The sequence below is a fragment of the Bradyrhizobium sp. 45 genome (assembly GCF_023073155.1).
GTDB classification, from domain to species: Bacteria; Pseudomonadota; Alphaproteobacteria; order Rhizobiales; family Xanthobacteraceae; genus Bradyrhizobium; species Bradyrhizobium canariense_D.
The window spans coordinates 1-55,743 of record NZ_JADPIX010000154.1; the positions used below are offsets into that span (position 1 = coordinate 1).

A 55,743-nucleotide genomic window follows, 5' to 3' on the forward strand; every position below is an offset into this window, starting at 1 on the left:
GCTATCAGCCCCTGACAACGACAACCAAGTCAATCGGACTTTGCTGGAGCCATTCCCCGACGGATGGTGGGCTTCCTCCTAAAACCTCTCCAAGCGCTGGCTTACCGCGCCTTGGACGAGAGCCAGGGAACCGCCAGCAATGTGAGGGGCGGCTCCGCACGTTGATACGCATCGCCGGCCGAGGGTCTAACCGTAGGCGCCGGTGGCTGAGAGACAATTCCGCGCTCCCGCCTGCATGTTAGGAGCGCAAAATGGCCGAAGAATTCAGCGCCGAGACACGCCGCCGGCTCGAGCGAGCCAACGAAACCATCGCTCAAAGTCGTCAGTTAGCCACGGAACGTCGCGCACTCGTCCCTGAGTGCGAACTAAATCTCCGACACAGGCTGCTCAACATTGCCACCCTGCCTACTGATGACCTGGAGCGCCGGGTCCGCGCACCTGAGGGGAGTGGACTGCACCCCCTTGTGGCCCATCAAGTTGCGCCTCGTTCGGAGGAGGTCCGCTCATCGCGCCACAGCAGACCAGGTTGTTCAACTTGAGTTCTTCGCATTTTGACCCATTGCAAAAGCTTCGAGCGTTCGTCTTTACGAACACGTGCTGGGGACCCACTCCATGCCACAGCACGGGATAAACGTTGTGCTCGACATCGCCGGGAATGTCCTCCTTTTAGCCATGAGTTGCTTCGGGGTGATTGCGGTGACCCACAGCAGTCGTCAAGCTAATGGCTAGTTTTCTTGATGCAAACTGGCTCACTGTTGGGGACGCTCTTGCAATCCCAATCTGGGCCGAAGCCAGATGCCTGATGAACGGACGGATATCGAACAAGAACGACAGCACAGACACATATCAGAACAACGGCAAAGAGGACGACGAAGACGTCACTGCGTGCGAGCTGCCACCTGAGCCATCTCATCGTTCGTTCCCGGGTTAACTACCATTCTCGCAATTAGCCTCGCCTCGCTAGAGATTCATTCGACCAATTCGGAGAAATTGAGCAATTGGCGCGAGGCCAGCTTTTGGCCCATCGCTTCCTTACGCGGTGTCGCTGCATGTCGGCTCACAAGGGCAGACCGGAAGTTTGCAGCCAGGGGCCAGGTCGGCGGCTTGTGACCCGTTGCTAACGTGAGCTAGTGAGCCTTCATTGCGCGCAATAGAAAACGAAGGCCCGGGCGTTCGTCATGCTTAAGACAGCGGATCCGTTTGGGGGTCGGTTATTTCGGACTACGCAGCGTGGAGCGCTGCTCATTCCACGCCGCCAGCAGAGGTTTCAGCAGCTCGTCAAGCTGAAGCGTGCTGGGTTGGCGGCCGGACGGGACGGCATTGAAGGATCCATCGGGATTGGACTGCCGTGACGATGAAGATGCCCTGGCCAAAGCCAGGACCACCGCCAGCGAGATTGCGTCTGCCCCCCGCGTGCACGACCCGCGCCGCATCGCAATTGAGGACGAGGCCAGCCGGCAAGTTACCATCATTCCAGTGATCAATCACCACACCAACATAGGAGGATGACTCCGTGGCTGCCGACAAACCGGTCGGCGACAACGCGCAAAGGCGCGGTGAAGAAGCGGTCGCAGACCAAGACCAGGATGGGCGGCGCGACGACCTGGACCAAGCGTGACAGGTCGAGCAGCGAGTTCATGGCCTTGAAGTAGACCAGCAAGAAAACTAGCGCCAGAAAAAGTGATCTCGTTCAGGCTTACCGGAAAACGAGTCCGGCTGCGAGAAAAGCCTTCGGCGACATAGAATGGGCCCCTCCGCCCGACATGGACCCATTCCACAGGAAAAACACGGGGCGATCTTAGCGGCCAGGACATGCCCCGCGTAGTTTCCGGATTACGAACGCGCGTTGTAGTCAGTGGATGCCACGAAAGTTCGGTAATCGCTGTCGAGCTGCTGGGCGCGTTTCGAGATATGCGCATAACCAAACGCGATCCCAAGCTTGTCATCGGGACGTTTTGTCGCTGATGAACTCCAGGCCGGCGTCGGCATAAAGGTCGATCAGGTTGCGGTCGGCAGGGGCGCCGGAAACTCTGCCGAATATGTCGATGCGCAGTCGTCGCTGCCTCATATTTCTTGAGGACGGTGGAGTCGTGCGACTACAGTTCTCGCGAAAGCTGCTCAAAGCTGCTAACGTTTCTTCAAACGTAGACGCTGGTTTATGATTTACGGTAACCTCTTTCGCTCATCGCCATTGCTCTCTCCGGAGATCCAGGTGGCCTGCTGTGCTTTGAGTCCAAAGCCCGTTGCTCTTGCTTGCGTGTAGAATCGGTGGTGGGCGGCCTCACTCTTCCGCCACTCTCAGCTTGAAAGCACCCTAGCCAACGTCCGTTGACACCTTTGCGACTGTTGCAACATTCGCGTGGGCCGGTGCTGACCGAACTCGGTGGCAGCTGTCCGTGAAATCCACCATCAATGTGCTGTCCGTTTCGAGTTCAGTAAGGCGCGCGGAACATCGCCGACATCGTCAAGGTCAGGCGCCTGGCCGTATCCCATGCGTTTCATCTGCTCATGTACCTGCGCCATTTCAGCGTCGCTGAGGCGCGGCGGCTCGCCGATAGCCAACGCATGGACATACATCTTCGCCAGCGTCTCCACCTCCAAGGCGAGCCAAAGCGCCTTTTCAAAGGTCTGGGCCGTCACGATCAAGCCATGATGGCCAAGGAGGCAAGCGTCGCGATCTTCGAGGGCCTTGAGGGCGTAGTCCGATAGTGCCTGCGTGCCGAAACAAGCATATGGCGTACACCGGACATCGTTGCCACCCGCAACTGCGACCATATAGTGGAAGCAGGGAATATCACGTTCGTGAACGGCGAGAATCGTGCTGAAGGTGGAATGCGTATGCAGCACGACGTTGACGTCTTCGCGTGCTCGCAGAATATCGCGATGAAAGCGCCATTCGGATGAAGGCCGATGGTTGCCCTGGTAGTTCGCGGCAAAATCCATCGCGACAATGTCCTCTGGCTGCATCCGATCATAGGGCAGACTGGTAGGCGTGATTAGCATGCCGTTTGGAATCCGGTGCGAAAGATTGCCGGATGTGCCCTGATTGAGACCGTTTCGATTCATCTCCCTGCAGGTATCGACAATGCCTTGGCGGAGATCGGCATGATTACGGTCTGTCATGAAGCGGGCTCCGAGAAAGCGATCCAGGACTGGTAAGCGGTGGAAAGGTCGCGCGGTTCGAACCTATCGTTGCTGAGTGATGTGACGGCTTCAAGGATCACGCTTGAAACCGGCAGCGTACGCGAGAATCGCCGCCACAGCAGCGCAGCGCCAAGCGCCGTTCCGTCGGGAGATCGACTCACCCAGACACTCTGCGAGGATCGCAAAGTCGCAAGACAACGGGCGAAGGGCAGGTTTGCGGCAAAGCCACCATCGATGACTATGCGTTTTGAGCTCTCGAGCGCATCAAGGCAGCGGTTTGCGCTGAACGCTGCGTAGAGCACCGCCAATGCCTGCCATTCGGCAGGCGTTTCGGGGGGCGGCCCGATGACCCGTCCGCGGCGAGCAGCGCCCGGAAACAATCCATCATCGCCGACGAATGAGGGGAGCGCCAGGGTTCCTCTCGACAGCAGGGTGGGCAATGCGGCAAGGACGGCTGCATCAGAAGTAAAATGTTCCCCGCGGATGAGGTCGTATTCGCGGCCGGCCGCGATCAACGTCGAAGGTGCATTCTCCCCATCGACATCGATATTGAGAACCATCGCGCGCGCGCAATCGAGTTTGTCCAGGGGGAGGCCGCGCTGAAAGCCGATCATCCAAGTACCGGTCGATAGGATCGAGGCATCGGCCATGCCGGCGGCCTTGTAGCGAAACAGGTTGGCGTTGGAATCATGCACGCCGCAGAGGATCTCGGTCGATTGCGCCAGGCCAGTGCGCCTGGTTACAGATTCCGAAACCGTCCCTAGCACCTCACCGGCGGGTACGCATTCGGGCAACAGATGGCTCCAACCGCGCTTACGCATAAGAGAAGAAGGCTGACGGTGGATGAGGTCCCAGATATGGCTCTGAGCCGCGAGCTGCGAGATTTCGCTGGCCGCACGTCCACCAAGCCGCAGGGCGAAAAACTGCGCGGTGGTCAGATAGGCTTTTGCGCGAGCGAATTCGACGGGATACGCGCTTTCCTGCCAAAGCAGCTGTTTTCCGAGCCGCATCGCCCCTCCGATTCCGCAAAACACCTCATCGTAACCAGGCGCGATCCGGGCATATGCTTCATCGATTGCGGGCGGAGAGACGGCATCATAGTCCATCATCGGCAGCACTGGCGTATCACCGTCGACGAGAACCGCGCCGCATCCATGCGCAGCCACGATCACGGCGCCAATGGCATGGCGTTGAGACACGTCGGCAAGGGTATCGAGAAACCACTCTTCTAACCCGGCAAGGTCATAGGCGAGGTACGACCCCTGAGCCATAGGCACATTTGGAAGCCCATGTGTTTCGAGCGGCCAGCCGTCGTCGCTCGCCACGACCAGTTTGAGATTGGTCTTGCCGATGTCGAGAACTGCAATAGGGTTCGAGACGATCGAGCGCATCATCGCCGGCTACCGCGGCGCTTTGCCGGCGACATGAGGAACCGCCGCGACGGCAATCAAGATTCCACCCCAGATCGCTAGCGTGAGGAATTGGCTGAGGTTCAGAAGGTTGAATGCCGAGGAGATCACCTGAAGGATGATCAACGCAAGCAATAGCCCGCCGACTTTGCCGAAGCCGCCAAACGGATCGATGCCGCCGAGCACGGCCGCGAGAATGGTGACCAGCAGATAGCTCTCGCCGTATGCCGCGTTGGCCGAATTGAAACGTGCCAACATGACGACAGCCGCCACGCCCGCGAGCAAGCTGGAAAATACATAGAGTTTGAGGAGGACGGCGCGGGTATTGACGCCGGAGTAACGGGTCGCCTTCTCGTTCGAGCCGATCATGTAAACCTTTGCACCGAACGGCGTCGCGTTCAGCATGAGCGCGACGGGCAAGGCGCAGAACGCAAGTACGATCAGAGCAAAGGGTACCCCGAAAACCGTTCCGTTGCCGATAAACACAATCGGCTCCGGGAATCCGGAGATGACGTTACCGCGCGACAGGCCGATCGCGAGACCCTTGCAGAGCGTCATCGTGCCGAGCGTGGCCAGGATCGGCGAAACGCCGAGATAGGCGATGACAAAACCATTGAGGAGGCCGACCAATGCAGCCACTGCAAATCCTGCAGCGATCGCAAAGACCTGAATGCCGACCCAGGCAAGGCCCTGGCTCCCCGGGATGTAGCGCGTCAGCAGGAAGGCGATGGTCAGTCCGGACAGATTGGCGGTTGCGATGATGGAAAGGTTGAGTCCACCAGATAGCAGGGCCAGCATCATCGCCAGTGAGAGGATGCCAAGTTCGGGCATCTGGAAAGCCATGGATTGCAGCGTGTTGACCGAGAAGAACCGATCGCCGATCGTGATCGCGAACACGACCCAGAGTGCGAACAACAGCAGGATGAGGGTGGCGACTGTGCCGCTGCTGGCGAGACCGACCATGCGCCGGCGAAGCGAGAGGGCAGGGGCGTTGCTCATCGCGGCGCGCTCCGGGTTCGCCGCTCGCGCTGCGACCAGGCGGTCGCAGAGACCGAAATGAGAATAACCAAGCCGACGAAGAACGGCGACCAGTAGGACGAAACGCCCAGCAAAATGATTCCATTTTGGAGTACCGCGAGCAGTGTCAGGCCCAAAAACGTGCCGAAGACCGTGCCGACGCCGCCCATCAGGCTGGCGCCGCCGAGCACGACGGCAGCGACCACATCGAGTTCCTTGCCCACCAGCACCGTCGGGGCAACGGACTGCGCGAGTTGTGCCTGAATCAGAGAGGCGATTCCGGCCATGACACCCATGTAGCAATAGACCAGTATATTGAGGCCGAAAATGTGGAAGCCGAGCCGCTGTGCGGCGTCGGTATTGCCTCCCATGGCATAGATTTGCCGGCCGATATTGGTTCGGTTAAGCAGGAGCCAGGTGACGAGAAATGCCAGCACGAGCGCGAGGATCTGCAGATTGACACCGTACGAGCTATCCTTGCCCCATTCGAACTCGAACCAGAATATTCCGGTCGCAAACCAGTCGGGCAACGAATAGATGTATTTGCCGCCGGTGAAGAAGATCAGAAGCCCATAGAAGATGTTCAGCGTCGCGACCGAAACGATGATCGATGGTATTCGAAGTTTCTGGATGAAAATCGCGTTGAGGGCACCGAGCGCACCGCCAATTCCAATCGCGATGGCGAAGACGCCGATCCAGTTCGCCCCGTAAGCATTGGCAAGCGAAAGTGTGACATATTGCGCCACCGACGCGGTCGCGGTGAATGAGATGTCGATTCCGCCGGCGATCAGGACGACCAGCAGCCCGAGCGCTAGGATGCCGACAAATGCATAGGAGGTCAGCAGATCAAACAGATTCTGCATGGTCAGGAATTGGGCGTTCGCGAAGCCCAAGCTGGCGCAGAGCCCAAGGATCACTATCAGCAGCCAGAACTCATGGCTGCGACGAAACCTGCCGAATGATGCCATGTGCGATTCAGGCATTGACGGCCTGCCGAAGCGCATCTTCGGAAGTGGCTGCGGCAGGCACGTCGGTTGTCAAACGACCTTCCCGCATCACCAAGACGCGATGACTATGATAAAGGACCTCGGGGATTTCGTCCGATATCATCAAGACCGCGACGCCGTCGCGGGCCAACCGCCGGATGATTTCGTAAATGCCGTCCTTGGCGCTGATGTCGACGCCCACCGTGGGGCTATCGAGGATAAGCACCCGCGGATTGGTCGCCATCCATTTGGCGAGCACGACCCGCTGCTGGTTGCCCCCGGAGAGCGTCTTCACCGGGTTGGCGGGATTGGAGACCTTGATCCCGAGTTCAGCAACCCACCGAGCGACATGGGTCTGTCGCGCGCGTGCGGCAATCAGGCCGAACGCGCCAGCCAGACGATCCAGCACCGTAAGCGTGACGTTCGCCGTGACGGACTGATTCAGGATGAGACCAAGCGTAAGCCTATCTTCGGATACGTAGGCGATCCCTCGATCGATCGCCTCTGCATTTGTACGGAGGGCGATGGGCCGCCCGTCAAGTGCGATAGTGCCGCGATCGGGCGGCTTCATGCCGAACAGGGATAGCGCCAATTCGGTTCGCCCTGAGCCGAGCAGACCGGTGAGACCCACTACTTCGCCCGCGCGCAACTGCAAGCTTACATCCTCATACTCGCCCTCGCGGCCCAGGCCCTTAACTTCCAGCACAACCGGGCCAGCGGCAAGCTCAGGCGCCTGTATCTGATACTCGAAGGACTTGCCAGTCATCAGCTGGCTGAGTTTCCGCCCATCGATTGTGTCTGCGGCAAAAGTACCGACTTTGGCGCCATCCCGCAGCACCGTTACGCGCTGGGCGATTTCAAGCACCTCATCGAGACGGTGGCTGACGAAAACGACGCAGATGCCGGCACGCTTCAGCTCGCTTACGAGCGCGATCAGGGCGTTCACCTCGTGGCGGGTCAACGATGCCGTCGGCTCATCCATAATCAGGAGTTTGGCATCCGCAGCCAAGGCGCGGCAGATCGCGACCAGCTGGCGTCCGGCAATGCTGAGCTCTGACACTTTCGCGTCCGGGTCGAACGCAACGCCGATCTTTGCCATTGTGGCCTTCGCGGTGGCGCGCATTGAGGCCCAGTTCACCGAATGGAGGCCGCCAAGATGGTGCGCCATCGCGATATTCTCGGCGACGGTGAGGTTGGGGAATAGCGAAAGATCCTGGTAGATAACCTGAATGCCGCAATGCGTGGAGTAGACCGGGTTCAGTTTAGGATATTCCTTGCCGGAAATTGCGATACGGCCGCCAGGCTCCGCTGCCTCGACGCCCGAAATGATCTTGATCAGGGTGGACTTGCCGGAGCCGTTTTCACCGACCAGGCAATGCACCTCGCCGACTTCCAGAGTGAGATCGACGTCGCGGAGCGCGTGCACGCCGCCGAAGCGCTTCGATATGCCGGACATTTCCAGGAAAGTCACCAAAGGTTCGCCTGCAATGGAGTCGTGCGATCACTCGAGTGGTCCCGCATTCCCGACCGGAAGGGCCGGGAATGCAGCGCGACGAGGCGACTAAACCGGTCCGGCCTAGAGCCCTCCGGCGATCAGACCGTCGATGGTTTCCTTGTTGATGCGCATGATCTTGTCCACCTTGATCTGCTTTCCTGCAACGTCGACGGCTGCCTTGCCAAGGCCGGGTACATCGACGCCATCCGTGATCGGCTTGCCATCGAGCACGAGTTTGGCCACCGCGACCATCGCGTAACCCGCATCGGTGGGATTCCACAGAAAACCCTCGCGGATCGTATCATCCGCGATAAGCGACTTCGCCTGGCTTGGCAGCACGGTGCCGACAACGGCGATCTTCTTGCCAAGACGTTGCTGACGCACAGCATTTCCGGCCCCGATTGGTCCGTTCGAACCGAAGCCGAGAATACCACGCAGGTTGGGATAGGCCTTGATCACGTCAAGCGTCGTGCGCTGGCTGGTGTCGATCTCGTCGGCGCCAGGGAAGCGGTCGGCGACGAGCTTCATTTTTGGAAAATTTTTCTGCTGGTAGGCAATCGCGGCATCGGCCCATTTGTTGTGAAGTGGCGTCGTAAGAGTCCCGACATAAACCACATAATCACCTTCGCCGCCCATGTCCTTGGCGAGACGTTCCATCTGCACCTCGCCGAACCGAACGGAGTCGATCAATTCCACATTCCAGTCACGGCCTTCCTGTTCCGGACCCTCATGCGTGATGACCTTGATTCCGGCGGCCTGGGCGCGCTTCAGTACGGGCTCGCAGACTTTTACATCAAGCGGCACCAAGCCGATCACGTTGACCTTCTTGGCAATCAGATCCTCAAGCAGCTTTACTTGCTGTGCCGGATCGACGTTCGCCGGGCCAACCATAGTGGCATTAATGCTGAAATCCTTCGCACCCTTCTGGATTCCCTTTTCAAGTGCGTTGAACCACGGAATTCCCGCGATCTTCACGACCGTGACCATTTCCTTTTGGGCTTGCGCAAAGGCAAAGCCCGGAAAACCGGCACCGGCCAACGCGGCCGTACCACCGATCAGCTTGAGCGTCTGGCGTCTGTCCATTGTTCCCTCCCAGGAAACGATCTTGGATTCCGCACCCTTGACCTGACAGTCGCTGGGTGGGGCAGTCGAGCCTGTTCTTGCTTGGGGGCAGAAAGTGTTGCCTGTCCAACCGCAGGACCTTGAAGGACATTAGAGACCGGCGCTTCAGAACGTGTCAAGCAAGTGACATGTTCGCCAGCCACCGTCGCGGTGCGATACCTGATCTCGCCGTCGAGCTGCTGAGTGAGGAGCTGCGAGCGATCGGCGTTGCTACAGCCATTATCTTAGCGGAGGAGCGCCAGGCCGCCGGACGAAAGCAAGTAGTCCCAGCCTCTGGTTTTCAAAACCCGGCTTCCGCAAGCGGGCTTCGTTCGGCTTCGCGTAGCGATTCACACTTTTCCCTGAGTGTCATTTTTTTCGTCACGCGCGTGGATGCCACCATGAAAGCCCGGCCATCGCCAGCTTCGCCGTTGCACAATCCCTTGCCGCCCACGAACACCCGACTGTCATTGTTACGTTTTCTGCTTCCACAATTGCCGTCGGTTTGGCCGTGCGTTCAGATCGTGTCTCGCGCCGGAGCGTCCGCCCTCGGCTTGTCAGCATCGCAAGCTGCGTGCCATCCTAGCCCGACACGCGCATGGGAAAGTCAATTCCCGGCATGGCTACGCGCCGCGTTAGGGTGGAACACAAACGCTCAGGGAGACACGACATGGTGTGGACGCTTCGTCTGGCGGGGCTGGCTTGCGCCGGCTTGCTGTTGTCATCGGTGAGTGCTCTGGCAGGTCCAAAGGTCGTCTCCGGTCCCGGCGCCGACCCCGCCTGCTTCAAGCCGTGGTCGTCCGAGACCAAATTCTTTCAGTGGCCCAAGAAGGCGGGCCCCTACAGAATCGCGCTGGTCAACGGTTTTGTCGGCAACACCTGGCGCATCCAGATGGTGAAGACTGCCAAGGCTTTCGCCGATCAGCCGGGTATCAAGGAGAACATCAAGGAGTTCAAGGTTGTTTCCACCGGGACCGATGTCGCGGCGCAACTTGGCGCGATGGAGGATTTCATCAACCAAGGCTTCGACGCAATCGTTACCATTGCGGTAGCTCCCGACGGTTTTGATCGCATCATCCGTCTTGCCGACAAGAACAACGTCGTGGTGGTGCCGTTCGACAACGTCCTCGACACCGACAAGGTGATGATGGTCAACGAGGACCAGAAGGAAATGGGCCGCATGTCGGCCAAATGGCTGATCGACGAGAGCGGCAAGAAATCCGGCGACATCCTCGAAGTCCGTGGCCTCCCGGGAAACTCCGTTGACCGCGACCGTCATCTCGGTTTCCGCGAGGTAATAGAATCGCCCGGCAACAGCTTCAAAATCACCGAGGTGGTTGGTAACTGGGACACCGGCACCTCGCAGAAGGTGACTGCAGATGCGTTAGCTGTGCATGGTCATTTCGACGGAGTATTCACCCAAGGCGGATCCGACGGCACCGTGCAGGCACTGATGGCTGCCAAGCATCCCTTTGTGCCGATGTCGGGCGAGGGCGAAAACGAGTACCGCAAACAGATTGCCGATCACGCCAAGGACGGACTAAAGGGAATGTCCTACGGCCAGTCGCCGGCGCTGGTGGCGATCGCGACCAAGGCGGCGATCTCGGCGCTGCAGGGCAACATTATGCCGCAGCTGATCTCGATCCCGATTCCAGTGGCGACCTACAAGGATCTCAAGCCGGGCACGAATTACTGGCCCGAGCTCAATGCCAACTTCTTTGCGCCGAACCAGTTCACACCGTGCGGCGTGAACTTCACTGCACCGGAGATCATGTCGCAGAGCGAGAAGAACACCCAGTGACGGCTCCAGCGATGTCTCTGTCACGGCCCGGCATTCGCCGGGCCGTCGTTGCGTGAAGGCCCGGCCATGCCGGCTGCCGATCCGACGCAATCCGCCTTCCTGGAGCTTGCCGGCATCTCCAAGCGCTATGCCGGCGTTCGCGCGCTTGAAGGCGTCGACTTCGCCTGCGAACGCGGCAAGATTCATGCCGTGCTGGGCGAGAACGGCGCCGGCAAGTCGACCCTGATCAAGATCATTGCCGGTGTGGTGCAGCCCGACAGCGGTCGCATGCGCCTCGCGGGGAGCGAGGTCAGCTTCGCCACGCCGTCGGCGGCGAATGCGGCCGGTGTCGTCTGCATCTTTCAGGAACTATCGCTGATGCCCGACCTCTCGGTCGCGGACAACATCTCCATTGCATCCCCGCCGCGGCGGTTCGGCCTGATCGATGCGAAGGCGCAGCGCCGCCGCGCCGAAGAGCTTTTGTCCGAGATCGGCTGTGAGGACGTCAACCCCCTGAGGCGCGTGCGCGATCTGCCCCTATCGAGGCGCCAGGTGGTCGAGATCGCGAAGGCGCTCGGCAAGCGGCCGCAGTTGCTGATCCTCGACGAGGCGACATCGGCACTGACGAGCGCCGATGTGGAGAAGGTTTATGCGATGCTGGCGCGGCTCAAGGCCGAGGGCGTCGCAATCCTGTACATCTCGCACCGCATGCACGAGGTCGAGGCGCTCGCCGACCGGGCCTCGGTGTTTCGCAACGGCCGCCATATCGAGACCTTCGACAAGGGGAGGCGTTCGACCGCCGATATCATCCAGCTCATGATTGGGCGTGACATCGCGGCCCAGTATCCGCCCAAGCCGGCGCGAAATGCCGCGAAGCCGGTGCTGGCGCTCGAGAACCTGTGCTGGGAGAGGCAGCTCGATCGCATTTCACTGAGCATCGGCGCCGGCGAGATCGTCGGGCTCGGCGGTCTCGACGGGCAGGGCCAGAAATCCCTGTTGCTTGCGCTGTTCGGTGTTTTGCGCGGTGTCACTGGTCGCCTCACGGTGGCAGATCGCGAGGTACGTCCCGGCTCCCCGGCGGCGGCAAAATCGGTCGGCATCGCACTCGTGCCTGAGGACCGCAAGACCGAAGGACTGATGCTGCCGATGTCGATCGCAGACAATCTTGCGATCGCATCGCTCGACGCGCTTTCGACTGGCCCATTCATCGATACCGGGAAGGAACGCACCGCGATCCAGCGAGCCATCGCGAGGCTGCAGATCAAGTTGGACGCCGCGAGTGATGCGGTCTCGACGCTGTCGGGCGGAAACCAGCAGAAGGTCGTGCTCGCCAAATGGCTGATGACCGATCCGCGCATCATCCTGCTCAACGATCCCACGCGCGGAATCGACGTAGGCACCAAGCAGGAGCTCTACCGGCTGATGCGCGAACTCGCCGACCAGGGCGCCGCAATCCTGTTCTACTCAACCGACTATGACGAGCTGATCGGCTGCTGCGACCGCGTCGTCATCATGTATGACGGCCGCATCGTGCGCGAGCTCGAGGGCGACGACCTCACCGAGACCAACATTGTCGCAAGCTCCCTGAATGTCGACACCGATACCGCAGCGAGGGCGGCGCATGCTTGACGATCTCGCGATCAGGATCCGCCAGAACATTGGTCTGGTCACCGCCATCCTGTTGTTCTGTGCTCTCTACATTTTCTACAACGCCGCGCATCCCCGCGGCTTCTCCTCCGCCGTGCTGGTGCAGAATGGCGACGAAATCTTTGCGCTCGCCATGCTGGCGATGGCGCAGACAGTGCCGGTCTTAATGTCGGGCCTTGATCTCTCCGTCGGAGCGGTCATGACCATGGTCGGCTGCTTTGCAAGCTACCTCCTGACCGGCGCGGCAGGTGGTGCGCCGCTGCATCTCGACCTGTTCGGCGTGCATCTCGGCCTCGGCACCTTTCCGGGCGGCGTGAGCGGCATTCTGCTCGGGATCGCCGTGTGCCTTGTGATCGGCGCGGCTGCCGGCTTTATCAATGGTTGCGTCGTCGTCTATGGGCGCATCCAGCCGATCATCGCGACGCTTGCGACCGGCGCGGTCTACATCGGCATCGCGCTTTTCCTGCGTCCGACCCCGGGCGGCAAGATCGATGTTGATCTGAACTGGGCGCTGACTAACTCGCTCGGCGATTTCGCCTCGACCGTGCACATCTTCGACGATGGCGCGGCTGCCTGGTTTGCGCCGTTCGCCTGGATCCCGGTCCCCTTCGTGCTTCTCGTTCTCATTCCGCTGCTGGTATGGGTGCCGTTCCGCCGCTCCGTTCTCGGCCGCGCCGTCTATGCGATCGGCTCGGCCGAGGGCGCAGCTTATATGTCCGGCCTTCCGATCGAGCGCGCCAAGATCGCCCCCTTCACGCTCGCGGGCTTCTTCGCCGGCTGCGGCGGTCTCTTCCTTGCTATCCAGACTTCGTCTGGGAATGCGGACATTCCGCAGGCCGGCGCCTATACGCTCAACTCGATCGCCTCCGTGGTGATCGGCGGCACTTCGCTGCTTGGCGGAACCGGCAGTGCGATCGGGTCGATCTTCGGCGCTATGGTCTTGCGCGTGATTTCCTTCTTCTTCCGCATCTTCGACATTGCCCCTCTTCTGCAGCCGCTGTTCGAGGGCGTGATCCTGCTCGCTGCCGTCAGCATCGGCGCGTTGGGTATGCTGCGCGTCAAGAACACGTTGGAGCTGTTTCGATGACGGCGGCCTCATTCAGCCTCTCGCGCGACGATCGCCCGATCCTGATTGCGGCGGTGTTCATCGTCGTCATTCTCGTCGCGGGTACGGTTTACACATTCGCCCGTTTCGGCAGCGCTCCCCTGTTGTCTCCGGCCTATCTTCTGCAGCAATTGCAGATCGGTGCGTTCCTCGGGATCGTCTCGGCCGGCATGATGATCGTGATCCTGATAGCGCAGATTGATCTGTCGGTGCCCTGGACGCTCGCGGCCGCGGCCATGATGGCGACCTCGGTCGGCGGTCCTCTCGCAATTCCGGTCGGGCTCGGGGTCGGCGTTCTGGTCGGGCTCGTCAACGGCGTCGGGGTCGCGTATCTGCGGGTCCCCTCGATGATCTTTACGCTGGGCGTGAATGCCGTGATGCGCGGCCTGATGGTCGCGCATACTGGCGGCTACGCACCTCAGACCGGGGCGACCGACCTGATGCGGATGCTGGCGGGCGATCGTACGCTCGGCATTCCCAACGCGCTGTTCGTCTGGGCCGGGGTGTCCGTGCTGGTGGTCGTGATCCTGCAGCGCATGTCGCTCGGCCGCTACATCTACGCCATCGGCAACAAGGAGGCGGCGGCCTATCTCGCCGGCGTCAACACGCGCCGCGTCACGGTGGTCTGCTTCGTCCTCTGCGGCCTTGCTGCCGCGCTCGCGGGCGTGCTGCTCGCCGGCTATTCCACCAAGGCCTACCAAGGCATGGGAGACGCCTATCTGCTGCCCTCGATCGCCGCCGTCGTGATTGGAGGCACCAACATCCTCGGCGGCCGCGGCCGCTATCTCGGCACGCTGATCGGCGTCGTCCTGATCGTGCTCCTGAACAGTGTATTGTCGATCATGGAGATGCCGGAGGCGGGCCGCCAAGTGATCTATGGTCTCGTTATCATCTTCATGCTGCTCGTCTACGGGCGGGGCGAACGCGTCACGAGCTAGATGGCCAGCCTAAGGTGGCCCGCCTTCTTTACAAATTGGAAATCATCGTAAATCAAAATTTTAGCGAAACGAACTGCCTTGCTCGACACAGTATCCGCGAGCTCAGAGACCGGCAAGTTCGGATCGCGCGCTATCGAGGAACTTGAATCCGATCTGCAGGGCGACGAGGGCACCGACGGCCGGCGAAAGCGCGGTCAGAACGGCTGAGGATGGCGCCGCACGCCGCCCCGCGCCGCCTTTTCCCTTACACGGCCGCGCGCGTATTGAGGAAGATCGAATACAGCGATGTCTGTCCGCAAATGTAGAGACGGTTGCGCTGCGGACCGCCGAAACAGACATTCGCCACGATCTCGCCGATGGGAATGGTGCCGATATGTGTCCCGTCGGCTGCGTAGCAGAACACGCTCCGTCCCGCCGACGTCCAAACGTTGCCATGGATGTCGCAGCGAAATCCGTCGTAGAGGCCGTCGGGGCAGGTGGAAAACAGCGAGGGCTCAGCGACCTTGTTTCCCTGGACCTTGTAGGACCAGATCGTCGCGGGCAGCCCGTCGACGTGGGTCGCGCCGGTATCGGCGACATAAAGCAGCTTCTCGTCTGGCGAGAACGCCAGCCCGTTCGGCTGCACGCGGTCAGAGACGACGAGGCTGATCTCGCCGCCCGCTGGATCGATCCGATACACGTGGGAGGCGCCAATCTCGGATTTGGTCTGCTGGCCCTCGTAATCGCTGTCGATGCCGTATGTCGGATCCGAAAACCAGATCGAGCCGTCCGATTTCACCACGACATCGTTGGGCGAGTTCAGCCGACGCCCTTCGAACTGCTCGGCAAGCACCGTGATGGAGCCGTCATGCTCGGTCCGGGTGACGCGGCGCATGAAGTGCTCGCAAGTGACGAGCCGCCCCTCGTGATCGGTCGTGTTGCCGTTCGAGTTGAAGCTCGGCGAGCGGAACACCGACACCGATGAATCCGTCTCGTCGAAGCGCATCATCCGGTTGTTCGGAATGTCGGACCAGATCAAATAGCGGGCGGCCGGAAAGTAAGCGGGTCCTTCGGCCCAGCGGCAGCCGCTGGTGAGTTTTTCGAGATTGGCGTGACCAAAGACCAGGCGAGCAAAGCGTGCGTCGTGCGTAACATAGGGGAGCATCGTTCCTCCTCGTTGCCGCAGGCCGTGAAGTGCCCGCGTGCCGGTTCCGCTTTTCTTAGCAACCCGAATGTATGAGCGGAATAGTCTTGTACGAGACCCGTAATCCTCGCGTTGACACCTGACGGCAAATACATACGCTGCGCGTCGCTGCAATGAGACTAGCGCGGATCGAGGCGCGGAGAACGAAGAGCAATCCACCATGGTTTCGCAATCGGCTTTGCCGCGCCGCACACTTGGCCGGACCGGTCTCGAAGTTTCCATCCTCGGGTTCGGAACCGCACCGCTCGGCGATCTCTTTCTCGAGCTCGACGACCACACTGCAATTGCCGCAGCGAGCCGTGCCTTCGAGCTCGGCATCAATCTGCTCGATACATCGCCGCACTATGGCAACGGCCTGTCGGAGCATCGCTGCGGAACGGCGCTCCGGCGCGTGCCGCGCAAGGATGTGGTGCTTTGCACAAAAACTGGTCGCTGGATGGATCCGTTTCACCAGCCGGAGACTCGGTCCGGATTTATTGGTGGACAGCCGCACCGAGCCGTCGTCGACTATTCCTATGATGGCACCATGCGCTCGGTCGAGCAGTCGCTGTTGCGGCTTGGCACCGACCGGATCGACCTGTTGCTGATCCATGATGTCGATGTGTGGACCCACGGTAAGGACGCGATCGAGGATCGGTTTCGCGAAGCGATGTCCGGGGCCTATGTAGCGCTGGACAAACTTCGTTCCGAAGGTGTGGTCGCGGGCATCGGGATCGGCGTCAACGAGGCGGAGATGTGCGTGCGCTTTGCGCAGGCCGGGTCCTTCGAGGTGATGCTGCTCGCCGGGCGTTATTCGCTGCTGGAGCAGCCAGCACTCGAGGAGTTCATGCCGCTGGCGCTGAAGCAGGGCATCGCGGTGCTGCTTGGCGGCGTGTTCAATTCGGGGATTCTGGCGACGGGCGCCATCAAGGGCGCCAAGTACAATTATCAAGACGCACCGCCGCAGATCCTTTCGAAGGTTGCTGAGATCCAGCGTATCTGCGCAGCTCATGACGTAGCGCTGCCGACGGCCGCTCTACATTTTGCGCTGGGTCATCCCGCGGTCGCGAGCGTGGTTCTCGGGGCGCATAATGCGCAGGAGGTCGAGCGCAATGTGGCAGCGCTGACCACCACAGTGCCGGGCGCGCTCTGGAGCGATCTCAAGGCCGCGTCCCTGCTGGAATCGGAAGCGCCTGTTCCGAGGTAGACCGGATGAACACGCTTGAATTGGTTCAAGCCGAGGGCTCGGATCACCGGGAAAACAGCTCCCCACCGCTCGAGCTCGCCCCCGTAGGTGCGCGGCACGTGGGACTGGCTCAGTGCCGATTGCGGCGCGGATTGTCGGCCGTGCGTTGAAGTCCGCGATCGATCTGAGCAAGGGAGTCTATGTTGTCCGCTAGGTATGGCCAAGGCGTTCGAAATCTGCGCGGGCGTCGCGGGCCGTGTGGATCAGACCGCCATACCTGTCCGCGATTGGCTTAAACGATCCAGGCAATCGATCATCGATGACGAGATGGTGGCAGTCGTCGAGATGGCCGCCCCGGACCGTCGCATTGCGACCGAACTTGGTGATGTCGGCCACTAGCACGGACGTTCGCGAATTGGCCACAATGGATTGACGCGCCTTGACTTCATCGGCATGGAAATCGAGCAGCGTGCCGTCCTCATCAATCCCCCCGACACCGAATATACCAAAGTCGGCGCGGAAACCCGCGAAGAAGCGCGCAGCCGACTCGCCAATGATATCGCGATCGAGTTGCCGCAGCGTGCCGCCCGCGATGCTGATCTCCACGTCCGGATTGTGCGCGAATGCTGCGGCCACGTTCAGGCTGTTGGTGATCACCCGCAGATCCCGACGGCGGGAGAGCGCCTGCGCGACGTATTCGGGCGTCGTGCCAAGTCCGATCATCAGTGACGTCCCGTCAGGGATGAGGTTGGCGGTTGCGTGCGCGATCCGCCGTTTCGCGCTGGCGTTCAACCTGTGCCTGCTGCCATAGGCGAGGTTCTGGTTCTGGACCGGGAGGCCGACCCCGCCATGCACCCGCCGGAGCAGGCCCTGGTCGCAGAGTGCATTCACGAGGCGGCGAATGGTCTGCTGAGTGACGTCGAAACGCACCGCGAGCTGCTCGATGGAGGCGAAGCCTTGTTCGCGCACGATCTCTAGTATGTAGGTCTGACGGGTCGTGGCGGTCCTGAGCATAGGCCCTCCGTTCTCAACGAAAGTATCATTTGAACTCCAAGGACGCAATTTTCTGTTTCATATGGTGCTACGCTATGTTCAAATGAACATCGTAGTGGCTACGCCGACGAATGCGCGTGGCACGAGGGAGGGCGCATGGACCGGTCTGTCTGCGGTGAGCGGCGTTGCATTGGTCCGTTGCAGCGAGCCGTCGCCAGCGGCGTAGCTGCATCACGGTGAGAGCGAACAGGCCATGTCAGCGATCACGCTGAGTCATGTCTCCAAGTTCTGGGGCGCGATGCGCGCCGTCGATGACGTCAGTCTGACGGCGAACGAGGGCTCGCTGCTTGTGCTGCTGGGACCGTCCGGCTGCGGTAAGTCGACCACGCTGCGGCTGATCGCCGGCCTTGAGGATGCTGATGCCGGTACGATCGCCATCGGCGGCGTCGACGTGACCCATCTGACCCCGGCGCAGCGGAATATCTCCATGGTCTTCCAGTCCTATGCGCTGTTTCCGCATTTGAGCGTAGCCGAGAACATCGTCTTCGGACTGCGTGTGCGTCGCGTGTCGCGCGCGGAACGAGACGAGCGGCTCCGGCGTGTGGCCGAGATTGTTGGCCTTGCGCATCTGCTTGAACGCAAGCCGTCGCAGCTATCTGGCGGCCAGCGCCAGCGGGTTGCACTGGGACGAGCCATCATTGCGGAAGCGCGGGTCTGCCTCATGGACGAGCCGCTTTCAAATCTGGACGCCAAGCTGCGGCATGAGATGCGGACGGAGATCCGCGCCCTGCAACAGCGGCTCGGAATGACGATGGTCTACGTGACCCACGATCAGACCGAAGCCATGACGATGGCGGATCGCGTCGTGCTGATGCGCGATGGTCGTATCGAGCAGAATGGCACACCAGAGGAGCTATATAACCGGCCGGCGACGGCATTCACGGCGCGGTTCATCGGCACGCCGCCGATGAACCTGTTGCGCCAGGGTGATCATCTCATCGGCATCCGGCCGGAGCATATCCGCATCGTGTCGGGCGGGGACCGTTTTGCGCGCGTCAGGGCGATCGAGCATCTTGGGGCCGACAGCATCGTTCTGTGCGAGGTCGATGGTCAGCCCATCTCGGTGCGGCTCGAAGGTTTCAGCAAGGTTCGGCCAGGCGAGGATGTCCGGATCGCGTGGGAACCCGGGCTCGAGCATCGGTTCGATTCAAGTTTGGAAACTCGCTTGGAGACCATCGTCACAGAGGGCCAGCGGGCGATATCCGGTCGATAGCAGCGGCTGTTTCAAACGCAGTAACGAAGGAGATTGTCCCATGTTTGCGCGACGAACGATGTTGATGGCAGCGGCGTTTGCCGTACTCTCGATGGCTGCACGCCCGGCTGCCGCGGTGGATCTGACCATGTACTATCCGGTCGCGGTCGGCGGTCCCGTCACCAAGATCATCGACGACATGGTCTCGCGCTTCGAGAAGGACAATCCTGACATCAAGATGACGGCGGTCTATGCCGGCAACTACACGGATACGATGACCAAGGCGATGACCGCCATGAAGGGCGGGCAGCCGCCGCAACTGTCGGTGTTGCTGTCGACCGACGTGTTCACGCTGATGGACGAGAACGCGATCGTGCCGTTTGACGATCTCGTCGGCGACAAGGCCTGGTTCAAGGAGTTCTATCCGGCGTTCATGGCGAACGGGCAGATCGACGGCAAGACCTGGAGCGTGCCGTTCCAGCGTTCGACCATCGTGCTGTACTGGAACAAGGACGCCTTCAAGGAGGCGGGCCTTGATCCCGAGAAGGCGCCGGCGTCCTGGGACGAAATGGTCGAGATGTCGAAGAAGCTGGTCAAGAAGGATGGCGGCAACACGACGCGCTGGGGCATCGAAATTCCCTCGACCGGATATGCCTACTGGATGCTGCAGGCGCTGGCGATCGAGAACGGGCAGAAGATGATGAACGAGCCCGGCAACGAGGTCTATCTGACCGCTCCGAAGACGGTCGCTGCCCTCGAGTACTGGGTCGACCTGTCGCGCAAGCACAACGTCGCCCCGGCCGGCAGCATCGATTGGGCGACGCTGCGCAACGATTTCCTCGAAGGCAAGACGGCGATGATGTGGCACACCACTGGCAATCTGACGGCGGTCAAGGACGCCGCGAAATTCCAGTTCGGTGTGGCCATGCTGCCGGCCAGGGAGCGGCGCGGATCACCGACCGGCGGCGGCAATTTCTACATCTTCAAGAGTGCGTCTCCCGAACAGCAGAAGGCGGCCGTCAAGTTCATTCAATGGATCACGGCTCCGGATCGCGCGGCCGAATGGAGCATGAAGACCGGCTACGTGGCAGTGTCGCCGGCCGCCTACAAGACGCCGACGATGGAGGCCTACGCAAAGGCCTTCCCGCAGGCCACAGTTGCGCGCGATCAGCTGGAGCATGCGGTGCCGGAGCTCTCCGTTCATGAGAACGGCCGCATCTACAAGTTCGTCGGAGATGCCGTGCAGGCCGCGATCACGGGCGCGCAGAAGCCGCAGGAGGCGCTGGCCGCCGCGCAACAGCAGTCCGACCGCGTCTTGCGCGCCTACAAATAGGGACGTGGCGGGATGGCGCGCCACCGCCATCCCGCCGGCTCACAGATGTCCGACTCCATGGTCTCATCGCCAATAGCCCCGCGCCGTGCCCGATCGCAAGCGTGGTGGAACACCGTGAATGCCTGGCTGCTGCTGCTGCCGGCGGCCGTCCTGCTACTCGCATTCACGCACTTTCCGATTCTGGCGACGATCCGGCATTCGCTGTTCGTCACGCGCCGCAATGGCACGGAGGCCTTCGTCGGGCTTGACAGCTATCGGTCCATGGCGGCCGATCCGATCTTCTGGAAGGCGCTGGTCAATAATTTCTGGTTCGCGCTCGGCACGATCCCGACCTCGATTGCCCTGGCCCTGGTGATGGCGATCTGGGTCAATCGCAACATACGCGGCCGCGGCTTTCTGCGACTGGCCTATTTCACGCCGACCGTGCTGCCGATGATCGCCGTCGCCAATATCTGGCTGTTCTTCTACACGCCGGATTACGGGTTGCTGGATCAGTTGCGCGGCCTTTTCGGTCTCGGTGGCTGGAACTGGCTGGGCGATCCCTCGACGGTGATGAGCTGTCTGATCGTGATGGTGATCTGGAAGGAGGCCGGCTTCTTCATGATCTTCTACCTGGCGGCGCTGCAGCAGCTCTCGCCGGACCTCGAAGAGGCCGCGTCCATCGAAGGCGCGAGCCGGTGGTACACGTTCCGCCGGATCACGTTCCCATTGCTGATGCCGACCACGTTGTTCGTGGCGATCAACGCAGTCATCAACTCCTTCAAGTTGGTGGACCATCTGGTCATCATGACCAAGGGCGGTCCGAACAACGCCAGCACGCTGCTGCTCTACTACATTTATGAGGTTGCCTTCACCTTCCAAGATTCCTCTTACGCGGCAACGCTGACGGTTGTGCTTCTGATGCTGCTGAGCTCGGTTGCGCTGATCAAGTTCGGTTATCTCGATCGCAGGATCCACTATCAATGAGAGGCCGGACACGCCCCATTGAGGCCGTCGCAGCATGGCTCCTGGCTTTGATCTGGCTTGCCCCATTGGCCTATGCCTTTTGGAGCGCGCTGCATCCGGCCGCTTACGCCACGTCGTTCAGCCTGTCCGCGCCCTGGACGCTGGAGAATTTTGCCCGGGCCTGGAACCAGGCGCCGTTCGCTCGGTACTATCTCAACACGGTGGTGCTGGTGACGCTGATCCTGGTTGGTCAGCTCATCCTGTCGACGCTGGCCGCCTATGCCTTTGCGCGCTTCAGGTTCAGGGGCAGCGGCATCGCTTTCGCCCTCGTTCTGCTCCAGCTGATGATCATGCCCGACGTCCTGATCGTCGAGAACTACCGCGCGATCGCCAAGCTGGGATTGCTCGATACGATCCCTGCGATCGCGCTGCCCTATCTCGCGAGCGCCTTCGGCATCTTCCTGCTGCGGCAGACCTTCAAGGGGGTGCCCCAGGAGTTGGTCGAAGCCGCGCGGGTCGAGGGAGCGGGTCCGCTCGGAATCCTGTGGCGGGTCTATGTCCCGCTGGCTCGCCCGACCTATGTCGCCTTTGGCCTCGTCTCCGTCAGCTATCACTGGAACAATTTCCTGTGGCCGTTGATCGTCACGAATTCGGTGGAAGCGCGGCCGCTCACCGTGGGGCTTGCCGTGTTCGGCGCGCCTGAGACCGGCGTGGATTGGTCAGTGATCACGGCGGCAACCGTGATGACGATGGCGCCGCTGCTGATCGCGTTTCTGCTGTTCCAGCGTCAGTTCGTCCAGTCATTCATGCGTGCAGGCATCCGTTAATGAGACTTCTCACCTGGAACATACAGTGCGGAAAGGGCTGCGACGGCGTGACCGATCTGGCAAGGATCGTTGCCGTCGCTCGACAGACGCTCGATGCGGACGTGTTCTGCTTCCAGGAGGTGAGCGCGAACTTCTCGAGATTTGGTGATGGAGCGGATCAGAGCGAACAGCTGGCAGCCCTTTTGCCCGGCTACTCCGCAATATTCCGGCCCGCGATCGAAACTGTCGATCCTGATGGCAACCTCCATCGCTTCGGTAACATGACGCTGTCGAGGTTGCCGGTGCTGCAGATTGCAAACCATCTGCTGCCATGGCCCGCCGCAGCCGCGGTGCGGAGCATGCGCCGTCACGCCCTGGAGGTGACGGTTCAGGCCTCGTTTGGCGTGGTCCGCGTCGTCAACACGCATCTCGAGTTCCATTCGGCCGGCCAGCGCGAGGCACAGATCGCTCGCCTGCTGGATTTGCAGGAGGACGCGTCAATGAGTCCGAAGCAGGCCGGCTCCCGGCACGATGAGCCGTATGAAAGTCAGACCGTCGCGGCGTCGAGCCTGCTGTGTGGTGATTTCAATTTTGATGTTGCCGACCCTCAGCACGCATTGATTGCCCGATCTGGCCGGCCTCGTCTGGCGTATCGGGATGCATGGACCGCCGATCGTCCCGGCCGCGCGCGTGCGCCGACTTGCGGAATCTACGACCGCGCGCAGTGGGCCGAGGGGCCCGACTGCCGCGACTTCATTTTCGTGACGGAAGATTTGACCGGCTACGTTCGCAGCATCGAGGTCAACGAAGCGACGGATGCATCCGATCACCAACCCATTGCAATCGAAGTTTCGGAATAGAGGAATAGAGGAATAGAGGAGCTACTAAAAAGTTGTCGTTGCAAGGGGGGCTTCCTCGGTCTACATCGCGATACGTCTGAACTCGGTCAAACACGCCACGATGAACGCGACGGCGGCTGACCCCAAAGCCGCGCCTGAATTTATGCACTCTGGCAGGTGGGCCAACACGTGATTGATTCAGAAGGCGTCCAATGCCCTTTTACGTTTGGCCGAAAGCGCGAAGGCGGCAAGCAAGCCGACAATAACAAGCACGCCGGCCAGCTTCTGTTCGCCTTCGACAGCTTCCGGCACCTGCCGAGGCGTGCGCGCAAGCATCGAGGAGGACGCGGGCGTCCGGAGACTGGTACGCGAGGCTAGGCGGGCGCCTTCAGAGAATTGAGACGCTTGCGGAGAAATGCCAGCACCACGATCTCGTCGGGAGTGAGCTTGGCGTACTGGCGCTTGAACTTCTGCGCGATCTTGGCATCAATCATCTTCACGAGGTCACCAGACATGTAGGCGTTCAGGACTTCCGGGTGCACGTAGCACTTGCGGCAGATCGCCGGTGTGTTGCCGAGCTGCTTCGAGACGCTTTCGATCGCGGCGACGACGTTGCGCTTGGCCTCGGCCTGGCTGTCGTACTTCTTGAATTCGGCAAGCGCCAACGCCGCCAGAACCGTCCCCGCCCAAGTTCGAAAATCCTTGGCGCTGAAGTCCTCGCCCGTGATGTCCTTGATGTAGGCGTTGACGTCGCCGGAATCGACGGTGCGGGGCTGTCCGTCCTCGTCCAGGTACTTGAAGAGCTCATGTCCCGGGATCTCCGCGCAGCGCTTCACGATCGCGACTATCCGCTTGTCCTCGACGCGAAGCTTCCACTGTTTGCCCGACTTGCCCGTGAAGTCGAACCGAAGGACGCCGCGCCCGACCGCGACGTGCTTGCGGCGCATGGTGGTGAGCCCGTAGGACTTGTTTTGCTCGGCATACTCGGCATTGCCCACCCGGATCAACGTCTTCTCCAGAAGACTGACGATCGTGGCCAGCACCTTCTCGCGGGGCAGTCCGTCCCGCTTCATGTCGGCGGCGACCCGCTCCCGCAGCGCTGGCAGCGCGGTCGCGAACTGGATGATGTGCTCGTACTTGTTCTGGTCGCGCAACTCGCGCCATTTTGCGTGGTAGCGGTACTGCTTGCGGCCCCGCGCATCGAGCCCGGTTGCCTGGATGTGGCCGTTCGAAGACGGGCAGATCCACACGGATTCGTAGGCCGGCGGGATGCCGATTGCTTTGATGCGTCGGATGACGGCGGCATCGGTGATTCGCTTGCCGTCCTTGTCGTAGTAGCTGAAAGTGGTTCCAGTCCGCTTGCGCGTGTACCCCGGCGCGGAGTCGCTGACATACCGGAGGCCTTCTTCCGCGATGGTGGCCGCGACCTCGGCGGTGCGGTCCAGAACCTCTTCTTCGTTGCTGGTTTGTCGGAGCATGGGCCGGTCCCTCGGAAGCACCCTGGGATCGAGGCTCCACTCTTTCTAAAGGGATGAAGACACCGGTTGGTTCCGCTCGGAGGTCGGTGGACGCGAGGTGTGGATCAGTGGCCCTCCAGAATAGCGGGACCTCAGATGGAGAGCCGGTCCGGTTCTTTCGACAAGGCGCTGCGCAGTCGATGACGGCATGGTCTAGCTTCAGACAATCGCCACAAATTTCACCGACACGCTTCCCACAGTCAATCTTCAGGAAGGCCGCCATGTCCCAGTATTCACTCGATGTATTGCGTCGGCGCTATGTCGTCGAGAAAAGACCGCTCGAAGCCAGCATCGAGCAGATCTTGCGGGCCGACGCCCGCGCGGGAGCCCGTGCCATCCTGGCCTCAATCGATAAACGGCGCTCCGAAAATAGGTCCGAGGGGCAGCGCCTGCGAAAGATGCTCCGCTTCGAGACCTCTCTCTGGGAAAGCGGCCATCATGCCGTGGCAGGCGTGGACGAGGCGGGAATGAGCCCTCTCGCCGGGCCAGTCTCTGCTGGCGCCGTGATCCTGAAGCCCGGCACGCGGATAATCGGAATCGACGACTCGAAAAAACTCGATGCCGCCGCTCGCGAAGAACTCGCGAGGGAAATCAAGGAGAAGGCAGAGAGTTGGTGTGTAGCATTCGTCGAGGTCGAGGAGATCGACGCGATCAACATCTATTGGGCAGGCATCCAGGCGATGCAGCGTGCGGTCCGGGGCCTAGGGTTGGCGCCGCAGCACTTGCTGATCGACGCGAAGCGGTTGAAGGAAATCGAGATCCCTCAGCAGTCCATCATTAAAGGTGACGCCAAGTCCGCCAGCATTGCGGCCGCCTCCATCCTCGCGAAAGTCGAGCGCGATATGGTCATGCGGACGCTCGACGTGCGTCACCCCGGCTACGGGTTCGCGGATCACAAGGGCTACCCGGTGCCGGCTCATTATGAGGCGCTCGCCAGGCTTGGTGCATGCGCAGCTCACCGGAGGTCGTCCGGACCTGTACGCAAGGCCCTCGGACTGCCGCCCCTGCCGCCGTGGCCTTCGGCATCCGAGCGCACCGCTGGTTGAACTCCTGGGGTCCACGTTTCGTCTCGGCGTACTATTTTCGCGGCCATTTCTTTTCGCGAACGACGTCCTCGGCCAATTTGTCCGACCTCAGGCCGAGATAGACCGGCTGGCGCAGCTCGCCCTTGCTGGTCCACTCCGCTAATTTCACTTCCGCGACCTACGAAGGATGCACCCAGGTCGTGACCCGCTCATCCTTTACTTTGGCTGCGGTGCTTGCTGAACGCGATCAGCTTGTGGCGCGGCAGGAGGGCCTTGAGCCGGTGCTTGCGCTATAGTTCGGCCGACATCTCTGCCCGCAGGTCCGTCAGGGCGACATTTAGGCGTGCACCTATAATCGTCAGCAGGCCAAAGGTCAGCGCGGGCGAGAACAATGAAGGCAGGGGCGATGAATGCGCAGCTGCAACATTCGTTTGCGGCTGCGCCTGTTCGAAACGTTCAGACGTCACGTTTTCGGACTTGGCTGAGGCATAGGTCCGGCTTGAGGAGTTTGAGGAGGTGTCGGAGTGCTCTGCTGCTGAAGCGCCGCGGGGTCGCCACCCGCATGAGGGACGCACGTACCGATGTTGCTGAGCAGGCGTTTGGCCTGGAGGTCGCGGACCTTTGAGTATTCGCGTCGTCGCTCGATATTGGCCGCGGCCCATCGGTCCCAGGCCTCGAAAGCGTCCGTATAGTGCTTTCGCATCTGCTCCTCGGCGGCAAGGCAATCGGCGAACTTGTCGAAAACCAGGTCGGTGTTGACCGGGGTCATGCCTCCTACCAGGACAACGAGCATCCATTTCATCTTGCCGATCGCCTTTCACACCGGGCGAATTCTCCGCTTACGCGCAGAATTCCGTTCACTGTGGTTAGATCGCCCGACGGCTGCGACCGGCTACAAAACCGTAGACGAAAAGCACGATGATGGCGCCTACCACTGCCCCCACTAGTCCTGCGCCTTCTCCTGGCCGGTACCAGCCGAGAGATTGGCCAAGATAGGTCGCTACGAACGCGCCCACTATTCCCAGGATGGTGGTCAGGATGAAACCCGAGGGCTCGTTGTCGCCGGGCATGATGAACTTCGCGATGACGCCTGCGATGAAACCGATGATGATCGTCCAGATGATGCTCATGTCTCTCCCTCGATCGCTGTGGTGTTATCCCGCCGATGAAGCCGGAAGACGTCCATCAGGCGTGTATTTGTCCACGGCAGTCGGAAGCTCTCGGGACAAACGGTCGAGAATCTCCTGCTGCGACAAGCCGGTCTGCTGCTCCAGTTTTTGAAGGACGTCCGGACCGATAGCCTGCTGGAGTTCGGGCGGGGTGACTTCGCGGTTCGGCCCCTGATTGATCCAGGATTGAGCCACATCGCCTTGCCCGTTCTGCCTGAAGTGCTCGAGCAATTCGCCGATCCCGCCGTTCAGCAGCGAACCCACGCCTCCGGTGCCCGCTAGGCCGCCAAGGCTGCCGAGCATGCCGCTCAGGGAATCCTTGGCACCCGCCGGCTGGCCGGAGGTCGCATTGCGAAACATGTCCGCCAGCTTGTCCCGATTTTGATACCCCGCGATTGCGAGCATACCCAAGAGGGCGGTCATCGATGGCATTCCGCGGCTCATTTTCGGCTCCTGAGTTCAACGATCGGCAACCAACCTACGCTGGGCTGAGAAGTTCCAAGTTTTCCCGAGCCGTGGGTTTTGGAAAGGAGGATCTAGAGAAGCATCTGCAAGAAAACGGGAGCGGGCTCCGGGCGAAAGTCCGGAGCAAACCAGCTCGCGCGACGTGCGCCAAATGGCCGCTTTGCTCATGCGGCGCGACGAAGCCTTCGTGCAGGCGGTCGAGGAACTGAAAATGGAAAAGCCCACCAAGTTGGAGCCGCGATGCTGCGTCGCTCGCGTTCGTTCGGCCTCGCGCTCGCAACAGCTTCTTTGAAGGAACTCGCGATTCCTTGAAGCGTCGCACCGCGATGAGTTTCGCGGGCGGAGGAGCAGATGGCAGCGAAGAAGAAGACCGCACGGGGACGCAAACAAGATCGCGCCCGCGTGGCTAACGGCCAGGACTACGAAGTGCGATACGATTCCTCCTGACTTGAACGCGCCAGCTGCCCGACTTGAGCTTCTTAAAGGTCGGCACCGCGTGTGCGCTCCACCCGGATTTCATGTGCGCTAGTGTGCACCGGGAGATCAAACGCGGTACAAACGTGTGCAATTTTGGCTAGTTTGGAGTGCACACGTGTGCACTTGTTCCTGCTCTAGTCCATTGTAAGGATAGGATAACTACTTGGAATATCAAGAATATCGCTTTTCCGTGGCGCCCATGATGGATTGGACCGACCGGCATTGCCGGGTGTTCCACCGTCACCTGACGAGGCGGGCGCTGCTCTATACGGAGATGCTGACCACTGGCGCCATCATTCATGGTGACCGGAAGCGGCTGCTTGGGTTCGACCTGGTCGAGCACCCGGTCGCGCTTCAGCTCGGCGGGTCGGATCCACGCGAGCTGGCGCTGGTGGCGCGGATCGGCGAGGAGTTGGGTTATGACGAAATCAACCTCAACGTCGGCTGCCCCTCCGACCGCGTGAAGGACGGCCGTTTCGGCGCTTGCCTGATGGCAGAGCCTGATCTCGTGGCGAGGTGCGTCGAGGCGATGAAGGGTGCGGTGGCCGTGCCCGTGACCGTGAAGTGCCGCATCGGGATCGACGACCAGGATCCCGAAGTCGCGCTCGACAACCTTGCGCACGCAGTCGTTGACTCCGGCTGCGATGCGCTGATCGTACATGCCCGGAAAGCATGGCTCAGCGGTTTGTCACCGAAGGAGAATCGCGACATCCCGCCGCTCGACTATGATCGCGTCTATCGCCTCAAGCGCGCGATGCCGGATGTGCCTGTCATCATCAACGGCGGCATCCCCGGTGTCGACGAGGCAAGGGCACATCTCGATCACGTTGACGGCGCGATGCTTGGACGAGCCGCCTATCAGGAGCCGTGGCGGCTGCTCTCGGTCGATACCGACATTTTCGGCGAGGCGGCGCCGCATGCCTCGATGCAGGATGCGCTCGAAGGGATGGTGCCCTACATCGAACAGCAACTCGCGCGCGGCACGAGGCTGCACTCTATGACGCGGCATTTCGTCGGCGCATTCCACGCCGTCCCCGGCGCGCGCGCCTTCCGCCGGCATCTTGCCGAGCAGGGGGTGAAGCCGGGCGCTGGCCTCGAGGTGCTACGCGAAGCGATTGCGCGTGTCGGTGCGCACGTACCGGCGGAGGCGGCGGCCTAGCCGTAATCGCATGACGAGCCGGATTGCAAGAGTCTAGTCGACTGCCAGGCGCGAGCGGCGGCGACTGGTCTGGAGCTCCGGATAACCCGTGAGCATCAGCCTGTCGGCGCGCACGCCCCAGCTCTCCAGGCGATCGAGGAAGCTCATGCCGAGCAGATTGGTCTTCATCTGCCCGCGCTGCACGACGAGGGCTGGCACCGATTTCTCGACGAGGTGACCGACGGAGAGGCGGTCGATCGTGAGGCGGGCCGCCTTGGTGTGACCGCCCGCGGTTTCGAGATCGACGTCGTATTCGAGCATCTCGAGCGGCAGCCCGATCGCCTTCGCGGTTTCCCAGGTCAGCACCACCGAGGTCGCGCCGGTGTCAATGACCATCGGTGCGGCCACGCCGTTGATCTTCGCGCGCAGCGCGAATTCGCCGCCCTGGCCGCGCGGAATCTGCACGGCGGGCGCGGGCGCTGCGGTCTGCGTGCGAAAGATATGCGAGACCTTGCTGCTCGCGCGCGCGATCTGGTCGGAATCGCCATAGGCGACGACGGCACCGGCCGTGCAGGCGAGCATGATGAGAACGAGCAGGGACCGGATCATTGCGCATCTCCAGATGCGCGCCGACCGATCAGGTGTGTTTCGGCGATCCCGCGATGGGCGGAAGTCCAGCCTGATTCATGCGCGCCGGCAACAGCGCCATGACCGTGAGGCGTTCCGCGCTCTCCATGGCGTGCCAGCGCGCGATCTCCGGCAATGTGCGTCCGCAGCCGAAGCACAGCCTGGTCTTGGGATCGATCATGCAGACGGCCACGCAAGGCGTTTCTTTGCTCATTGGGGCATAGTGGCGGATGGTCGGGCATGTCTGCAAGCACCTCGTTACGAGCCCGTACCTGCGCTCATGATCGGCTTGCGGCGGGGCCGGCGCTTCTCGTCCGCTACCGCGGAACTCTCGGGTTGGAGCGGCGGAGAATCATCCGACATCGGCGCCAGCGCGCTCATCACGCGCTCGGGCGGGAAGGTGACGATCACTTCGGTGCCGATGCGCAGCTTCGATTTCAGCGTGAACGTACCGCCATGCAGGTCGACCAGATTCTTGGCGATCGGCAGGCCGAGACCGGCGCCCTGTTCGGCCGACTTGATCGAATTGGAACCTTGGCCGAACGATGCGAGCACGACCGGGATCTCGTCCTCGGGAATCCCGGAGCCGGTGTCCTTCACCGAGAGATATTGTCCGCCTGAGGCCGTCCAGCCGGCCTTGAGCCAGATCTCGCCGCCCTGCGGAGTGAACTTGATCGAGTTGGAGAGCAGATTGAGCACGACCTGGCGGATCGCGCGCTCGTCGGCCCACAGCCGCGGCATCGCCTGCTCGAACACCTCGTGGATGGTGATGCCACGGCTCGAGGCGCGCAGCTTCATCAAATGATGGCAGTCGGCGACGATGCCGACCAGCGAGACCGCTTCCTCGTTGAGCTCGTAGCGGCCAGCCTCGATCCGCGACAGATCGAGGATCTCGTTGATGAGGTTGAGCAGGTGGACGCCGGAATTGTGGATGTCGGCCGAGTACTCCTTGTAGACCGGCACGGCATGCGCGCCGAAAATCTCGCTCTTCATCACTTCCGAGAAGCCGAGGATTGCATTGAGCGGCGTCCGCAGTTCGTGGCTCATCTGCGCCAGAAAGCGCGACTTGGCCACATTGGCGGATTCGGCGCGGTGGCGCGCTTCGTCCGAGATCGCCTTGGCTTGTTCGAGCTCGCCGATCAGCGCGTCCTTCTCGGCCCGCGCCTCGAGCGTGGCGAAGGTCGAAGAGTGCAGGCGGTGAGCCAGCAACACGAAATAGCCTTCGGCGGCGACGGCGAGCGCGGCCAGGATGTAATTATCCAGCGAGCCAGTCATCACGAAGCTCAGCGCCATCGCGACCGCGACCGGTGCGGTGGCGGCGAGGGCGGCGATCGGCAGATTGGCGGCCAGCATGCTTGATACTGCGATCACCAGCAGCATCAGGAACATCATCAGCGTTTCCGTGATCATGTCGAGCACGGGATGGATCAGGATCGCCATCCAGCAAAGGCCATAGAGCAGGTCGAGCACGACGAAACGCGTCTGCCATGCGCGCGTTGCCGCGGGCGAGGCGGGCTCGGCCAGGAAGCGGTGGCAGCTGCGGATCATTGCGGCATGAATGCAAAGCATGCCGGCGGTCCAGGCCGCGGCCGGGATCGGCTGCATCCACAGCCCAAACAGCACGCCTGTCGCGACCACAAGCAGCATCACGACATAGGAGGCCGACAGCCGCGTCTGGGCGTACTGGCGCAGCATTTCGGCATCGAACGCCGGCCGGGTTCCACTGGTCGACGTTAACTTATCGCGCGCCTCGCGCACCCGCTGTGCCGCAGCCCGGCGATGGCTCGCCGACGGCACGCTCACCGGCTCGGCCGGAAGCTGCACAACCTCGGGCTTTTCAGCGGGTTTACTCATCGCACAACAACAATTCCTGCCCGCGCGGGACGGGCCTTCTGCATTGTCTATCTCTGGCAAGAAATCCTTAAGAGGTGACTTAAGGAGCTAAAGAATTACGTTAACCCGGCGTTAATTTTGGATCCGGCGTGAGCCGCTCAATGCAGCGCCGCGTGCTGCGCGATGTACACCACGGCGCCCGCCAGATAGCCGGCGAGCGCGGGAACGGCGATGCGGCGGGCGTACCAGAGGAACTCGATGCGCTCGAGCCCCATGGCGGCGACGCCTGCGGCCGAGCCGATGATCAGGATCGAGCCGCCGGTTCCGGCGCAATAGGCGATGAACTCCCAGATGAAGCTGTCGGGTGGATAATGCGCGAGGTCGTACATGCCCATCGTCGCGGCGACCAGCGGCACGTTGTCGATGACAGCACTGAGCAGGCCGAGCACGATCACGATGATGTCCTGTCGGCCGATCGCGGTGTCCAGCCATTTGGCCACCATGGAGAGCAGGCCGGCATGTTCGAGGCAGGCGACCGCGAGCAAGATGCCGAGGAAGAATACGATCGAGCCCATGTCGATCCGCGTCAGCGCATTCGCAAGCGTGAGGGGACCGCGGACATGCTCATCCTTTTTGCGATGAACGATCTCGCCGACCAACCACACGATGCCAAGCCCGAGCAGGACGCCCATGAAGGGCGGCAGGTGCGTGACCGTCTTGAAGGCGGGCACCGCGATCAGTACGCCGAGTCCGAGATAGAACATCACGTTCCGCTCGAACGGATCGACGCCCTGCAATCCGTCCTCTTTCGGCGGTGGTGCGATGGTCTTGCCCTTGAGTGAAAAGCTGATGAATGCGAGCGGCACCAGCAGGTTGAGCAAGGAGGGCAGGAACACCGCGCTCATGATTTTCAGGGGCGAAATCTGTCCGCCGATCCACAGCATGGTCGTGGTGACGTCGCCGATCACGGTCCATGCGCCGCCGGCATTTGCGGCGATGACGATGAGGGAGGCGAACAGCAAGCGGTCGTCGCGCTTGGCGATCAGCCGCTGGATCAGCGAGACCATGACGATGGTGGTGGTCAGATTGTCGAGGATTGCACTGAGGAAGAAGGTAACGAAGCCAATCAGCCATATCAGACGGACCTGGCTGGTCGTGCTGATGCGGGAGGTGATGACCTCGAAACCGTCATGGGCGTCGATGACCTCGACGATGGTCATCGCGCCAACCAGGAAGAACACGATCTGCGCGGTGGCAGCGACGGACTCGTCAAGCTGACGGCCGACCAGCGTGTGGTCGCCGGTCGCGAGCGCGTAGATTGTCCAGAGCACGCCCGCGCCGAGTAGCGCAGACGCGCTCTTATTCACCCCGATAGGATGCTCGAGCGCGATCGCCGCATAGGCGAGGATGAAGATTGCGGCGAGTGCGGTCAGCAAGGCAGGATCACTTCGTGAGGTGTCAGCGATTCAGGCGCGCGAGCAGGCTCGATGTATCCCAGCGCTTGCCGCCCATCTTCTCGACCTCGGCGTAGAACTGGTCGACGAGCGCGGTCACCGGCAGATTGGCGCCATTGCGACGGGCTTCGGCCAGCGAGATCGAGAGATCCTTGCGCATCCATTCGACCGCGAAGCCGAAATCGTATTTGTCCTCGTTCATGGTCTTGTAGCGGTTCTCCATCTGCCAGGACTGCGCGGCGCCCTTGGAGATGGTTTCGATCACGGCGGCGACGTCAAGGCCACTTTTCTTGGCGAAGTGAATACCCTCGGAGAGGCCCTGGACGAGGCCGGCGATGCAGATCTGGTTGACCATTTTGGTCAGCTGGCCGGAGCCGGCGGGCCCCAGCAATTTGCACATCCGCGCATAGGCGCCTGTGATGATCGGCTCGGCGCCGGCATAGGCGTCCTGCGCGCCGCCGCACATCACCGTCAGCACGCCGTTCTCGGCGCCGGCCTGGCCGCCGGACACGGGTGCGTCGATGAACTTGAAGCCGGCCTTGGTCGCGGCCGCATCGAGCTCACGCGCGACCTCGGCGGAAGCGGTGGTGTGGTCGACGAAGGTTGCACCCTTCTTCATGCCGGCAAACGCGCCGTCGGCACCGATCGTGACCGCGCGCAGATCGTTATCGTTGCCGACGCAGCACATCACGAAATCCTGGCCCTCGGCCGCGGCCTTCGGGGTCGCCGCGGTCTTGCCGCCGAACTTGTCCGCCCACTCCTTCGCCTTGGCCGCGGTGCGGTTATAGACGGTGACCTCATGGCCCCCTTTTTTCACGAGGTGTCCGGCCATGGGGAAGCCCATCACGCCGAGACCGAGGAAAGCGACTTTAGTCATCTGTAGTACCTTGTCCGTAGTTTGGGTTTTACGGTTCTTGCCGGGCGAGGGCCGTCCGGTTCCGCCATTGCGGCAGATCGGGCGCACCATAAACCCTTGAGGCCGGAGGGCAACGGGTTCGTTTGGCCCCCGCCTGTGTTAGGATGGTGGACCTAAGGACTTCAAAAAAAGGGAGCGAAGGCATGGGCGGCGTAAGCGTGGGCGTGCTCGATCATTTCAATGTCCGGACCCGGAATCTGGCCGAAACCGTCCGCTTCTACGAGGACGTGCTGGGCCTGGAAAAAGGCGCCCGGCCGAATTTCGCCTTCCCCGGCGCCTGGATGTACAGCGAGGGAAAGCCGGTGGTGCACCTCGTCGATATTTCTCCGACTGCCGAGCCACAAAAGCCGGATTCCGGCGTTGTCCACCACGTCGCCTTCGCCAGCCGCGGGTTTGACGGCATGAAGCAGCGGCTGGCCTCAAAGGGGATGAAGTTCGACTCCCGCCAAGTGCCCGGCGGTGAGCTCTGGCAGATCTTCGTCCACGACCCCAACGGGGTCATGATCGAGCTCAACTACGAGGCGGCCCTGGAGCAGGGGGCCGCGCCCGCCGAGATGGCTGACGATATCGGCAGGCAGTAGCCTTTTGGGCGTTTCCGCTCTAATGGGGCATCTTGAATTCTAGGAGATGCGCTTTGAGCGTGACGCAGCAACAGGTTCTCGACAGCCTCGCCAGGATCAAGTCGCCCCGCGGGGTCGCGCTCACCAATGCCAATGTGCTGAGCGCGATCAGCGCGGCCGACGGCAAGGTGTTCTTCTCGATCAATGTCGATGCCGCCGAAGCGCGAGCCTGGGAATCCGTCCGGGCCGAGGCCGAGGCCGCGGTGCGCGCCATTCCCGGCGTCACCACCGTCATGGTGGCGCTGACCGCCGAGCGGAAGGCCGGCGCGGCGCCGCCACCGCCGCCAACTCCCAGCCGCGGCACGCCGGGCGTGCAGCCCGTCCACGCCCACAAGCCGCCGCCGCAGGGCGGCGCCCAATCGCCGATGGCGCGGCAGTCCGAGATTCCGGGCGTCGCGGCCGTGATCGCGGTCGCCTCGGGCAAGGGCGGTGTCGGCAAATCCACCACCGCGCTCAACCTGGCACTCGGTCTGCGCGATCTCGGCCTCAAGGTCGGGCTGCTCGATGCCGACATCTACGGCCCATCGGTGCCGCGGCTGACGGGCCTGCATGAGAAGCCGGAGCTGAACGACGAGCGCAAGATGATTCCGCTCAAGCGCTTTGGCCTGGCCATCATGTCGATCGGCTTCCTGGTGGAGGAAGAGACCGCGATGATCTGGCGCGGGCCGATGGTGATGTCGGCAGTGACGCAGATGCTGCGCGACGTCGTATGGGGCCAGCTCGATGTGCTCGTCGTCGACATGCCGCCAGGCACCGGCGATGCCCAGCTCACGCTGGCGCAGAACGTCCCTTTGAAGGGCGCCGTGATCGTCTCGACCCCGCAGGACCTGTCGCTGATCGACGCAAGGCGGGGGCTTGCGATGTTCAAGAAGGTCAACGTGCCCGTGCTCGGCATCGTCGAGAACATGAGCTATTTCCAGTGCCCGCAATGCGGCACGAAATCCGACATTTTCGGCCATGGCGGCGCGCGCCACGAGGCCGAGAAGCTCGGGGTACCATTCCTGGGCGAGATCCCCCTGCACATGGCGATTCGCGCCACCTCGGATGCGGGCACGCCCGTGGTGGACAGCGAGCCGGATGGTCCCCATGCGGCGATCTACCGCGCCATTGCGGGACAGGTGCGGGACCAGCTCAAGGGCGTCATCGCCGCGGCCTAAGCGGATCCAAGCCGATCCCTTGAAACCAATACCTTGGGGACATGCGACTTTCGTAGAGCCCTGTCATGCCAATGTCGCGTTTCGAAAGCGGGGCTTCCGTGTTAAAGGCCCACGGCAGTCAAGCCCCTTCGGTTCGACGCGGCCCAAGAACGCGTCGCCGGAATGAGCGGCAGCAAAGAGGAAGTTAGGGGAAACGCCCCAACAAGGAGAGACTGAAGATGAAGCGTCGTGATTTCCTGAAAGTGTCGGCAGCCGGCGCGGCGGCGACCGCCGCGGTGGCCTCGCCGGCGATCGCGCAGTCCTCGCCCGAGATCAAGTGGCGCCTGACGTCGAGCTTCCCGAAGTCGCTCGACACCATCTATGGCGGTGCCGAGCAGATGGCGAAGTACGTCGCCGAGATGACCGACAACAAGTTTCAGATTCAGGTCTTCCAGGCGGGTGAAATAGTCCCGGGCCTGCAGGCGCTGGATGCGACCCAGAAGGGCACCGTCGAGATGTGCCACACGGTGTCGTATTATTACGTCGGCAAAGACCCGACCTTCGCGATTTTCGCGTCGGTGCCTTTCGGGCTGAATGCACGCCAGCAGAATTCCTGGCTGTACCAAGGCGGCGGCAACGAGCTCGCCAACGAGTTCTTCAAGAAGACGAACGTGGTGGGCTTCCCCTGCGGCAACACCGGCACCCAGATGGGCGGCTGGTTCCGCAAGGAGATCAAGACCGTTGCCGACCTGTCGGGCCTGAAGATGCGCATCGGCGGCATTGCCGGCCAGGTGCTTCAGAAGGTCGGCGTGGTGCCGCAGCAGCTCGCCGGCGGCGACATCTATCCGTCGCTCGAGAAGGGCACCATCGACGCGGCCGAATGGGTCGGTCCCTACGATGACGAGAAGCTCGGCTTCGCCAAGGTCGCCAAGTACTACTACTACCCGGGCTTCTGGGAAGGCGGTCCGACCGTTCACGCCTTCGCCAACATCGACAAGTGGAACGAGCTGCCGAAGAACTATCAGGCGATCCTCACCAACGCGACCGTCAACACCAACACCTGGATGGCCGCGCGCTACGACATGGTGAACCCCGGCGCGCTGAAGCGTCTGGTCGCCGGCGGAACGCAGCTTCGCCCGTTCACCAATGAGGTTCTGGAAGCCTGTCTCAAGGCGACCAACGAATTGTGGGGCGAGATCTCGGCCAAGAATCCCGACTTCAAGAAGTCGATCGACGCCATGCAGGCCTACCGCTCCGACGAATATCTGTGGTGGCAGGTCGCCGAATACACCTACGACAGCTTCATGATCCGCTCGCGCACCCGCGGCTGATCTTCGAGCAAGTCGCAAGACGACACGCCCGGTCTCGTTCGCGAGGCCGGGCTTTTTCTTTGGGGCGACGCTGCGGAGCGGCGGTGTCGCCGCGGTATGGGCGGGGCGTCCAACAAAAAATCTGAAAAACAACCCCATGCACAGTAGACGAGCGGTGAGCGGACAAGGCGCTGCGAGTGCAGCCAAGAGCTTGATGCGATGGAGTTAATTGGCAGGCAGGCCCGAGCATCGCGCGGTCGAGGGCAACTTCGTATTTTTGCAGCCAAAGCGGGCAGGCGCGAGTACTTCAGCGCGCCCGTTTGACTCGTCGGGCAAAACAGTGGCATAAAGGCATTATCGCATAATCCGAAATTTCCGCCTCGGTGGTCTGGGGTTGATGATGAGCTTCGATCCCGATGAGGTTCAAAGCGCGCTGCGCAAGGCCTGGTCGTTGGCAACCGCCAGTCAATGGACGGCGAGCAATCCGGCGGCAGGGCAATGCAACGTCACCTCGCTGCTGATTCACGAGCTCTTCGGCGGCGAGTTGCTGAGGACGCCGCTGCCGGCCGGCGACCATTTTTACAATCGCATCGGTGGTCGGCGGTACGACTTTACGGCCAGCCAGTTCGATCAGCCGATTGCTTACAGGGATTTACCTGCAAGCCGTGCCGATGTGGAATTGGGAGCGACAAGCGATGAACTGGCCGAACTCAGAGAGGCTTTTCAGGAGCGTCGTACGAAGTAAAGCCAAGGGCCAATCGCAGACGGGTGACAGGAGTGGGCGCGGGAAATCAGCTCAACATCAATTCGCAAGACGGTCTTTGCTCATGCGCAGGATGACCACCACACCCTCTTCCGACCAGTCAAAAGTTATAGTCCCGCCAAGCTGGGCGGCCATACTTCGGTGCACCAACTGGCTTCCAAAGCCTTCGAGCTTTGTTGGAGCGACAACGGGGGGACCACCCCGCTCCGTCCACTTGACCACGACCTCGTCCTCGTGAGCGTTGCACGATACGTCCAGGGTGCCACTTGAAAGGGACAGCGCACCGTATTTCGCAGAGTTGGTTGCCAGTTCATGCATCACCAAGGCGAGTGCTGTGCTGGAAGCCTCTCCCACGTTCATCTTGGGGACCGAGACACGAATACGAACGCTGGCTCCTTCCTCATCGTACGGCGCAAGCAGAACAGAGATGAGGTCTCCGAGAAGCGTCCCTTCTCTATTTCGTCCCGGTATCGGGCGCACAAGGTCCTGAGCACGTCCAAGAGCCATCAGGCGACTGGTCAGCTCCTGGGCCATATCCTCTTTTGATGCTGCCGAGCGTGAGCTCATTTGCGTCAGCGCCGTTGCGACGGTGAGAAGGTTTTTCAGCCGGTGGCTCATCTCGCCCGCCAGGAGCTCGTTGGCTTCCTCGGCTTGCTTGCGTTGGGTGACGTCCAGGAAAATACCGAACATCGTTCGATCCGCGATGTCGGCATCGTCGCCCTGGCCCCGCGCGGAAATCCAACGGATATCGCTGCCGGTCAGAATACGAAAATCTATCTCGTAAGAGCCTACGACTGCGCGAGTAGCGGCAAATGCCGATCTCACCCTCTCAAGATCGGCGGGGTGGATGTTCTTGGACAGTATCTCGAACGTAATTTTCTGCTCGCCCTTGGGCACCTCCCAAAGGTCGTACGCGGGTTCATCCATGGTGATTGCGTCGGTATCAACGTTCCAGGACCATAGAGCGACACCGGCGGCGCGAGTGGCAGCCCGGAGGTGCTTTTCGTGCCACAAGGGCATCGTCACCTGGCTAGGAACCATTGTGCTTCGTTTTCCCGCTTTATCTGACCAATCGGCACCTCGGCCAACGGGCGATCGACAGATACCATACCCGGTCGAAAAGGTCTCCGTTCGACCGAGAGGGCGGGTTGAAGTGTGGTCCCGCGCCCGAGTTGGCTCAGAAGCGATCCTCCGCAAACGAGCCGTGAGGTTCGCCGACGGCGATCAGCGGCGTTGTTCGTGAGCGATTACGCGTTGCTTCGCGAAACGCCTGGGCCTTCCCTTCCATGAGTCAACACCGCCTCGGCAGCAGCTTCGTCGATGGCCGCCATCACATCAGCGGTTGCGGAATGATGAATCATGTGTCCCGCTCCGTCGATCCGGTGCAATTTGCTCTGCTTGACCTCGCCATGCAGCCTGACCGACTGCTTGATATCGATCAGACGATCGTTCTGGCCCGCGATAATGATCGTCGGCATCTTGAGTTCTGCATAAGTCTTCGAACCTGAGAATGCGGCGGAGATCAACATGGTCGCTTCGGCCGCTGTGGCCCGCATCTGTGATGGGCGCAACGCCATTTCTTTCGGAAAGCCGGCGAACTTGTTCGGGACCGGCCGGGGGCCAAACAGCTTGCGCAACATCGCGGGCCACATCATCCGACCGGCTAGCGGCGAAATCGTGGAGCTGATGACGTCCCCGACCACCGGTAGGGCGGACAGCACCGACGCCGCGCTGTCCGCGCGGGGAGTCGGGAAATAATAGCCCGAGGCCAATACGAGAGCCTGCACGAACGAAGGATGTCTTGTCGCCAGCGCAACCGCAACCGACGCTCCCCATGAATGGCCAAGGACAATCGCTTGAGAGACGCCCAACTGATCGAGGGCCTTCTTGAACAGGTCCGCCTGGGCATCCGGAGTCCAGACGACGTGCCTTGGCCGCGAGCTATGCCCAAAACCGGGACGATCGAACACCATGACCCTGTAGTTCTCGGCTGCGAGATCGATCAATCCACTCGAGACGAAATCCTGGACCATGCTGCCATTGCCGTGAAACAAGACCAGCGGCTTGCCTCTGCCGCGTTCCAAATAGTGCAGGCGAACCCCCTCGACGTCGATGAACCGACCCTGCGGAGGATTATCGCGTTGCGCTTTGTTCGCGAGCCGCCGGTTTATGATTGCGGTAGCCGCAACGAGGGTACCTGCGGCAGCAAACGCGGCGGCGCCTGGATGTCGCGTGATGGCGCTCAAGCAATCGGATAGAAAGGAGCTGGAACGTGTTGGTCGTGCAAGGCGCATGTGCATTACCTTAGGTGGTCTGCACGACGCCCCATCAAATGAGAAATGTTGCAGCTGAGTTGAACGGTTCGCGGGGGTGTTCGTTCCTCGGCAGGGCCGACGGCGGCGGGGCCCAAGGAGGTAAATTTCCGGGCCATCCGCGACCTCATCCGCTCGTGCCCGGACTGGCTTACAGGAACCTGACGGAAGGGAGCGGCCGGCCCGCCGGGTGCTTTTTCGCTGGCCGAGATGCCCCGGATGATGGAAGACAGCGAAGATGCGGCGGAAGCCGTGCGGTGACACCGGAACATCCCGCGGGAAAATGCGATGCGCCTTCTGATCGTCGAGGACAATGCCGAGCTGTCGCGGCTCGTTGCCGGCGGGCTGTCGGCGGCCGGCTATGAGAGCGACATCGTCGGCAGCGCTGCCGAAGCGCGCGAGGCGGTCAGCAGCGTCAGCTATGCCGCGATGATCCTCGACCTCGGACTACCCGACGGCGATGGCCTGTCGGTGCTGCGTGAGCTTCGCCGGCAGATGGAGCCGTTGCCGGTGCTGGTGCTGACCGCCCGCGGCGGCTTGCAAGATCGTGTCAGCGGCCTGCGCAGCGGCGCCGACGACTATCTCGCAAAACCGTTCGCGATGGAGGAGCTGGTGGCGCGACTGGAGGCGATCCTGCGCCGTCCGGGCCAGTTGCTTGGCCGCTCGCTGCGCCTCGCCAACCTCGTCTATGACACCGAGAGCCGCCAGATCTTCGTCGACGACCAGCCGCGCATCATCTCCGCGCGCGAGACCTCGGTGCTCGAGATCCTGCTGCGCCGGCAGGGGCGGGTGGTACCGAAGAAGAACGTCGAGGACCACATCTTCGGCCTCGATGGCGAGGTCGCCTCCAACGCGGTCGAGGTCTACGTCTCGCGGCTGCGCAAGCAGCTCGCCGAGCATGGCGCCAAGGTCGTGATCCACACCATCCGTGGCGTCGGCTATCTCATGGCCGAGGAGAAATAGCGTGGCCCGGATCGGATCTCACGCCGGATTCCGCGCCGGGATCCATGGGAGGTCGCCGACCAAATCGCTGATCTGGCGCATCGTGTTCCTGCACATCGTGGCGGTCGCGGTGGTCGCGATCTTCCTGCCGCTGGTGCTGTTCTGGCTGCTCAATTCAGAGATCGACCAGCTGCATCGCGATGCCATGCGCGCGCAGGCCGAGGTGTTGGCCGAGCGCATCGTCGCCCAGCCCGACGGGCTGCTGACGTTCAACCTGCCGGACAGTCTCAAGGGCCTTTATTCAGAAGCCTATGGCCGCTACCAGTACGACATTCGCGATGCCGGGGGGAATCTGCTGTTTTCGTCGCGGCGCAAGACCGGCACTGCGGCGGCCGCGCCACCGCCGCTCTCCGAAACGATTTCCGGGGCTGGAGTCACCCGCACCATCGACGGCAAGGTGATACGCATTCGCGTCGCGGAGGACCTCGCGCACCGCGACGTCATCATCGACGACATCGTATCGAACTTCTTCCGGCGGGTCGGATGGATCACCATTCCGATCCTGCTGGTCCTGCTCGGCATCGACATCATCATCTTTCGCCGCGCTGTTGCGCCGCTATGGAAGGCCTCCGAGGAGGCGAGCAATATCGGCCCGGCGCGCACGGACATCCGCCTGCCGACGGAGCAGATTCCGCGCGAGATCATGCCGCTCGTCACCGCCGTCAACCAGGCGCTCGACCGCCTCGAGGACGGCTTTCGGGTGCAGCGGCAGTTCACCGCCGACGCCGCGCATCAATTGCGCACGCCGCTCGCGATCCTGCGCACGCGGATCGAGACGCTCGGCGATGGCGCCGCACGGCATGCGCTGCATGCGGACATCGAGGGCATGAGCCGCATCGTCGCGCAGCTACTGGAGATCGCCGAGCTCGACACGCTGGTGCTCGATCCCGGCGAGACCGCGGATTTGCGCGCGGTCTGCGCCGAGGTGGTCGGTTCGATCGCGCCGCTCGCGATCGCACAGCACAAGGATATCGCGCTGAGGGGCACCGAGGCGCCGGTGCTGATCCACGGCAATTCGGTGATGCTCCAGCGCGCGATCTTCAATCTCGCCGAAAACGCCATCAAGTTCACGGCAATGGACACGTCGGTCGATGTCGATGTGAGCGAGGATGGCGCGGTGCGCGTGCGCGATTGCGGGCCGGGAATCGCGGAAGCCGAGCGCGAATTGATCTTCCACCGCTTCTGGCGCGCCGACCGCCAGCGCAGCGACGGCGCCGGCCTCGGGCTGTCGATCGTGCGCGCCGTGGCGGATGATCACGCGGCGACGGTTGCGGTGGAGAATCTTCCGGGCGGCGGCGCGCAGTTCACGCTGCGGTTCAGGCTGGCGGAGAAGTCGGACGACCTTAATTTGAACGCAGTGCGGTACTGACGCGCCACCTTCTCCCGCATCCGCCTTCGCCAAGGCTTCGGCGGACATGAGGGGAGAAGGCGAAAGCGACGGCTATTTCAGCTTGCCGGTGGACAAATCCATGATCATGCGCGTGGTCAGATAGAGACGCGGCACGATGCTGTCGAGTTTGACATATTCGGCGTCGTTGGAATGCGCGCCGAAGCCCGACAGACCCATGCCTTCGACCACGGCTCCGCTGGTCTTGAGTGCGGCAAACGCCGCGTCGGTGCCGCCGCCGGTCGCCTTCTCGTCGACTTTGAGAGGCAGTCCGATCTCCTCATAGATCGTCTTGCCGTGGGCCGCGACTCGACGTGAGGCGTCGTTGGCCTCCAGCGGCGGACGGCGCACCTCGAATTTCAGCTCGACCTTGGACTCGGGCAGCAGGTGATTCTTGATCTTCTCCTGCAGTGTCTTCTCGAGCTCGTCGAAATCGGTGACCTTAAGTGCACGTGCGTCGGCCTGGGCCGTGGCCTCCGCGGGGATCACGTTGCGGTTGGTGCCGGCCTTGGAGACCGTCCAGTTCAGTTTCAGGCCCTGCTCTGGTTTGGACAGGTCCTTCATCTGCAGCAGCTGGTGGGAGAGTTCGTACAGCGCGTTGACGCCGCCCTCGGGCCGTGAGCCTGCATGTGACGACTTGCCCTGCACCGTGAGATAGGCCGAGCCGATGCCGCTGGTGGCCAGCCGCAGCGTGCCGTCGGTACCGCCGCCTTCAAAGGAGAACACCACATCCTGATCCGCAGCGAACCTGGTGATGGTGCTGCGCCAGCCCGGTGAGGAGATCTCCTCGTCGCCATTGGTGAGCACCGTGAGCGTGCCGTAGTCCCGGAAGCTCAGCTTCTGCAGCAACGCCACGGTATGAAGAATGAGCGCGACGCCCTGCTTGTCGTCGGCAATGCCGAGGCCGTAGGCCTTGTCGCCGTCGATGCGGAACGGTTGATCCTTCAGCATGCCCTTCAGGTACACGGTGTCCATGTGGGCGATCAGCATGATCTTCTTGCTGCCGGTGCCCTTGAATACGGCGTGTACGGCCGGGCCGATCTTCTCGGGTGTGTCGTCGAGGCGATAGACGTCGGTGGGTTCGAGGATCTCCACCGTGCCGCCCAGCTGCTTGAGCTGGCCGGCAACGCGCTCGGCGATCTGGTTAAGGCCTTCGACATCCTTGCTGCCGGATTCGATGCTGACGAGATCGCGCAGCGTGTCGAGCAGCGGCTGCTGCTCCTTTTGCGCCAACGCATGGACGTCGGCCATGACATTCGCGCTCAGCTCAGCATGCGCCGGCATTGCCGCACATCCCAGCCAGAGCGACGCGATCAACGAACCAACGAGCGATGGAGCAGGGTAGGATCGCGACATGCGTGGCGGCCTTAGGTTGGGGGAATGGCGCGGTATGCCCGTGTTTCCGGCGCTTGTCACGTGCCCGGCGCGCCCGTCATGCCCGGCCGAGGCGGGCGTGATGGGAACGGCCAGGGCCGCGGGCCGTCTAAGCCTAAAGTCGTAGGACCGGATGGCGCGGGAGCTGGGCATTTTCGTCCCTCACATCGTGAGGGATGGAAATCGGACGACACATGTTCCATGCTGGCCTCCAAGCCTCGGCAAGAAGGCCCACCGTCACAATCCATCAGGGTAGGAAATCATGAAAAGACGAGATTTCATCAAGGTCACCGGGCTTGGTGCGGCGGGTGTCGCCACGCTCGCCGCTCCAGCGATCGCGCAGACGACGCCCGAGATCAAATGGCGCATGCCGACGAGCTGGCCAAAATCGCTCGACACGCTCTATGGCGGCGCCGAGATGATGGCCAAGATGGTCGCGGAAGCGACCGACAACAAATTCCAGATTCAGACATTTGCCGGCGGCGAGATCGTGCCGGGCCTTCAGGTGCTCGATGCCGTGCAGAACGGCACCTGCGAAATCGGCCACACCGCGTCTTATTATTATTTCGGCAAGGACCCGACCTTCACCTTCGGCTCGGCCGTGCCGTTCGGACCGAACATGCGCATCAACCAGGCCTGGTACATGCTGGGCGGCGGCAGGGAGATTCTCAACGAGTTCTACAAGAAGTACAACGTCGTCTCGCTGCTTGCTGGCAACACCGGCTGTCAGATGGGTGGCTGGTTCCGCAAGGAGGTCAAGACGCCCCAGGACTTCAGCGGGTTGAAATTCCGCATCGGCGGCTTCGCCGGAAAAGTGATGGCCAAACTCGGCGCGGTGCCGCAGCAGATCGCCGGTGGCGACATCTATCCGGCGCTGGAGAAGGGCACCATCGACGCAGCGGAATGGGTCGGGCCCTATGACGACGAGAAGCTCGGCTTCGTGAAAGTCGCGCCGCATTATTACTTCCCGGGCTGGTGGGAAGGCGGGCCGATGCTGCTCGCCTTCGTCAACCAGGACAAGTGGAATGCTCTGCCGAAGCACTATCAGAGCATCCTCGAGCAGGCGGGGCACTACGCCAACAACTGGATGATGGCGAAGTACGACCAGGCCAATCCACCGGCGTTGCGGCGCCTGCTCGCGGCCGGCGCCAAGCTGCATCCGTTCTCGCCCGAGGTCATGCAAGCCTGCTTCAAGGCGGCAAAGGAGCTGCACACCGAAGTCTCGGCTACCAACGCGGACTTCAAGAAGGTCTACGAATCGCTGACCGCGTTCTCGAACAACGGATATCAGTGGTTCCAGGTCGCCGAAGTCGGCTATGACAACTTCATGGCGCGCAACTCGCAGAGCTGATCGCAGAGCGCACGATCGGCCCAAACGAAAAAACCCGGAGCTTTCGCTCCGGGTTCTTTTTTGCAGGCGGGCCGGGCGCTATTGCTTCGGCTGGCCGAAGTCGAGCGGCGGCAGATCGATCTGGGGAATGTCGATCTTGATGCTGTTGGGATCGACGGTGGACTGCACACCCTTGTAGTGCATCACCATCGACGGGAACATGATCACGAGCAGCACCATGACGAGCTGGATGACGACGAACGGCACCGCACCCCAATAGATCTGTCCCGTCGTGACCGGCTCCATGCGTTTGCCGGTGACGCGGTCGGTATAGCGCTCCTTCGGCGCGACCGAGCGCAAATAGAACAGCGCAAATCCGAACGGCGGATGCATGAATGACGTTTGCATGTTGACGCCGAGGATGACACCGAACCAGATCAGGTCGATGCCGAGATGCTCGGCAGCCGGCCCGAGCAGCGGGATCACGATGAAGGCAAGCTCGAAGAAGTCGAGGAAGAACGCCAGCACGAACACGAAGGCGTTGACGAAGATCAGGAAGCCGATCTGGCCGCCGGGCAGGGATGTCAGCAGGTGCTCGACCCAGACATGGCCGCTGACGCCGTAGAAGGTGAGCGAGAACACGCGTGCCCCGACCAGGATGAAGACGACGAACGCGGACAGCTTCGCCGTCGATTCGGTGGCCTGTCGGATCAGGTCCCAGGTCAGCCGCCGCTTCGCGGCTCCGAGAATGAGGGCGCCGGCTGCACCCATTGCACCGCCTTCGGTGGGCGTCGCGACGCCGATGAAGATCGTGCCCAGCACCAGGAAGATCAGGAATAGCGGGGGCACCATGACGAAGGTGGTCTGTTGCGCCATCTTCGAGAGGAAGCGGTAGCCCGTCAGCTTGTCGAGGACCCAGTTCGCGATGGCGACGAAGAACGCGAAGAGAATGCCGAAGAACATGCTGAGCACGACGAAGTCGGCGCCGTGTGTCTCCGAATTCCGCATCATGAACCAGCCGAAGACGCAGCTCGCCAGGAACAGCACGCCGAGCGACTTGAGGCCGCGGTCGCCGCTCTCCTCGCGGAAGCCGATCGCCTCCTTGGGAAGACCCGGCGCCGCCTTCGGGAAAATCATGGTCACGAGGAACGCGTAACCTGCATAGAGGCCGGCGAGCACCAGGCCCGGAATGAATGCGCCCTCGTACATGTCGCCGACCGACTTGCCGAGCTGGTCGGCCATCACGATCAGGACGAGTGAGGGCGGAATGATCTGCGCCAGCGTGCCGGAGGCCGCGATGATGCCGGTCGCCACGCGGCGGTCGTAGCCGTAGCGCAGCATGATCGGCAGCGAGATCAGGCCCATCGAGATCACCGAGGCCGCCACGACGCCGGTCGTCGCCGCAAGCAGGGCGCCGACGAAAACCACCGCGTAGGCGAGGCCGCCACGGATGGTGCCGAACAACTGGCCGATGGTGTCGAGCAGATCCTCGGCCATGCCGGAGCGCTCGAGCACCAGTCCCATGAAGGTGAAGAAGGGAATGGCGAGCAGCGTGTCGTTGTTCATCACGCCGTAGACGCGCTCCGGCAGGGCCTGGAGAAAGTCCGGGTGAAATTGTCCGAGCTGAACGCCGATGATGGCGAAGAACAGGCCTACGGCGCCGAGCGAAAATGCCGCCGGATAGCCGAGCAGCAGCACGATCACGAGCGTCGCGAACATGATGGGCGCCAGATTGGCGATAATAAACGCGGTCATGACTTCCCCCTAAACCGTCGCCAACGGCTACTTCTTTTCGATCGCTTCGACGAGGTGCTCGACCTCGGCCTCCAGTGCGGACACCTGCGACTCGTGTGGGTCCGGGATCATGCCGCGCATGATCGCGATTCGCTTGATCAGCTCGGATATGCCTTGAACGAGCAGGAGGGCGAAGCCGATCATGATCAGCGCTTTTGCCGGCCATTGTGGCAGGCCGCCCGCATTGCCGGATTGCTCGTTGATCTGGAGCGAGCGCAGGAAGAACGGTATTCCGGTCACGATCATGACAACGGTCAGCGGGATCAGGAAGAAGATGTGCCCGATGATGTCGATGATGTTGCGAGCCCGTTTCGGCATCATGCTATTGAAGATGTCGATCCGGATGTGCTCGTTGTCGAGCAGCGTCCAGGACGCGCACAGCAGGAACACGATGCTGAAAAGCACCCATTGCAGCTCGAGCCACGAGTTGGAGGACGTGTCCAATGTCTTTCGGATGATCGCATTCAGCGCCGAGATGACGACGGCGAGCAGGATCAGCCAAGCCAGACGTTTGCCCGTCCAACGTGTGAACGCGTCAATTCCATTGCTCAGCTTCAGGAGCGCTTGCAAGATTGGTCCTCCCCGATTTGCCCCGGCCGTCTTGACTGCGCCGAGTGGGCGCGTTGGCTTGTCTCGCCGCGCAGGCATGAGGCTGCCGCACCAAACCAGCGAGCGTGCCGCCAGTCAATCGGAAGTTTGTTGATAGTTAAGGGGAATAAGCCGCGGCCGGCCAGCCGATGTTAGCCGCCGGTGACGCTCATGTGCCTGGAGACGCTGGGGCGGTCGTGGCGGCGGTCGATAATGAAATCGTGGCCCTTGGGCTTCAGCCCAATGGCGCGGTCGATCGCATCCGCAAGCAGCGAATCGTCGTCCGATGCACGCAGAGGTTTGCGCAAATCGGAGGCATCCTCGTGGCCGAGGCAGGTGTGCAACGTTCCCGTGCAAGTGACGCGCACGCGATTGCAGGATTCGCAGAAATTATGGGTCATCGGGGTGATGAAGCCGAGCTTGCCGCCGGTCTCGGCGACGCTGACATAGCGCGCCGGCCCCCCGGTGCTCTCGGCCAGATCGGTCAGCGTGAACTGCTGGGCAAGGCGCGCGCGCACCAGCGACAGCGGCAGATATTGGTCGATTCGTCCCGATCCGATCTCGCCCATCGGCATGACCTCGATCAGCGTCAGCCCCATGCCCTTGCCGTGGGCCCAGCGCATCAGGTCGGGAAGTTCATCCTCGTTGAGGTTCTTCAGCGCCACGGCGTTGATCTTGACCGCGAGGCCCGCGGCGCGTGCCGCCTCGACGCCTTCCAGCACCTTGTCGATCTCGCCCCAGCGGGTGATCTCGCGAAACTTTTGCGGGTCGAGCGTGTCGAGCGAGACGTTGATGCGGCGGACGCCGCAATCGGCGAGCTCGCTGGCATGTTTCGCAAGCTGGGTGCCGTTGGTGGTCAGCGTCAGCTCGCTCAGCGCGCCGCTCTTGAGATGCCGCGACAGCGAGCGCACCAGCGTCATCACGTTACGGCGGACCAGCGGTTCGCCGCCGGTGAGCCGCAGCTTCTTCACACCCTTGGCAATGAAGGCCGAGCAGAGCCGATCGAGTTCCTCCAGCGTCAGCAGGTCCGCCTTGGGCAGGAACGTCATGTCTTCGGACATGCAGTAGAAGCAGCGCAGGTCGCAGCGGTCGGTGACGGAGACGCGCAAATACGAGATGGTCCGTCCGAACGGATCGGTCATCGTGCTCGACAGGGGGCTCGCGGAAAGTCCGTTCATACCAAATGCCTTGTCACTTGCGGCAACGCGAGCAGTTTTGCTTCAGCGGTGTCCTGGAAGCAATCTAAGCATCGAATGCGTCAGAGACAATTGGGGGATGACGGAGGTCAGCGCTTGCCCGCGTTAGGATCGGGGAAAGGCGAGCCCGCAGCCGGTGCGGCAGCAGCCGGGGCGACCGCGGCCGCCGCCGGTTTCGGTTTCTTCGGGCGGTGCGGCTTGCGGACCGGTCTTGGCGGAACGGCCGGCTGGAGCTCCGCGAAAACCGGGTTGGGGTCGGTGGTGATCGAGGCGGGGGTCGTGAAGTCACCGGGATTCCTGATGACGTTCACCGGCACGCTTACTGGCTGGTATTTCGGCAGCGCGAAAGCGACCGTGAAGGGGGCGTCGGGGGCGGGAACCGCGACGGAGCAGGGCGTCTTGCAGCCGGCACCTAGTGAGGTCGTGGCGTCAGCACCCGGGGGATTGGATTCGAGCCGGACCTGCACGGTCGGCGGGGCCGATTTGAACATGTCCCAGGACGTCGAAGACATCGAGGAGCAGCCGGCAAGGCTCGCTGCTCCCAAGAGACTGACCCCAGCTAGCGCAATCGCGATGACACGACGCATGACCATCCACTTATTGCGACGAACCGCCACATCCCCGGACAAGCTTAGGAGTGTCGTTCCGACCGAGCAACCGGCCGGCCGCACATAGTTAGTAGATGGTTAACGCCGGATTCCGTGGAATAACTAAGCTATCTCAGCTACTTGAGAGCTGCCTGCGCGGTCATCAGGCTGCTGGCGGCGGCCGGCAGGTCGCGCATGTGATGGATCAGCCGGTCCGGCTTCAACTCGGCAATCGGGACGTCCGTATAGCCGAAGCTGACCCCGATCACGGGAACTCCGGCGCGCCGGGCCACGCCGACATCGGGTCCGGCGTCGCCGACCATGATGCTGGCTTTGACCTCGCCGCCGGCCCGCGCCACCGTTTCGCGGAAAATGGTCGGATCGGGCTTCTGCACGCCAAAAGTGTCGGCGCCGCAAATCGCAGCGAAGCGCCGGCTCAGGTCGAGCTGGTCCAGCAGGCGCTTCGACAGCCATTCCAGCTTGTTGGTGCAGACCGCGAGGCGATGGCCCTGGGCTGCAAAATGGTCGAGCGCGGCCTCCAGCCCCTCGAACGGCCGGGATTCGACGGCGATATTGTCGGCGTAATAGCCGATGAAATCGGCCGTCATCCGGTCCATGTCGGCCACCGTGACGCTGCGGCCCTCGGCCTCCAGCCCCCGCTCGATCAGCTTGCGGGCGCCGGCGCCGATCATGTTGCGGGCCGAGGCCATCGGCACGGGCGGCAGCCCTTCGCGGTCGAGCACGTAATTGAGCGCGGTGATCAGGTCGGGCGCGGTATCCACAAGCGTGCCGTCGAGATCGAAGACGATGGTGTGGGAGGGGGTCATGGTCCAGCGCTACCGGCCCGGCCCCGCCCGCGCAAGGGCCGAAGCCATAAGATCACCTTATAAGCTGGGCCGGAGGCCTGTTCCCCCAGACCCTGTTCTCCGAGGGAAAACGAGGCTACACAGGCCGCCGCAAGCCTAACACTCGTAATTCAGGGACGGCGCAAACGTGAACATGGACCAGTTGAAGCGGCAGGCTGCGGCGCGCGCCCTCGAGGACGTCCGTGACGGCATGCAGCTCGGGCTCGGTACCGGCTCGACTGCAAAACATTTCGTCGAGCTGCTCGGCGAGCGGGTCCGCGCCGGACTGAAAGTGATCGGCGTGCCGACCTCCGAGGCGACGCGTCTCGATGCAATCCGCTGCGGCGTGCCGCTGACCACGCTGGATGAGATCGATCATCTCGACATCACCGTCGACGGCGCCGACGAGATCGATCCCGAACTCAATCTGATCAAGGGCGGCGGCGGCGCGCTGTTGCGCGAGAAAATCGTGGCGGCCGCCTCGGATCGCATGATCGTGATTGCCGACGACACCAAATGGGTGCCGACACTCGGCGGCTTTCCGCTGCCGGTCGAAGTCATCCCGTTCGGGCTCGGCGCAACGCGTCGCGCGATCGAGAAGGCGTTTGCGGAATGCGGCGTTTCCGGGCAGATGGCGGTCCGCAACGGCAAGGACGGCCACGTTTTCGTCACCGATGGCGGCCACTGGATCCTCGATGCCCAGCTCGAAAAGATTGAGGATCCCGCCCGCCTCGCCACGGCGTTGAGCGCGATCCCCGGCGTCGTCGAGCATGGTTTGTTCATCGGCTTGGCCAGCTCGGCTGTCTTGGCGGGTGGCGAGGGAATTCGCGTGATTGAACGGCGAAAGCCGAAAGGAGACTAGGAATGAAGAGCGTTTTGAAATTGTTGCCGGTCGCGACCCTCGCTGTGGGACTGGCCCTCTCGGTCGCCCCGGCCGGGGCCCAGCAGGCGGCTCCGCCGAAATCGTCGCCGACGGCCATCGCGGCCGCCAAGGAGATCCTCGCGATCAAGAACGCCAGTGCGATGTATGCCAACGCCGTGCCCGGCCTGGTCGATAAGACCAGGATCGCGCTGATCCAGCAGAACCTCAACTATCAGAAGGATCTCACCGAGGTCGCCGGGGTCGTCAACCAGCAGCTGGCAGGCCGCGAAAAGGAGATCGGAGAAGGCATGGCGCAGGTCTATGCCAGCGAGTTCACCGAGCAGGAGCTGAAGGATCTCGTCACCTTCTACAAGTCGCCGCTGGGCAAGAAGCTGATCGAAGCCGAGCCGCGCGCGATCGGGCTGAGCATGGCCTTCATGAACTCCTGGGCTCAGAACTTCTCCGAGACCGTGATGGGTGCCTTCCGCGCCGAGATGCGCAAGCGTGGCAAGGAGATCTGACAGTCCCTATCTGATCGGAATCCGGATCATGTTCTGAAAGAGGTCGGAGTGGACAATGGCTGAATTCGACGTCGACCTCTTTGTCATCGGTGGCGGTTCGGGCGGCGTGCGCGCCGCCCGCATCGCGGCCGGCTACGGCGCCCGCGTCATGATCGCGGAAGAGTACCGCATGGGCGGGACCTGCGTGATCCGCGGCTGTGTGCCGAAGAAGCTGTTCGTCATCGGCTCGCATTTCCGCCACGAGATCGAGGACGCCGCCGGCTTTGGCTGGACCGTTCCGTCTGCGACCTTCGACTGGCCGACGCTGATCGCCAACAAGGACAAGGAGATCGCGCGTCTGGAGGCGGCTTACACCGCCAATGTCGAGAAGTCGGGCGCGCAAATCGTCAAGAGCCGCGCGGTGATCGAGGACAAGCACACCGTCCGCCTGCTCGAGAACGACCGGAAGATCACTGCAAAATACATTTTGATCGCCACCGGCGGCGCGCCCAATCACGGCGCTCCGATTCCCGGCATCGAGCACGTGATCTCCTCCAACGAGGCGTTTCACCTGGCCAAGCTGCCGAAGCGGATCGTGATCCAGGGCGGCGGCTATATCGCGCTGGAGTTCGCCGGCATCTTCGCCGGCTTCGGCTCCGACGTCACAGTCATCTATCGCGGCGACAACATTCTTCGCGGCTTCGACGAGGATGTTCGCGCCCATGTCCGCGCCGAGATGGAGAAGCAGGGCATCACCATCCTGACCGGCTGCACGGTGACGAAGGTCGATCGGCACGGCGAGGAATTCACCACGCATCTGTCGAACGGATCGAGCCTTGCCTCCGACCAGGTGATGTTCGCGATCGGCCGCCATCCCGCGGTCGCCAATCTCGGCCTGGAGAAGGCCGGCGTCGCCATCAACCCGCGGAACGGCGGCATCGCGGTCGACCATTTCTCCAAGAGCTCGGTCGACAGCATCTACGCGATCGGCGACGTCACCCATCGCTTCAACCTGACGCCGGTCGCGATCCGCGAGGGCCATGCGTTCGCCGACAGCGTGTTCGGCAAGCGCGAGGTGCAGGTCGATCACGCCAACATCCCGACCGCCGTGTTCTCGCAGCCGGAGGTCGGCACCGTCGGCCTGACCGAGACGGAAGCCCGCGCGCAATTCAGCCATATCGACATTTACAAGACCACGTTCCGGCCCATCAAGGCGACGATGTCGGGCCGCGATACCCGCGTGCTGATGAAGCTCGTCGTCGATGGTTCAACCGACCGTGTGCTCGGCTGTCACATCGTCGGCGATGCCGCAGCCGAGATCACGCAGGCAGTCGCGATTGCGGTGAAGATGAAGGCGACCAAGGCCGATTTCGACGCGACGATCGCGCTGCATCCGACCGCGTCCGAAGAGCTCGTCACCATGCGCACCCCGACCGCCCGCCACGTCCGCCAAGCGGCGGAGTAACTCCGCTCAGCCGTACAGGTATCCGACCGGCTTGCCCTCGGTGCGCAGCGGACGGATGTCCTTCTGCGTGATGATCTGACCGGCGAGGCCGTCGATCTCGTCGCGTTGCGTCGGCGTCCAGCTGCGGAGGTCGTTCATGCCCTTGAGAAGGCCGAGCCGAAGGACCTGCGTGTTCTCACCAACACCGACGAGGCTTGTGGCGTTCTTGCCCGCCGTCACCACATCGCCGGCCGCGAGCTCAAAGGTCTCGCCAGTCTTGTTCCTGAATTCGGCCGTGCCGCGGATCACGCGGTAGATCACGACCTCGCCCTTGGCGAAACATGTGGTGTCCGCCGCTGACGACGTGCTCTTGGACAAGAGCGATTGGCCGCGCGGATCGGTTGCGATGATGTGGCCGGCGACGAGGTGACCGCTCGGAGCCTCGATCCCGATATCGCGCACGTAAACCGGCATGGCCGATTTGATCGGGCTGTCGGTGAGCGGCTTGAACAGCGCATCCAGCGCCAAGGGGTCCTGGAGCCAGAAGCCTGCATCGACCGGGCGATCATGCAGAGAGTGGCTCCATGCCACCCGCGGCGTCTCGGCTTCGTTGATCTGGTCCGGACCGACGATGGTCGGGTTTGGAAACGTCGTCGGGTCAGTGATGAAGGCTTCGAGGAATTTGCCCGAATAGCCCATCGAGATTGGATCCGGCACCACCGTCTGCGGCGTCTTCAGATTCTCTTCGGTCGACAGTCCCGACCAGGTGTAGAACAGCTGTCGGTGCACGATCGCGCTTTGCAGCATCACCGCGCCGGGGCCGACATTATAGAAGCGCCCGTCATGGTCGAACGTGAACGCGCCCGACGTGACCAGCACGAGCTGAAAGCCGCCCGGCGGCAGATGAAGATGGAAGTCGGTAGGGCCGGTGTCGGGCAGATAGATCGGCAGATTGGTCGCGACCTCGTGCAGCAGGAAGGTTTCGTTGTTGGCGTGGAAACCCTCGTTGGCGCGATTGTAGAGGGCCTGCGGCCGGTACGTTGCCTCGAACTTCGCATTCCGGTCGCGATCGATCGCCACGAACTCCTGATCGTTGAGGCGAAGGGGCGCGCCGTCCGGGCGGGTGAGGCCGGTGAATTTGAGATCGCCGGTGGCATGCACGTTCATGGCATTCTCCGATCTGGCCCGCTCACCCTGTCTCGGCGCACGCATCTTGCTGAGAGCAGGGGATCAGGCCTGATGCTGCCTTGCGAATTTTAGGCCAGTCGAGGCGGTGCGCGGCACGCAAGGCTTTGCGACTCGCCGCCACGCGATGAAAAATCGAGGTTGCACTTGAGGTTAGATGACACGCTTGACCAGCCTGCATGGCCATGTTCGCCCAGTCTGCAATCCTGGTGACGAGACGTGTCTTGTCTAATTTGGCGGCATTCTGGCGCGGATGCGCAGCTGCGCCGATCAGGAGAAGTCGGCGGCCGGGTGTCTGAAGCCGTTCATTCGAAAGCTCGACGGACGGTCCGCTCGGGCTTGCCGTACGGGCTGTCAGCCCACTTCGCCATGTCCACTGCACGCGCCTCGATGAGCTCGCACCAGAGGCAGCTGAGCTCCGCGCGCCCTTTGGCCGAGAGCATCGGAATGAGGCCATGGCCACAGCCAGCGCAACATTTGACGTGATTCATCGTTCTCTCCGCGACCTTACGCATTCAGGACCGACATTGTTGCTCGCGAAGCTTGCGCGGGCGCTATGAAGGCGCGGGAACGCCTGCGGCGGGGGTGCTCGTGCCCGAGATCGTCGCGTCTGCGATCCAGCGCGACACGGCGGCGATGTCTTCCGCATTGTCGCGGAAGGCGCGAAGCTGGAATTCGGCCGAGCTGCCGCGTTCGACGATGGTGCGACAGTGTTCGACCTCGGCCATGCAGTTCAGCGCGGCGGCGTCTTCGGCGATGTCCTCGATCACACGGGAGAGCAGCTCGGAGATCTCGACCGGCCCGTCCTTGGAGGCAAAGATGCAATCGGTGCCGTAGCGCTGGGCGCGCCATTTGTTTTCCACCGCAATTGCGCGTTCGACCGCGGTGACCTCTTTCGAGAGATGAGGTCGCAGGTAGAGATAGCGGGTCAGGCAGCGATAGAGCGAGGCAATGGCAACGGCGTCGTCGACGAAGGTGCAGGTATCGGGCGCACGCAGCTCGAGGGTCGGGTGCTTCATCGAGGGGCGCATGGCCCACCAGATGTGACTTTCATCGGGGATCACGCCCGAGCGCTGCAACGCGCCGACATATTCGTCGTAATCCTGCCGGCTCTCGAATAATTCGGGCAGGCCAGTGCGCGGCAGCTCGGAATAGGCGGCGAGCCGATAGCCCTTCAGTCCGGTCTTGTGTGAATTCCAGAACGGGGAGGAGGCCGACAGGGCGATGAACAAGGGCAGATGCGGCAGCATCGCTCGCATCACCGCCATGCGCTTTTCGGGATCGGGCAACTGGACGTGCACGTGCATGCCGCACATCAGGTTGCGGTGGCCGATGCTGCGCAGATCCTCAATCATCTCCTCGTAGCGTGGCTTCGGGCTCGGCTGCGACATGCGCCAGACCGCGGTCGGGTGCGTGCCGCAGGCCATGATCACGAAGCCGTATTGTGCCGCGACGTTTGCGACTTCGCGACGCAGGAAGCGAAGCTCTTCGCGCGCGTCGGCGACGTCGACATGCACGTTGGTGGCGACCTCGAGCTGCGACTGTAACATCTCCCGCATCGCCTGGCCGCCTGTCGACCAATTCGCAGATTCGAATAGCTCATTGGGGGTCTGGATCGCGACCTCCAGGCTGCGGCGATCGGCGAGGAAGTATTCCTCCTCGATACCGAACGAATATTCCGCAGCCTTGCCGCGTCCGCCGGCCGAGCGAATGACGAGGTGCTGCCTGTCCTCGGAGGAATCAAGCCGC

The 55,743-nt window shown here is 62.1% G+C and carries 53 protein-coding genes and 2 pseudogenes (1 of these 55 only partly in view); 24 read left to right on the plus strand and 31 right to left on the minus strand.

Annotated elements, in window-relative coordinates; genetic code table 11:
- Positions 1 to 1,480 precede the first annotated feature (1,480 nt).
- The 8 genes from IVB42_RS37040 to IVB42_RS37075 all read right to left on the minus strand — a co-directional run bounded on the left by IVB42_RS37040 (position 1,481) and on the right by IVB42_RS37075 (position 9,134).
- Entirely contained in the window at positions 1,481 to 1,660 is a 180-nt protein-coding gene (locus IVB42_RS37040) for a hypothetical protein (RefSeq protein ID WP_143275436.1), read from the minus strand.
- Between the two features lie 173 nt (positions 1,661 to 1,833).
- The gene (locus tag IVB42_RS37045; protein ID WP_247369116.1) at positions 1,834 to 1,989 is read right to left on the minus strand and encodes a carbohydrate porin; all 156 of its coding nucleotides are present in this window, start codon (positions 1,987 to 1,989) and stop codon (positions 1,834 to 1,836) included.
- Between the two features lie 420 nt (positions 1,990 to 2,409).
- A complete protein-coding gene (locus IVB42_RS37050; RefSeq protein ID WP_247395887.1) occupies positions 2,410 to 3,123 on the minus strand; it encodes a class II aldolase/adducin family protein in 714 nt (237 codons plus the stop codon).
- A complete protein-coding gene (locus IVB42_RS37055) occupies positions 3,120 to 4,538 on the minus strand; it encodes an FGGY-family carbohydrate kinase (protein WP_026233825.1) in 1,419 nt (472 codons plus the stop codon). The genes IVB42_RS37050 and IVB42_RS37055 overlap by 4 nt, the downstream gene beginning before the upstream one ends.
- Before the next feature lie 6 nt (positions 4,539 to 4,544).
- Positions 4,545 to 5,552, minus strand: coding sequence for an ABC transporter permease (locus tag IVB42_RS37060; RefSeq protein ID WP_018459498.1), 1,008 nt, complete (start codon positions 5,550 to 5,552; stop codon positions 4,545 to 4,547).
- Positions 5,549 to 6,553: an ABC transporter permease gene (locus tag IVB42_RS37065; RefSeq protein WP_018459499.1), complete on the minus strand. Its 1,005-nt coding sequence runs from the start codon at positions 6,551 to 6,553 to the stop codon at positions 5,549 to 5,551. Before IVB42_RS37065 ends, IVB42_RS37060 begins: the two co-directional genes overlap by 4 nt.
- Positions 6,546 to 8,030 (minus strand): sugar ABC transporter ATP-binding protein, encoded by a 1,485-nt coding sequence (locus IVB42_RS37070; protein ID WP_026233826.1) that lies wholly within the window; start codon positions 8,028 to 8,030, stop codon positions 6,546 to 6,548. Before IVB42_RS37070 ends, IVB42_RS37065 begins: the two co-directional genes overlap by 8 nt.
- A gap of 102 nt (positions 8,031 to 8,132) precedes the next feature.
- On the minus strand, positions 8,133 to 9,134 hold the full coding sequence (locus IVB42_RS37075) for an autoinducer 2 ABC transporter substrate-binding protein (RefSeq protein ID WP_007608730.1): 1,002 nt from the start codon (positions 9,132 to 9,134) through the stop codon (positions 8,133 to 8,135).
- Positions 9,135 to 9,822: 688 nt separating this feature from the next.
- Here IVB42_RS37075 and IVB42_RS37080 point away from each other — a divergent pair.
- From IVB42_RS37080 to IVB42_RS37095, 4 genes are all read left to right on the plus strand, one after another.
- Positions 9,823 to 10,953 (plus strand): sugar ABC transporter substrate-binding protein, encoded by a 1,131-nt coding sequence (locus tag IVB42_RS37080; protein WP_018459502.1) that lies wholly within the window; start codon positions 9,823 to 9,825, stop codon positions 10,951 to 10,953.
- Between the two features lie 66 nt (positions 10,954 to 11,019).
- Positions 11,020 to 12,561, plus strand: coding sequence for a sugar ABC transporter ATP-binding protein (locus IVB42_RS37085; protein ID WP_018459503.1), 1,542 nt, complete (start codon positions 11,020 to 11,022; stop codon positions 12,559 to 12,561).
- The gene (locus IVB42_RS37090; protein WP_247395882.1) at positions 12,554 to 13,666 is read left to right on the plus strand and encodes an ABC transporter permease; all 1,113 of its coding nucleotides are present in this window, start codon (positions 12,554 to 12,556) and stop codon (positions 13,664 to 13,666) included. Before IVB42_RS37085 ends, IVB42_RS37090 begins: the two co-directional genes overlap by 8 nt.
- The gene (locus IVB42_RS37095; protein WP_018459505.1) at positions 13,663 to 14,622 is read left to right on the plus strand and encodes an ABC transporter permease; all 960 of its coding nucleotides are present in this window, start codon (positions 13,663 to 13,665) and stop codon (positions 14,620 to 14,622) included. Before IVB42_RS37090 ends, IVB42_RS37095 begins: the two co-directional genes overlap by 4 nt.
- A gap of 244 nt (positions 14,623 to 14,866) precedes the next feature.
- Here the strand turns inward: IVB42_RS37095 and IVB42_RS37100 are convergent, their stop codons facing one another.
- Positions 14,867 to 15,766 carry an SMP-30/gluconolactonase/LRE family protein gene (locus IVB42_RS37100; RefSeq protein ID WP_247395880.1) on the minus strand — a complete coding sequence of 300 codons (900 nt, stop codon included), beginning with the start codon at positions 15,764 to 15,766 and terminating at the stop codon, positions 14,867 to 14,869.
- 199 nt (positions 15,767 to 15,965) lie between these two features.
- Between IVB42_RS37100 and IVB42_RS37105 the strand changes: the two genes are divergently transcribed.
- Entirely contained in the window at positions 15,966 to 16,991 is a 1,026-nt protein-coding gene (locus IVB42_RS37105; protein ID WP_018459411.1) for an aldo/keto reductase, read from the plus strand.
- A 189-nt stretch (positions 16,992 to 17,180) separates the two neighbouring features.
- On the opposite strand, the gene IVB42_RS37110 is transcribed toward IVB42_RS37105, so the two are convergent.
- On the minus strand, positions 17,181 to 17,984 hold the full coding sequence (locus IVB42_RS37110) for a DeoR/GlpR family DNA-binding transcription regulator (protein WP_018459410.1): 804 nt from the start codon (positions 17,982 to 17,984) through the stop codon (positions 17,181 to 17,183).
- Between the two features lie 232 nt (positions 17,985 to 18,216).
- Here IVB42_RS37110 and IVB42_RS37115 point away from each other — a divergent pair, with 232 nt between their 5' ends.
- The 5 genes from IVB42_RS37115 to IVB42_RS37135 are packed head-to-tail and all read left to right on the plus strand — an operon-like array spanning position 18,217 to position 23,159.
- Positions 18,217 to 19,236, plus strand: coding sequence for an ABC transporter ATP-binding protein (locus IVB42_RS37115; protein WP_018459409.1), 1,020 nt, complete (start codon positions 18,217 to 18,219; stop codon positions 19,234 to 19,236).
- A gap of 58 nt (positions 19,237 to 19,294) precedes the next feature.
- Positions 19,295 to 20,548 (plus strand): ABC transporter substrate-binding protein, encoded by a 1,254-nt coding sequence (locus IVB42_RS37120; RefSeq protein ID WP_085395994.1) that lies wholly within the window; start codon positions 19,295 to 19,297, stop codon positions 20,546 to 20,548.
- A gap of 45 nt (positions 20,549 to 20,593) precedes the next feature.
- The gene (locus tag IVB42_RS37125) at positions 20,594 to 21,514 is read left to right on the plus strand and encodes a sugar ABC transporter permease (protein WP_085352715.1); all 921 of its coding nucleotides are present in this window, start codon (positions 20,594 to 20,596) and stop codon (positions 21,512 to 21,514) included.
- Positions 21,511 to 22,320 (plus strand): carbohydrate ABC transporter permease, encoded by an 810-nt coding sequence (locus IVB42_RS37130; protein ID WP_085352716.1) that lies wholly within the window; start codon positions 21,511 to 21,513, stop codon positions 22,318 to 22,320. The genes IVB42_RS37125 and IVB42_RS37130 overlap by 4 nt, the downstream gene beginning before the upstream one ends.
- Positions 22,320 to 23,159 (plus strand): endonuclease/exonuclease/phosphatase family protein, encoded by an 840-nt coding sequence (locus IVB42_RS37135; protein WP_085395840.1) that lies wholly within the window; start codon positions 22,320 to 22,322, stop codon positions 23,157 to 23,159. Before IVB42_RS37130 ends, IVB42_RS37135 begins: the two co-directional genes overlap by 1 nt.
- 177 nt (positions 23,160 to 23,336) lie before the next feature.
- Here IVB42_RS37135 and IVB42_RS37140 read toward each other — a convergent pair whose 3' ends face one another.
- Together IVB42_RS37140 and IVB42_RS37145 are read right to left on the minus strand one after the other, a co-directional pair.
- Positions 23,337 to 23,474 (minus strand): hypothetical protein, encoded by a 138-nt coding sequence (locus tag IVB42_RS37140; RefSeq protein ID WP_018459404.1) that lies wholly within the window; start codon positions 23,472 to 23,474, stop codon positions 23,337 to 23,339.
- A gap of 38 nt (positions 23,475 to 23,512) precedes the next feature.
- A complete protein-coding gene (locus IVB42_RS37145; RefSeq protein WP_085395841.1) occupies positions 23,513 to 24,616 on the minus strand; it encodes a DNA topoisomerase IB in 1,104 nt (367 codons plus the stop codon).
- Between the two features lie 260 nt (positions 24,617 to 24,876).
- Between IVB42_RS37145 and IVB42_RS37150 the strand changes: the two genes are divergently transcribed.
- Positions 24,877 to 25,701 (plus strand): ribonuclease HII, encoded by an 825-nt coding sequence (locus IVB42_RS37150; RefSeq protein ID WP_247472063.1) that lies wholly within the window; start codon positions 24,877 to 24,879, stop codon positions 25,699 to 25,701.
- Positions 25,702 to 25,732: 31 nt separating this feature from the next.
- Here IVB42_RS37150 and IVB42_RS37155 read toward each other — a convergent pair.
- The 4 genes and pseudogenes from IVB42_RS37155 to IVB42_RS37170 all read right to left on the minus strand — a co-directional run.
- Positions 25,733 to 25,906, minus strand: a pseudogene (locus IVB42_RS37155) (DNA ligase); the annotation flags it as partial.
- 237 nt (positions 25,907 to 26,143) lie between these two features.
- Positions 26,144 to 26,482 (minus strand): hypothetical protein, encoded by a 339-nt coding sequence (locus IVB42_RS37160; protein ID WP_085395844.1) that lies wholly within the window; start codon positions 26,480 to 26,482, stop codon positions 26,144 to 26,146.
- A 64-nt stretch (positions 26,483 to 26,546) separates the two neighbouring features.
- On the minus strand, positions 26,547 to 26,810 hold the full coding sequence (locus tag IVB42_RS37165; RefSeq protein ID WP_018459399.1) for a GlsB/YeaQ/YmgE family stress response membrane protein: 264 nt from the start codon (positions 26,808 to 26,810) through the stop codon (positions 26,547 to 26,549).
- Positions 26,811 to 26,834: 24 nt separating this feature from the next.
- The gene (locus tag IVB42_RS37170; protein WP_026233798.1) at positions 26,835 to 27,293 is read right to left on the minus strand and encodes a YidB family protein; all 459 of its coding nucleotides are present in this window, start codon (positions 27,291 to 27,293) and stop codon (positions 26,835 to 26,837) included.
- A 172-nt stretch (positions 27,294 to 27,465) separates the two neighbouring features.
- Here IVB42_RS37170 and IVB42_RS37175 point away from each other — a divergent pair, with 172 nt between their 5' ends.
- The 3 genes and pseudogenes from IVB42_RS37175 (at position 27,466) to dusA (ending at position 28,950) form a co-directional block, all read left to right on the plus strand.
- The gene (locus IVB42_RS37175; protein ID WP_018459397.1) at positions 27,466 to 27,606 is read left to right on the plus strand and encodes a hypothetical protein; all 141 of its coding nucleotides are present in this window, start codon (positions 27,466 to 27,468) and stop codon (positions 27,604 to 27,606) included.
- A gap of 59 nt (positions 27,607 to 27,665) precedes the next feature.
- Positions 27,666 to 27,755: pseudogene (locus IVB42_RS37180) on the plus strand (DUF3606 domain-containing protein); the annotation flags it as partial.
- 199 nt (positions 27,756 to 27,954) lie between these two features.
- A complete protein-coding gene (dusA, locus tag IVB42_RS37185; protein WP_204510886.1) occupies positions 27,955 to 28,950 on the plus strand; it encodes a tRNA dihydrouridine(20/20a) synthase DusA in 996 nt (331 codons plus the stop codon).
- Between the two features lie 33 nt (positions 28,951 to 28,983).
- On the opposite strand, the gene IVB42_RS37190 is transcribed toward dusA, so the two are convergent.
- The 5 genes from IVB42_RS37190 to IVB42_RS37210 form a co-directional block, all read right to left on the minus strand.
- A complete protein-coding gene (locus tag IVB42_RS37190; protein ID WP_085385588.1) occupies positions 28,984 to 29,538 on the minus strand; it encodes a TIGR02281 family clan AA aspartic protease in 555 nt (184 codons plus the stop codon).
- A gap of 28 nt (positions 29,539 to 29,566) precedes the next feature.
- Positions 29,567 to 29,770, minus strand: a complete 204-nt coding sequence (locus IVB42_RS37195; protein WP_085385590.1) for a DUF1289 domain-containing protein — start codon at positions 29,768 to 29,770, stop codon at positions 29,567 to 29,569.
- A 44-nt stretch (positions 29,771 to 29,814) separates the two neighbouring features.
- The gene (locus tag IVB42_RS37200) at positions 29,815 to 31,410 is read right to left on the minus strand and encodes a HAMP domain-containing sensor histidine kinase (RefSeq protein ID WP_018459393.1); all 1,596 of its coding nucleotides are present in this window, start codon (positions 31,408 to 31,410) and stop codon (positions 29,815 to 29,817) included.
- A 137-nt stretch (positions 31,411 to 31,547) separates the two neighbouring features.
- Complete coding sequence (nhaD, locus tag IVB42_RS37205) at positions 31,548 to 32,825, minus strand: sodium:proton antiporter NhaD (protein ID WP_018459392.1); 1,278 nt, start codon at positions 32,823 to 32,825, stop codon at positions 31,548 to 31,550.
- A 22-nt stretch (positions 32,826 to 32,847) separates the two neighbouring features.
- Positions 32,848 to 33,720: an NAD(P)-dependent oxidoreductase gene (locus IVB42_RS37210; RefSeq protein WP_247370874.1), complete on the minus strand. Its 873-nt coding sequence runs from the start codon at positions 33,718 to 33,720 to the stop codon at positions 32,848 to 32,850.
- Positions 33,721 to 33,902: 182 nt separating this feature from the next.
- On the opposite strand from IVB42_RS37210, the gene IVB42_RS37215 reads away from it, so the two are divergent.
- From IVB42_RS37215 to IVB42_RS37230, 4 genes are all read left to right on the plus strand, one after another.
- Positions 33,903 to 34,340: a VOC family protein gene (locus IVB42_RS37215; protein ID WP_018459390.1), complete on the plus strand. Its 438-nt coding sequence runs from the start codon at positions 33,903 to 33,905 to the stop codon at positions 34,338 to 34,340.
- A 53-nt stretch (positions 34,341 to 34,393) separates the two neighbouring features.
- Positions 34,394 to 35,536, plus strand: coding sequence for an Mrp/NBP35 family ATP-binding protein (locus tag IVB42_RS37220; RefSeq protein WP_247370871.1), 1,143 nt, complete (start codon positions 34,394 to 34,396; stop codon positions 35,534 to 35,536).
- Positions 35,537 to 35,754: 218 nt separating this feature from the next.
- Positions 35,755 to 36,846 carry a TRAP transporter substrate-binding protein gene (locus tag IVB42_RS37225; RefSeq protein ID WP_018459388.1) on the plus strand — a complete coding sequence of 364 codons (1,092 nt, stop codon included), beginning with the start codon at positions 35,755 to 35,757 and terminating at the stop codon, positions 36,844 to 36,846.
- A 379-nt stretch (positions 36,847 to 37,225) separates the two neighbouring features.
- Entirely contained in the window at positions 37,226 to 37,570 is a 345-nt protein-coding gene (locus IVB42_RS37230) for a hypothetical protein (RefSeq protein ID WP_085353024.1), read from the plus strand.
- 57 nt (positions 37,571 to 37,627) lie between these two features.
- Here the strand turns inward: IVB42_RS37230 and IVB42_RS37235 are convergent, their stop codons facing one another.
- Together IVB42_RS37235 and IVB42_RS37240 are read right to left on the minus strand one after the other, a co-directional pair.
- A complete protein-coding gene (locus tag IVB42_RS37235) occupies positions 37,628 to 38,629 on the minus strand; it encodes a sensor histidine kinase (protein WP_247338108.1) in 1,002 nt (333 codons plus the stop codon).
- A 206-nt stretch (positions 38,630 to 38,835) separates the two neighbouring features.
- A complete protein-coding gene (locus IVB42_RS37240; protein ID WP_247472065.1) occupies positions 38,836 to 39,882 on the minus strand; it encodes an alpha/beta hydrolase in 1,047 nt (348 codons plus the stop codon).
- Positions 39,883 to 40,188: 306 nt separating this feature from the next.
- On the opposite strand from IVB42_RS37240, the gene IVB42_RS37245 reads away from it, so the two are divergent.
- Complete coding sequence (locus IVB42_RS37245; RefSeq protein WP_007592584.1) at positions 40,189 to 40,863, plus strand: response regulator transcription factor; 675 nt, start codon at positions 40,189 to 40,191, stop codon at positions 40,861 to 40,863.
- Between the two features lies 1 nt (position 40,864).
- Entirely contained in the window at positions 40,865 to 42,271 is a 1,407-nt protein-coding gene (locus IVB42_RS37250; RefSeq protein WP_247472067.1) for an ATP-binding protein, read from the plus strand.
- Positions 42,272 to 42,343: 72 nt separating this feature from the next.
- Here IVB42_RS37250 and IVB42_RS37255 read toward each other — a convergent pair whose 3' ends face one another.
- A complete protein-coding gene (locus tag IVB42_RS37255) occupies positions 42,344 to 43,645 on the minus strand; it encodes a M20/M25/M40 family metallo-hydrolase (protein WP_247395872.1) in 1,302 nt (433 codons plus the stop codon).
- Positions 43,646 to 43,925: 280 nt separating this feature from the next.
- Between IVB42_RS37255 and IVB42_RS37260 the strand changes: the two genes are divergently transcribed.
- On the plus strand, positions 43,926 to 45,014 hold the full coding sequence (locus IVB42_RS37260) for a TRAP transporter substrate-binding protein (protein WP_085395849.1): 1,089 nt from the start codon (positions 43,926 to 43,928) through the stop codon (positions 45,012 to 45,014).
- Between the two features lie 78 nt (positions 45,015 to 45,092).
- Here IVB42_RS37260 and IVB42_RS37265 read toward each other — a convergent pair whose 3' ends face one another.
- The 5 genes from IVB42_RS37265 to IVB42_RS37285 all read right to left on the minus strand — a co-directional run bounded on the left by IVB42_RS37265 (position 45,093) and on the right by IVB42_RS37285 (position 49,985).
- On the minus strand, positions 45,093 to 46,748 hold the full coding sequence (locus tag IVB42_RS37265; RefSeq protein WP_247395870.1) for a TRAP transporter large permease subunit: 1,656 nt from the start codon (positions 46,746 to 46,748) through the stop codon (positions 45,093 to 45,095).
- Positions 46,749 to 46,775: 27 nt separating this feature from the next.
- A complete protein-coding gene (locus IVB42_RS37270; RefSeq protein WP_018459380.1) occupies positions 46,776 to 47,357 on the minus strand; it encodes a TRAP transporter small permease subunit in 582 nt (193 codons plus the stop codon).
- Positions 47,358 to 47,527: 170 nt separating this feature from the next.
- On the minus strand, positions 47,528 to 48,553 hold the full coding sequence (gene moaA / locus IVB42_RS37275) for a GTP 3',8-cyclase MoaA (protein ID WP_085352728.1): 1,026 nt from the start codon (positions 48,551 to 48,553) through the stop codon (positions 47,528 to 47,530).
- A gap of 107 nt (positions 48,554 to 48,660) precedes the next feature.
- Entirely contained in the window at positions 48,661 to 49,158 is a 498-nt protein-coding gene (locus IVB42_RS37280; protein ID WP_247369144.1) for a hypothetical protein, read from the minus strand.
- Between the two features lie 137 nt (positions 49,159 to 49,295).
- On the minus strand, positions 49,296 to 49,985 hold the full coding sequence (locus IVB42_RS37285) for an HAD-IA family hydrolase (protein ID WP_247395868.1): 690 nt from the start codon (positions 49,983 to 49,985) through the stop codon (positions 49,296 to 49,298).
- Positions 49,986 to 50,151: 166 nt separating this feature from the next.
- Between IVB42_RS37285 and rpiA the strand changes: the two genes are divergently transcribed.
- From rpiA to gor, 3 genes are read left to right on the plus strand one after another with little or no spacing between them, the layout of a single operon-like run.
- On the plus strand, positions 50,152 to 50,865 hold the full coding sequence (gene rpiA, locus IVB42_RS37290) for a ribose-5-phosphate isomerase RpiA (protein ID WP_085352729.1): 714 nt from the start codon (positions 50,152 to 50,154) through the stop codon (positions 50,863 to 50,865).
- A gap of 2 nt (positions 50,866 to 50,867) precedes the next feature.
- Positions 50,868 to 51,386 (plus strand): DUF2059 domain-containing protein, encoded by a 519-nt coding sequence (locus tag IVB42_RS37295; protein ID WP_085352730.1) that lies wholly within the window; start codon positions 50,868 to 50,870, stop codon positions 51,384 to 51,386.
- A 55-nt stretch (positions 51,387 to 51,441) separates the two neighbouring features.
- Positions 51,442 to 52,830 carry a glutathione-disulfide reductase gene (gene gor / locus IVB42_RS37300; RefSeq protein WP_018459374.1) on the plus strand — a complete coding sequence of 463 codons (1,389 nt, stop codon included), beginning with the start codon at positions 51,442 to 51,444 and terminating at the stop codon, positions 52,828 to 52,830.
- A gap of 6 nt (positions 52,831 to 52,836) precedes the next feature.
- On the opposite strand, the gene IVB42_RS37305 is transcribed toward gor, so the two are convergent.
- Together IVB42_RS37305 and IVB42_RS37310 are read right to left on the minus strand one after the other, a co-directional pair.
- Positions 52,837 to 53,976 carry a glucuronate isomerase gene (locus tag IVB42_RS37305; protein WP_247395866.1) on the minus strand — a complete coding sequence of 380 codons (1,140 nt, stop codon included), beginning with the start codon at positions 53,974 to 53,976 and terminating at the stop codon, positions 52,837 to 52,839.
- A 572-nt stretch (positions 53,977 to 54,548) separates the two neighbouring features.
- Positions 54,549 to 55,743, minus strand: partial view of a carboxylate-amine ligase gene (locus IVB42_RS37310; protein WP_026233789.1) — the 3' portion only. Its footprint extends 32 nt past the window's final position; the window shows 1,195 of its 1,227 coding nt (coding positions 33–1,227); the start codon falls outside the window, past its right edge; its stop codon occupies positions 54,549 to 54,551.

What these genes read in the sequence shown, in the direction of transcription:
- IVB42_RS37045 (WP_247369116.1), bottom strand. Translation starts at nt 1,989, where the DNA reads ATGCCGACGCCGGCCTGGAGTTCATCAGCGACAAAACGTCCCGATGAC.
- IVB42_RS37050 (WP_247395887.1), bottom strand. Translation starts at nt 3,123, where the DNA reads ATGACAGACCGTAATCATGCCGATCTCCGCCAAGGCATTGTCGATACC.
- IVB42_RS37055 (WP_026233825.1), bottom strand. Translation starts at nt 4,538, where the DNA reads ATGATGCGCTCGATCGTCTCGAACCCTATTGCAGTTCTCGACATCGGC.
- IVB42_RS37060 (WP_018459498.1), bottom strand. Translation starts at nt 5,552, where the DNA reads ATGAGCAACGCCCCTGCCCTCTCGCTTCGCCGGCGCATGGTCGGTCTC.
- IVB42_RS37065 (WP_018459499.1), bottom strand. Translation starts at nt 6,553, where the DNA reads ATGCCTGAATCGCACATGGCATCATTCGGCAGGTTTCGTCGCAGCCAT.
- IVB42_RS37075 (WP_007608730.1), bottom strand. Translation starts at nt 9,134, where the DNA reads ATGGACAGACGCCAGACGCTCAAGCTGATCGGTGGTACGGCCGCGTTG.
- IVB42_RS37080 (WP_018459502.1), top strand. Translation starts at nt 9,823, where the DNA reads ATGGTGTGGACGCTTCGTCTGGCGGGGCTGGCTTGCGCCGGCTTGCTG.
- IVB42_RS37085 (WP_018459503.1), top strand. Translation starts at nt 11,020, where the DNA reads ATGCCGGCTGCCGATCCGACGCAATCCGCCTTCCTGGAGCTTGCCGGC.
- IVB42_RS37090 (WP_247395882.1), top strand. Translation starts at nt 12,554, where the DNA reads ATGCTTGACGATCTCGCGATCAGGATCCGCCAGAACATTGGTCTGGTC.
- IVB42_RS37095 (WP_018459505.1), top strand. Translation starts at nt 13,663, where the DNA reads ATGACGGCGGCCTCATTCAGCCTCTCGCGCGACGATCGCCCGATCCTG.
- IVB42_RS37100 (WP_247395880.1), bottom strand. Translation starts at nt 15,766, where the DNA reads ATGCTCCCCTATGTTACGCACGACGCACGCTTTGCTCGCCTGGTCTTT.
- IVB42_RS37105 (WP_018459411.1), top strand. Translation starts at nt 15,966, where the DNA reads ATGGTTTCGCAATCGGCTTTGCCGCGCCGCACACTTGGCCGGACCGGT.
- IVB42_RS37110 (WP_018459410.1), bottom strand. Translation starts at nt 17,984, where the DNA reads ATGCTCAGGACCGCCACGACCCGTCAGACCTACATACTAGAGATCGTG.
- IVB42_RS37115 (WP_018459409.1), top strand. Translation starts at nt 18,217, where the DNA reads ATGTCAGCGATCACGCTGAGTCATGTCTCCAAGTTCTGGGGCGCGATG.
- IVB42_RS37120 (WP_085395994.1), top strand. Translation starts at nt 19,295, where the DNA reads ATGTTGATGGCAGCGGCGTTTGCCGTACTCTCGATGGCTGCACGCCCG.
- IVB42_RS37125 (WP_085352715.1), top strand. Translation starts at nt 20,594, where the DNA reads ATGTCCGACTCCATGGTCTCATCGCCAATAGCCCCGCGCCGTGCCCGA.
- IVB42_RS37130 (WP_085352716.1), top strand. Translation starts at nt 21,511, where the DNA reads ATGAGAGGCCGGACACGCCCCATTGAGGCCGTCGCAGCATGGCTCCTG.
- IVB42_RS37135 (WP_085395840.1), top strand. Translation starts at nt 22,320, where the DNA reads ATGAGACTTCTCACCTGGAACATACAGTGCGGAAAGGGCTGCGACGGC.
- IVB42_RS37140 (WP_018459404.1), bottom strand. Translation starts at nt 23,474, where the DNA reads ATGCTTGCGCGCACGCCTCGGCAGGTGCCGGAAGCTGTCGAAGGCGAA.
- IVB42_RS37145 (WP_085395841.1), bottom strand. Translation starts at nt 24,616, where the DNA reads ATGCTCCGACAAACCAGCAACGAAGAAGAGGTTCTGGACCGCACCGCC.
- IVB42_RS37150 (WP_247472063.1), top strand. Translation starts at nt 24,877, where the DNA reads ATGTCCCAGTATTCACTCGATGTATTGCGTCGGCGCTATGTCGTCGAG.
- IVB42_RS37160 (WP_085395844.1), bottom strand. Translation starts at nt 26,482, where the DNA reads ATGAAATGGATGCTCGTTGTCCTGGTAGGAGGCATGACCCCGGTCAAC.
- IVB42_RS37165 (WP_018459399.1), bottom strand. Translation starts at nt 26,810, where the DNA reads ATGAGCATCATCTGGACGATCATCATCGGTTTCATCGCAGGCGTCATC.
- IVB42_RS37170 (WP_026233798.1), bottom strand. Translation starts at nt 27,293, where the DNA reads ATGAGCCGCGGAATGCCATCGATGACCGCCCTCTTGGGTATGCTCGCA.
- IVB42_RS37175 (WP_018459397.1), top strand. Translation starts at nt 27,466, where the DNA reads ATGGCCGCTTTGCTCATGCGGCGCGACGAAGCCTTCGTGCAGGCGGTC.
- IVB42_RS37190 (WP_085385588.1), bottom strand. Translation starts at nt 29,538, where the DNA reads ATGATCCGGTCCCTGCTCGTTCTCATCATGCTCGCCTGCACGGCCGGT.
- IVB42_RS37195 (WP_085385590.1), bottom strand. Translation starts at nt 29,770, where the DNA reads ATGAGCAAAGAAACGCCTTGCGTGGCCGTCTGCATGATCGATCCCAAG.
- IVB42_RS37200 (WP_018459393.1), bottom strand. Translation starts at nt 31,410, where the DNA reads ATGAGTAAACCCGCTGAAAAGCCCGAGGTTGTGCAGCTTCCGGCCGAG.
- IVB42_RS37210 (WP_247370874.1), bottom strand. Translation starts at nt 33,720, where the DNA reads ATGACTAAAGTCGCTTTCCTCGGTCTCGGCGTGATGGGCTTCCCCATG.
- IVB42_RS37215 (WP_018459390.1), top strand. Translation starts at nt 33,903, where the DNA reads ATGGGCGGCGTAAGCGTGGGCGTGCTCGATCATTTCAATGTCCGGACC.
- IVB42_RS37225 (WP_018459388.1), top strand. Translation starts at nt 35,755, where the DNA reads ATGAAGCGTCGTGATTTCCTGAAAGTGTCGGCAGCCGGCGCGGCGGCG.
- IVB42_RS37230 (WP_085353024.1), top strand. Translation starts at nt 37,226, where the DNA reads ATGAGCTTCGATCCCGATGAGGTTCAAAGCGCGCTGCGCAAGGCCTGG.
- IVB42_RS37235 (WP_247338108.1), bottom strand. Translation starts at nt 38,629, where the DNA reads ATGGTTCCTAGCCAGGTGACGATGCCCTTGTGGCACGAAAAGCACCTC.
- IVB42_RS37240 (WP_247472065.1), bottom strand. Translation starts at nt 39,882, where the DNA reads ATGCGCCTTGCACGACCAACACGTTCCAGCTCCTTTCTATCCGATTGC.
- IVB42_RS37245 (WP_007592584.1), top strand. Translation starts at nt 40,189, where the DNA reads ATGCGCCTTCTGATCGTCGAGGACAATGCCGAGCTGTCGCGGCTCGTT.
- IVB42_RS37255 (WP_247395872.1), bottom strand. Translation starts at nt 43,645, where the DNA reads ATGTCGCGATCCTACCCTGCTCCATCGCTCGTTGGTTCGTTGATCGCG.
- IVB42_RS37260 (WP_085395849.1), top strand. Translation starts at nt 43,926, where the DNA reads ATGAAAAGACGAGATTTCATCAAGGTCACCGGGCTTGGTGCGGCGGGT.
- IVB42_RS37265 (WP_247395870.1), bottom strand. Translation starts at nt 46,748, where the DNA reads ATGACCGCGTTTATTATCGCCAATCTGGCGCCCATCATGTTCGCGACG.
- moaA (WP_085352728.1), bottom strand. Translation starts at nt 48,553, where the DNA reads ATGAACGGACTTTCCGCGAGCCCCCTGTCGAGCACGATGACCGATCCG.
- IVB42_RS37280 (WP_247369144.1), bottom strand. Translation starts at nt 49,158, where the DNA reads ATGCGTCGTGTCATCGCGATTGCGCTAGCTGGGGTCAGTCTCTTGGGA.
- IVB42_RS37285 (WP_247395868.1), bottom strand. Translation starts at nt 49,985, where the DNA reads ATGACCCCCTCCCACACCATCGTCTTCGATCTCGACGGCACGCTTGTG.
- IVB42_RS37295 (WP_085352730.1), top strand. Translation starts at nt 50,868, where the DNA reads ATGAAGAGCGTTTTGAAATTGTTGCCGGTCGCGACCCTCGCTGTGGGA.
- gor (WP_018459374.1), top strand. Translation starts at nt 51,442, where the DNA reads ATGGCTGAATTCGACGTCGACCTCTTTGTCATCGGTGGCGGTTCGGGC.
- IVB42_RS37305 (WP_247395866.1), bottom strand. Translation starts at nt 53,976, where the DNA reads ATGAACGTGCATGCCACCGGCGATCTCAAATTCACCGGCCTCACCCGC.